This is a genomic window from Colwellia piezophila ATCC BAA-637, from assembly GCF_000378625.1.
Classification (GTDB): domain Bacteria; phylum Pseudomonadota; class Gammaproteobacteria; order Enterobacterales; family Alteromonadaceae; genus Colwellia; species Colwellia piezophila.
Genome location: NZ_KB905168.1, coordinates 1 through 57,671 on the forward strand (window position 1 = coordinate 1; position 57,671 = coordinate 57,671).

Genomic DNA, 57,671 nt, shown 5'->3' on the forward strand with positions numbered 1-57,671 from the left:
GGCCAAGCTCCACTACATCAAATAGGCTATGGATTGGCGCATCAGTGATGATACCAAGGTCAATTATTCCCGTTTGTATTTCATTTAATATCTGATGATTAGGCGCTGCTTTTAGTTTAACAACAAGCTGAGGGTGCTGAACTTGTAAATCCAATAACTTAGGATAAAGCATCAGAGCAAGTGCACCAGAGCAAGCTAAAGTACAATCGCCAGAAAGCGGGTCGTCGAACGCTAACAGTTCCATTAACCCTTGCTCATTTTTAACTAATTGCCCTGCATATTGATAAACTAACCTGCCCTGCTCAGTTACTTCGAAGCTCTTTTTTTCTCTGCGAATTAAAGCATGACCGCATGCTTTTTCAAGTTTACTAATATGCTGGCTGACCCCAGGCTGAGTCATAAATAACTTTTCAGCGGTTTTAGTAAAATGCCCCATATCAACGAGCGTTACAAACGTATTTAACCAAGTAGGGTTTAACATCACCAAGAATCCATAACAATAAATTATCATTTTGATTATAATTGATAATTTCAAATAATAAACAATATTCCATACAATAGCGTCATTAAATTAAATCACGAATTAAACACTTAAATTCAAAACAGTTAAGTTTGGAGTAAATTATGAAAATGAATCACGTAGGCCTCATGGTTGGCGATATGGATAAAGCGGTTGAATTTTACACTAAAGCGCTTGGTCTAAAAATTGTAATGGGTAACACGAAGGTAAAAGAAGAGCGTGAAACTGCCATAGGCAGAATGTGTGTGGCTGTTTTTGGTGAAGGCTTTAAAGGCTTTAACATTGCACACCTAGTGACGACTGACGGCATTGGTATTGAAATGTTTGAAATGAAAGAGCGTCAAGAACGTCACGAAGTTGATTTCACCCGCCTTGGTATATTCCACTTCTGTCTTCAAACAGATGACTTTGAAGGTGCTATTGCGCGTACTGAACAATATGGCGGTAAAGTGCGTATGGACATTATGCGCTACCACCCAGAAGACGACAGTAAGCAAGCAAAAATGGTTTATTTAGAAGACCCGTTTGGCAATTTGTTTGAGCTTTACTCGCACTCTTATGAAGAAACTTACGCTTCTGATTACGAGTAATATATTTAACGTAAAACACGTTAAACGAATTATTTGAAGGCTACCCAATGGTGGCCTTTATTGTATCTGGCTGTAATAGAATAGTAACTCTGGCTATGTTTGTAGAGAGTTCAGTAAAGTATTCTAAGTCGCTTTCTGCCCTATACGAGATAGGATTATTACTTTTTAGTAAATAGGGTTTATTCATTCTCGAATATGATGAGTGGTCAAATCATAACTTTACTGGTTATTTAAATTAGCGAGTAAGAGATCACAACCTTGCTTTAATGCGACTAATTGCTCCATGGTCATGCTTGCTTTGCATAACATTGCATTAGGTACTTTTTCTGCTTGGTGTTGTAAATCACGCCCATCAAGGGTTAAAGAAATTATCATTACTCGTTCATCTTCTTTACTGCGTAATCGATTAATTAAGCCTTTAGTCTCTAATCGCTTCAACAGAGGTGTTAACGTGCCTGAATCCAAATGAATTTTACTGCCTAACTCTTTTACATTCATGGTTGAATATTGCCAAAGTACCATCATGACGATGTATTGTAGGTAGGTGAGATCTAATTCTTTAAGTAGAGGGCGGTAAGCCCTACCCATAGCGTTTGAAGCACTATAGAGAGAAAAACAAATTTGCTTATCTAACGTTAGATTTGATGATTGCTTGGTTTTGGTCATAATTTTAGCTTCTTTAAAAATAAATTGTGCACAATATACTTGCGTAATTATTATAATTCAATTAATATCACTTTAAGTTAAATTGTGCACAATAGAATTGCACACAGCTAATCATCATTCTACCTTAGAAGGCTACTAAAATGACTATTTTATATACTACATCAGCAACGGCAAATGCCGGCCGTAATGGCCAAGTAACAACAGATGATAAAAAATTAGACCTTGCGTTAAGTTATCCAAAAGAGATGGGTGGAACGGGTGAAGCAACAAATCCGGAGCAACTTTTTGCCGCGGGTTACTCGGCTTGTTTTTCAAATGCTATATTACATGTAGCCCGTGAAACTAAAGTGGCGATAAAATCAGCACCAACAACAGCGACTGTTGGCATTGGTCCAAATGAGACTAAAGGATTTGAACTAGCCGTTACTTTATCAATTGTATTAGATTTAGAGCAAAGCGAAGCTGTTCAACTTGTTAAAACAGCACATCAGGTCTGCCCTTATTCAAATGCAGTACGTGGTAATATCGATGTGAAATTAATCGTAAATGGTGTTGCTTTATAAACAACCTATAATCCTTTTTCTATCAGAAATAAACACTAGTTTGAGCTAATTAATCGTTAACTCATTTAATGACTATCAAGGAATAAATTATGCGCGCAGTTCGAATTCATCAATATGGTGGCACTGAAACTCTACAGTTAGATCAGATTGATACACCAGTAATCAATGCAGATGATATTTTGATTAAAGTTAAAGCTTCATCAATTAATCCTGTTGATTGGAAAATCAGAGAAGGCTATTTACAAGATTTTATCCCTTATAAATTACCCACTACCTTAGGTTGGGATGTAGCAGGAATCGTTTCAGCCGTGGGTGATTCAGTCACTGACTTTAAGATCGGAGATGAAGTTTATAGTCGTCCAGAGATTAGCCGAGATGGAACTTATGCCGACTATATCGCAGTAAAAGCTGACGAAGTGGCAATGAAGTCTACCAAGTTAGATTTCGCACAGGCAGCCGCGTTACCTTTAGCGGGCATTACCGCTTGGGAATGTCTAGTTGATGTAGGGCAACTGCAAGCAGGGCAACGTGTATTAATCCATGCCGGTGCGGGTGGTGTCGGACATCTAGCGATACAAATAGCTAAAGCAAAAGGTGCCATAGTTATTGCGACAGCCTCGGCAAAAAATCAAGATTTATTAACGAAATTTGGCGCTGACCAAGCGGTGGATTATAATAAAGGGACCTTACTTGAGCAGATTGAACCGGTTGATTTGGTTGTCGATACTATTGGTGGCACGGTGCAGAGCCAATCTTGGGCATTATTGAAAGCAGGTGGAATGTTAGTTTCTATCGTTGACCAACCGAGCGAAGAGATCGCAAAAGAGCACAACGTTAAGGCTGCTTTTGTTTTTATTCAGCCAAGTAGTCGTATTTTACGTGAGCTAAATACCTTAGTTGAACAGAATCAATTAATCCCATTTATTGAACATCGTTTTCCATTAGAAAATATCGCAGAGGCGCATTTACAAAGTCAATCTGGGCGTACACGCGGTAAAATAATTATCGAGGTAAGTTAATTTGTTAATTTGTTAATTTGAATTAGGTTAACTGAATTAAAAAGAAAAAGGTCGCATATTTTTTGCGATCTTTTTTAGATCTATACCTTAGATAAATAAACTTAAAATAGTTTCACCGTGAGCTGACATCAAACAAGTTAATTACATTTAACACTGCGAACTTTCGTTTATCATTATTGCCGCGCTCATTATGTTTGTCATATAGGGATATATTACATACTCGTAATAATCCCTTTTGCCGCAAATGATCATAATAGCTGTGGCGCTAAGTGCCCCAAAGTGATCATTATTAATTTAATTATGAATAACGGATATAGTGTTTTTTACGACGGTCAGGCTTGATAAGACCCTATTTACCATAAGAGTCTTATCTGGTTTGAGCTAATACACCCTACCTCTCATAAAAAAGGCAGCACCTAATCAAATAAGTACTGCCTTTATGCTTTATCACTGACTAATTAACTAAATTATTAGCCCTTAGTTAACATTAACCAATTAAGCTTCCAGTTATTATCCAATGATTTCAAGGTCACAGTATTTTTGCCTTTGTGCAATTGCACTGCTAGACCTTGTTGGGTCTGCCACTCATGATAACCGCCCGTTGCAGTCACTAGATCAATACCCACTTTTTTATCATTGGCCAATACTTCAAAACCTTTAGTATCACGGGGAGAAGCTACGCGATACTCCAGTTTATATAGACCCGCTTCAGGCACTTCTATTTGATAAGTGAATTGTGCTTCCGCACCAATTCCACCGATACCGGTGAAGTTGTAACCACCATCAACATCGGAAGTTTGTGTCAGCGAGCTATCACTCGATTCAGCAGCCCACTCAGCTTCAACGCGACCTGGAATCGAAACCCATCCCGCTTGGGTAGAAACTTCGCTATAGTGGCTTTGTTGATGAAAACTCACTGCAACAACCGCGTAGTCGTATTTCATTAAACCCATTTTCGGCTCAGTAAAACTAGTGCTAGTTAAATTTGTCGCTAAAAGCTTGAACATACCACCGGTAACTTCATTACGATATACACGGTAACTTTCAACATTTTCTTGTTTGCTTTTATCCCAACTGATGGTGACTGTTTTATCATCTTGCTCAATTTTTACATTACTGACTGCATCAGGAAATTCTGGCTGTATATCTCGGCGTTTTTGTTCTTGTTGCTGAGCAAAAGTTAATTTTGCTAAGAACTTTTTACTTGCTGAAGATAACTTAGGCGCTTCGCCATCCAACGCTAATCTAAAACCATCAACACCGCCAGAAAAATCTTCTGGAATACTACCGCGCTGCGCTAAAGGTGAATGACTCCAATGCCAACTACCTCCACGGGTAGCGCGGCTTTCACATTTTTCATCAATATAGGCTGAACCATCAATGGGGGTATTGTCATAATTTTCACTTCGACAATCAGCCAGCATTTCTAAGACGTTGCTCACCACATCATATAAGCCAAATTGATTAGCTTTGTACATGCCAACTATGCTGGCATAAGCCGAATGATCGTTGCAATTTGACATGTCACCCGACCAATTATAATAACTGGTATTACTATCACGTTGTAAAACGTTCTCACCGGTTAAGTCGGCAGTATTGGCATAGTCACATACTTTGGTTAGCTCGGTATCATCACCAAAAAAGTAATCGGTTGTAGTGCCAGCACGCGCCGCATATTCCCACTCGGCTTCGGTCGGTAAACGATACGGTTTACCTGTTTCTTTTGCTAACCACTGGGTGTACGCATTGGCGGCTTGCCAATTAATACAAACAACGGGCTGAAACTCACTGGTATTTAAGGCGTTAGTTTCCCAGTTCCCTTTTGAAGAAGCCCTGAACCAACCATTGAGTTGATGGCGACATTCTTGTGGTACCGCGTAATTAGTCGCTGCGACAAACTGACGAAACTCATTCACTGTCACTTCATATTTTCCCATACTAAATTCACTGACACTGACTTGGTGTAATGGTAACGAGTTGTCGCTCGCCTTTGAGCCCATTTCAAAACTGCCTGCGGGAATAGTTGCCATAATAGGTTCGATGGCTGAGCTGTTTTTAGCGGCATAAGTTTCACCGGCAAAAAGTGCCTGACTAGTTACAGATAAAAATAGCGCAGTTGCTAAGGTATTAAATTTCATTGGCTCTTCCTTTTTATAGAGAACACCACAATGAAAAAAACAGCCGCTAAAGTCCTATTAAAAAGCTAGTTATTGCTCAAAATAGAAAAATCCTAGAAAAAATATCTATTTTCGTCGCTCTGCACATAATTCAGGGACGTCATGCCTGTGGGGTATTAATCGAAGATGACGTTTACAGCAAGATCCTGAGTTAACTGCATGGTCATGTTTATTTTTAATAGTAACTGAGATATATAAAACAATACTTTTACTCAGTTAATTTCACATGATGAAAAACTAAGGTAACAATAAAATCAAACCTGACACTTGTGTCAACTAACCATTCTGCTATAGTCAATCCATACGTATATTCAAATCGATACAAAAATCAAAATTAAAGCGGAAAGAATAATGGTAGCCAATACAATAAAATTCCTGTTAAACAATGAGCTTGTAGAAATTACAAACTTAGATCCTAATACCACTGTTTTACAATACTTGCGTGAAGAGCAATTTAAATCTGGCACAAAAGAAGGTTGCGCTTCCGGTGATTGTGGTGCTTGTACTGTAGTACTTGCTGAACTAGATTCTGAGCATAACGATCAACTTAAATATAAATCAATTAACTCCTGTATAACCTTTGTCGGTAATTTACATGGCAAACAGTTGATCACCGTTGAAGATTTAAAAGATGGCGCTAAATTGCATCATGCCCAACAAACGCTTGTTGATAACCATGGTTCACAATGTGGCTTCTGTACCCCTGGTTTTGTTATGTCTTCATTTGCTTTACATAAGCACAACAACAAACCCAATCGCGCTGAGGTATTAGAAGCGTTAGCAGGAAATTTATGTCGCTGTACTGGTTACCGTTCAATTATTGCCGCTGCCATCACCTCGAGTGAAGGAGCTACAGAAGATTCATTTGCTCAGCATTACCAAGAAACTGTTGCCACGCTTAACGAATTAGAAAAATTACCAACGCCACATTTAACCGGTAATGGTCATCATTATGTTGCACCACAAAACATCGATGAGTTAGCGACTGAGTTAACCAATGAACCTAAAGCAACCTTGGTTGCTGGCGGTACCGATTTGGCCCTTGCGGTTACACAGAATTTAGCCACCATAAATAAACTTGTTTACTTGGGTAATGTTGCAGAATTAACCACTATTGAAGAAACAGACGCCGAAATTATTATTGGTTCCGCTCTGCCTTATAGTGATTTCATTGATACCTTACACCACTACTACCCTGAATTAGGTGAAATGATTGAACGTATTGGCGCCAAGCAAGTACGTAATACCGGTACTTTAGGTGGTAATATTGGTAACGCCTCCCCCATTGGTGATATGCCACCAGCACTTATTGCGCTGGGCGCAACGATGACTTTGCATGTTCAAGGTAAAGAACGCACCATCCTAGTTGAAGACTACTTTGTCGATTACAAGAAAACTGTACTTAAAACTTCTGAATTCATCAAATCCATTCAAATTCCTAAACCTAGAGCAGGTCAAACCTTAAAAATTTACAAGATTTCGAAACGTATTGATGACGATATCTCTGCGGTATTAGCTGCTTTTTTCATTGAACAAACACCGATAGAAAATGGCCAGAAAATTACTAAGGTCCGTTTAGCTTTTGGTGGCATGGCTGCTATTCCTAAACGTGCGCCAGTTGCTGAGGCGGTACTGCTAGGCAATAGCTTATCTAAAGAGTTAGTTGCACAAGCAAAAGTAGCGTTAGCCACCGATTTCCAACCACTGTCAGATGTTCGTGCGTCGAGCAAGTACCGTATGACAGTAGCTCAAAACCTTATTGAGAAATGTTATTTAGAGCTGCAAAGCGCCAATTCAAGAAAAGTTATTGAAACACGAGTGGTAAATCATGCGTAGCCTTATTGGAATAGAAAAGTTCGATGTAAAAAAAGCAAGCTCTAACACTGACAAAAGTATTGCTAATGGCCAAAAAAATGTTGGACTAGGCGGTGTAGGTCGCTCTAAAAAGCATGACAGTGCCGACAAGCACGTTGCGGGTGAAGCTATCTATGTTGATGACCGTCCATCACTGCGTGGTGAGTTACATGCTGCTGTTGGTCAAAGTACCGTTGCCCACGCTAACATCCTTTCAATGGACTTATCAGCCGTGAAGGCTGCGAAAGGTGTGGTAGCCGTAATTACTGTTGAAGATGTACCTGGTCATACCGATATCGGCCCAGTATTTCCTGGTGACCCGGTATTAGCCATAGGTAAAGTTGAATTTATCGGACAACCGATGTTTGCCGTAGCAGCAACCAGCTTCGATTTAGCAAGACGCGCAGTTAAGTTAGCAAAAATTGAGTATCAAGAACTTACAGCCGTATTAACGGTAAAAGATGCGCTAGCAAAACAAAACTTTGTTCGGCCACCTTTTACCATGAAACGTGGTGACTCTGATTCGGCAATTAAGTGTGCTGCCCATCAATTATCGGGTGAAATCAAAGTGGGTGGCCAAGAGCATTTCTATTTAGAAGGTCAAGTATCAACCGCCGAGCCAACTGAAGATGGCGGCATGAATATTTTCACTTCATCTCAACACCCCAGTGAAGTACAAAAGTTAGTGGCTGAAGTTTTAGATATTCCACTAAACAAAGTCTTAGTAGATATGCGCCGTATGGGTGGTGGTTTCGGTGGTAAAGAAACCCAAGCTGCACCTTGGGCATGTATTGCCGCTTTACTTGCTAATGAAACAAAACGTCCAGTTAAATTTAAACTAGCTCGAATGGACGATATGATCATGACGGGTAAACGTCACCCATTTGAAAATAACTACACCGTTGGTTTTGACAAAGATGGTCAAATCAAAGGAATCAACATTGAAGTAAATGGTAACTGTGGTTATTCACCCGATTTATCAGATGCGATTGTTGATAGAGCGATGTTCCACTCAGATAATGCTTACTACTTAGATCAAGCTACTATTACCGGTAACCGTTGTAAACTAAACACCGTTTCTCATACCGCTTACCGTGGTTTTGGTGGTCCTCAAGGCATGATGACCATTGAATTAATCATGGATGAAATTGCTCGTCACCTGGGTAAAGACCCTTTAGAAATTCGTAAAATAAACTTATATGGTAAAGATGAACGTAACGTAACCCACTATCATCAGACAGTTGAGCATAACAATTTAAGCGAGATCATTGAGACATTAGAAGAAAGTTCAGATTACCAAAAACGTCGTAAAGCGATAACTGAATATAATGCTAATAACAGCATACTGAAAAAAGGTATTGCCTTAACACCGGTTAAATTTGGTATTTCTTTTACTGTTCAGCATTTAAACCAAGCTGGTGCACTAGTTCATGTTTACACTGATGGCACAATTCACTTAAGCCATGGTGGTAGTGAGATGGGTCAAGGCTTGAATATTAAAGTAGCGCAAATTGTTGCGGAAGAATTTCAAGTTGATGTTGATACTATTGCCATTTCTTCGGCCCGTACCGATAAAGTACCAAACTCATCTCCAACAGCAGCCTCTTCAGGTACTGATTTAAATGGTAAAGCGGCACAAGCGGCGGCTAAAACCATCAAAAAACGTCTAATTGACTTCGCTTGTCAGAAATATCAAGTCGAAGCAGGACAAGTTCACTTTGAAAATAGTAATGTTATTGTTGGCGAGCAAAGCTTTAGCTTTGCTGAGTTCTCGCAAATAGCTTATATGGGGCGTGTTTCATTATCATCTACGGGTTTCTATAAAACCCCTAAAATTCATTTTGACCGTGCTACCGGTAAAGGGCGTCCGTTCTTCTATTACGCCACTGGTGCTGCGGTATCCGAAGTTATCATTGATACCTTGACCGGTGAATATAAAACCTTACGTACCGATATCTTGCAAGATGTTGGTCACTCAATTAACCCAGCGATTGATCTTGGTCAAATTGAAGGCGCCTTTATTCAAGGTATGGGTTGGTTAACCACAGAAGAATTAGTGTGGAATGAGCAAGGTCGCTTACTTTCTAACAACCCAGCGACATACAAAATACCCGCAATTAATGATACTCCTGAAGATTTCAGAGTGGCCTTAGTGCCTGACGCACCAAACCGTGAACACACTATCTACAATTCAAAAGCCGTAGGTGAACCGCCGTTTATGTTAGGAATATCCGTTTGGTCAGCACTTAAAGATGCCATTTCCAGTGTTGATGATTATAAAACTAGCCCGGCACTCGATACCCCCGCAACACCTGAACGGGTATTGTTTGCTGTTGAAGCAGCCAAAGCATCTCAAGCACGAGCAGAAAATCAAGCTGCGGCTGCGGCTGCGGCGAAGTAAGCGGAATAAATAGGAATATCATCATGAAAATGAATTGGACCGGTGCAGTACACCAACTAAACAAACAAGGTAAAGCCTATGTTGTTGCCACCATTGTCGGGGTAACCGGTTCAACACCGCGTAATAGTGGCACCAAAATGGTGATAACCAATGAAGATATTTTTGACACTATCGGTGGTGGTCACCTTGAACATAAGGTGATTAAACATGCTCACCAGCTGTTAACTAGCGGTGAAGCGTGTCAACAACTTGAGCATTTTCAATTAGGTGCACAGTTAGGCCAATGTTGCGGTGGTGATGCCAGCGTATTATTTGAGTGTTTTGCCGCTAGTGGTGCCAACATCATACTCTTTGGTGCTGGCCATGTGGGTAAAGCGCTGATTCCAATCCTAGCAGGCTTACCCTGCAGCATTACTTGGGTCGATAACCGCGCTGAGCAGTTTCCTGATGATATCGATAGTTACTCCAATGTTACTGCCGTTATTAGTGAAAATCCGGCTGAAGAAGTGGCAACTATGCCGACAAACAGTTACTACATTGTAATGACACACAACCACCAGCTTGATTTTGACATTAGTCATAACATTTTAAAACGCGCTGATTTTGCTTATTCAGGCTTAATTGCTTCAGATACTAAATGGCGTCGTTTTCAACAAAGGTTTCAACATCGCGATATTGAAAAAGGCTTAGTAGAAAAAATGAACTGCCCTATCGGTTTAGCACAAGTACAAGGCAAGTTGCCGATGGAAGTGGCGGTATCAGTTGCCGGTGAAATCATTGAGCTTTATCAAGCCCAGTTGGCTGCCAATAGCGGTGCTAACCCCGACGCCAATAGGCAAAAAAATGCCAAGCCAAAAAGCTCCAAAAAAGGCATTTCTTGGCAAGAGCTGAAAAGCTTAATGACTGAAGAAACTAGCTAAGAAGTTAGCTAATAAGTGCAGTAGTTAGCGCAAGTAAGAATATAGATAAAAGATATGCTCGCACATATTTACTAGTAAAAAGACAGTTCAGATGTTCACGTTTATCAATTTTAGAGGAGTAGCAAGGTGAGCCATTTTGCTCTACAAAGTACACAAGTAGTGATTGCAGGAAAAATGATTGCGGCTTGTGTTGAAGTTAAAGATGAATTAATCATTGCCATTCATAGTCATGGCCAAGTGTTAAGCTGCGAAGTTAAAGACTTTGGCGATCAAGTTATTATGCCTGGTCTAGTTGACTCGCATGTACATATTAACGAGCCAGGTCGTACTGAGTGGGAAGGTTTTAATACTGCTACTCAAGCGGCTGCCGCTGGTGGTATCACCGCCTTAGTTGATATGCCGTTAAACTGTATTCCAGTAACAACCACTAAAGCCGCTTTTCAAGAAAAGCTCGATTCTGTTCACGATAAACTTTGGGTTGATTGTGGTTTTTGGGGTGGTGTTGTGCCACACAATATTGATGATTTAGATGATTTACTTGATGCTGGTGTTTTGGGCGTTAAGTCTTTTTTGATTGATTCAGGTATCGAAGAGTTTCCACCTGTTACAGCGAAAGATATGCGTGCCGCTATGCCTATTCTAGCCAAACATGATGTGCCTTATTTGATCCACGCAGAGCTTGATTGTGGCCATTTTGATGATATTGAAATCACCAAAGAATACAACTCGTTCTTAGCATCACGACCAAAGAGTTGGGAAAACGATGCTATCTCGTTAATGGTTGATATGGCGCGCGAATCTAAAGCAGCCGGCGATAATTGTAAAATTCATATCGTGCATTTATCCTCTGATGAAGCGTTAAGCACAATTGCGCAAGCCAAATCTGAAGGGTTACGCTTTACCGCAGAAACCTGCCCTCATTATTTAACCATTGCCTCAGAAAATATTCCCGATGGCAAAACGTTATTCAAATGTTGTCCGCCAATCCGTGAAAACAAAAACCGTGAGCACTTATGGCAAGCGATTGCCGATGGTCGTTTAGACTTTATCGTTTCTGATCACTCTCCTTGTACACCAGAATTAAAACATATTGATACTGGTGATATTGAAAAAGCCTGGGGTGGTATTTCAGCACTACAATTTGGTTTATCGTTAATTTGGACTGAAGCCAAAGAACGTGGTTTTACCTTAGTAGATCTCGCGCGTTTGATGTCATTAGAAACCGCTAAATTTTCTGGCTTAGACGGCATTAAAGGCGCCATTAAAATAGGTAATCATGCAGATTTTTGCATATTTGACCCAACTATTGAATACACCATTACCACCGAAATGATCAAGCACAAACACAATATTACCCCTTATGCAGGTCGTAAGGTGTTTGGCCAAGTAAACCATACCTTTGTCCGTGGTTTTCATGTTTATCAGCAAGATGAATTCATTAATTCGCCCATTGGCCGACCGTTACTTAAAGGTCAGTTGTAAGGCTTTTAAAAAATACTGAATAGCAAAGATTAATAGAAAATACTTACTCGAAAAAGAAGAACATTAATATTCTCGCAATGTATCAGAGTCGACAAAGACTTGCCTGACAATGCAGTAACTGGAGATAGAAAATGATTGAAGATTGGTTAGCACAAAACAAATTGTCGACAGAAGACGCGGTATTAGAGCAAAAATTAAAAAGCCAGTATGTCGATTTAGCCAGCGAAAAAGTCGGTGGTGAAACACTTTCATGTAGTGATGATTTCTTCGCTGAAATGGAAAATTTATTAAAAGTAGGACGTGGTATTTTTATCGAAGAGAAATTTACTGAACGTGGTAAATGGATGGACGGTTGGGAATCACGCAGAAGTTATGGCCGTAACAACGGTCGTGATTCTGACTGGTGCATTATCCGTTTAGGCATCAGTGGCGTTATTCGCGCCTTTGATATCGACACCAACTATTTCCGTGGTAACGCGCCAGAAAAAGTTTCCGTAGAAGCTTGTGTTAGTGAAGTACAACCAAATGAAGATACCGTTTGGCATACTGTTTTGACCGCTACCGACGTGAAAGCTCACAGTCAGAACCTTTTTGTGCTCGACTCTGAACAAAAGGCAAATGATACGGCTTTTACCCATGTGCGTTTAACCATGTTCCCTGATGGTGGTATTGCTCGTTTCCGTGTTTATGGTGAAGCAGAGGTAAATTGGAATGACTTTGTTGACGGTGAACTCATTGACCTAGCGTCGATTAAAAACGGTGCCAAAGCATTATTAGTAAGCGATATGTTCTTCAGTGATAAAAACAACCTAATCATGCCTGGCCGTGGCGCTAACATGGGTGATGGTTGGGAGACTAAACGTCGTCGTGACCCAGGTCCAGACTGGTCAATTGTTAAACTTGCCGCTACCGGAACAGTAAATAAAGTCATCATTGATACTTGTCATTTTAAAGGTAACTTCCCTGATACCTTTATGCTTGAAGGTTGTATCAGCGATAGTGATGATTTCACCGAAAACGCAGCACCTGTAACTTGGACAGCAATTATTCCAAGCACGAAATTATATGCTCATCGTGAACACTTATTCACTAAAGAAATCATCGTAGAAAAAGATCAGCCTTTCACTCACGTACGGTTAAGTATCTTCCCTGATGGCGGTATTTCTCGCATGCGTGTTTTTGGTAAACGCCAAGGTTAGCTAGCGAGTACTCAGGGTAAGGTTTTAACTCTCTTACCCTGAGTTACAGTCAATTAACGGTATTGACTAAAAAACGATTAAAGGAAGAGAAATGTTATTAGAAGATTTAAACCAATTACCAGCAAGCGATGCTAGCCATATTTTTATGCAGTGTTGTACTGCAAGTGCTTGGGTAAGCAACATGGTGAAAGCTCGTCCATTCGCTGATAGCCAAGCGATAAAAAAAGCCGCTGATGATGCTTGGTTAGGCTTAACTGAGCAAGATTATTTTGAAGCCTTTGATGGTCATCCTAAAATTGGAGATGTCAGTAGTTTGCGCGCTAAGTATGCCAACACCAAAGAATTAGCCGGTAATGAGCAAGGTTTAGTTAAAGAAGCGAACGAAACTGTGCTTGAAGTCCTTTCTCAAGGTAATAGCGATTACCAAGAAAAATTCGGCTTTATTTTTATTATTTGTGCAACCGGTAAAAGTGCTCAACAAATGTCTGATTTATTGCAGGCTCGTTTACCAAACAGTCGAGCGCAAGAGCTTGTTAATGCCGCTGAAGAGCAACGTAAAATATTCCAACTGCGCATTACTAAAGCCTTCGAAAAAGCACTAGCTGAAGGCTAGTCGCTTGCACCAGTTAAGCTAAGTTTTAAAGCTGTTTTTTAAGGCTATTTATTTAAAGGACTTTTTAAGGAAAGAATATGAGTCAAATTACTACTCACATATTAGATACAACCCGTGGTTTACCTGCGCAAAATGTTCCAATTACCTTGTTTGCTCAAGACGGCGAAGGCTGGAAAGAGATAAACGGCGGAGTTACTAATACTGACGGTCGTTTACCGGGTTTATTAGCTGATGATGATAAATTACCTGCGGGCATTTACCGCATGCATTTTGCTACCGCGGTGTATTTTGAAGCGAACAAAGAAACAGGGTTTTACCCATACGTTGATATCGTTTTTGAAATTGACGCCAGCGGCACTCATTACCATATTCCATTATTGCTAACAGCCTATGGCTACTCTACTTACCGTGGTAGCTAATCGCTCAGTATCAATAACCTGCTTTTTAGTAATAGCTTAGTAGCACTTAACTAGTAGATAGCAACAGTTTCAGCCAGTAGAAAAATATTAACCGTTAAGCATGACTATTAACAGAGAGATTAAGATGACCAGTAAAATCATTAATGTTGTACCCCAAGAGCTAACGGCAGAGAATTTCTCAGCTTATGGGGATGTTATTTCAGTGTCCGAAAGTGCTGAACATTTCGCCATTAATGATGGCCACACCATGCGTTATCATAATCTTGCTGACGTTGATGTAACTGAACAAGAGGGTAAAACCTTGATTAATATTTTTCGTTCCTCCCCGCTGGCTTTTCCTTTACCTATCGAAATGATGGAACGCCATCCTTTAGGCAGCCAAGCATTTATCCCTCTGGGCAAGCAACCTTATGTGGTTGTGGTTGCGCCAAAAGGGGAACTAGATAGCTCAGCCATTAAAGTGTTTTTAGCCAGCGCTGAGCAAGGGGTAAACTACCATAAAGGTACTTGGCACCACTTCTGTTTAGCACTCAATGAAGTCAGTGACTTTCTGGTAGTCGATCGCGGCGGAGAAGGTGATAACTGCGATGTAGAAAAACTCGACGGTTCAATCGTTATCACGCTAGCAGAATAATCAATAATTTGATTCAAATTGATGAATCGGATGATAAAAAATAAATTAATTTAGTGCGGCTAGTATATACCCAAGCGACCTGAAGATGCAGGTTTCAGCTGGAATTAGAAATACCTTTAAGCAAGGCATTGATTGAAGAGAATAGTTCTTCTATTGTCGAAATCGATAACGTAGCATAAAGCGTTTCTAAACCAGCCCTGCGGGGACGTCGGAGCAAACCATGTTCATCGTTACCTCCTTTTTTAAGGGAATAACCCTTAATAAAATGAGGCGCCTTGATCATGAATTGCTCAAGCGTCCTGAAACACGCATATTCAAGTGGCTTGGGTATGAATACATAGCATCACAAATAAGTAAAAGGTTAAATAATATGTCGAACAACACTGCAAACACTTCTTCTACAAGTGAAGTAATAAGTCAACCAACAAACACCGGCCGCAAAGCATACCGTGGCGAAGTACTACACTTTTTAGCAGATCCTGCCAAAGTCACTGAGGAAGATAGTTACCAGTACTTTGAAGATGGGCTTTTAGTTATCAACAATGGCTTAGTTGAAGTTGTCGGTCACGCTAAAGATTTATTAGTAACCTTACCAAGTGACGTTGTTATTACCCAATATGAAAATGGTCTAATCATGCCTGGGTTCATCGATACCCATGTGCATTATGCACAATCTGAAATGGTCGCGTCATACGGCGAACAGTTACTCGAGTGGTTAGAAAATTATACCTTCCCTGAAGAAAAACAATTTGCTGATATAGAACACGGTAAACGTGTCGCTGAATTTTTCTTAAGCCAATTATTAGACGCCGGTACTACCACGGCTTTAGTGTTTGGTACTGTCCATAAAGAATCTGTTGATGCTTTTTTCACTATCGCGCAACAGAAAAAATTACGTATGATTTGCGGTAAAGTTTTGATGAACCAAAACTGCCCCGACGACCTGCAAGACACAACAGAATCTGGCTATACCGACAGCAAAGCATTAATTGAAAAGTGGCATAAAACCGACCGTTTACTTTACGCCGTAACGCCACGTTTCGCGCCAACCTGTTCAACTGAGCAGTTAAATATGGCTGGTGACTTATTAAAAGAATATCCAGGTGTTTATCTACACACCCATTTATCTGAAAACAAAGATGAAATAGCTTGGGTGAGTGACTTATTCCCCGACAGTGACGGTTACCTAGATGTATATGACAAAAGCAGTTTATTAGGCCGTCGTAGTATTTTCGCGCACGGTGTACATTTGCATGACCACGAATGTCAGCGCTTAGGTGAAACAAACTCAGCTATCGCTTTTTGCCCTACTTCAAACCTATTTTTAGGCAGTGGTTTGTTTAACTTAAAACAAGCTGAAAAGTTTGATGTCAATGTCGGTTTAGGTACAGATATCGGCGCTGGCAGTAGCTTCTCAATGTTAACGACATTAAACGAAGGTTATAAAACGCAGCAATTACGTGGTGATAAATTTAGCCCATTCAAATCTTTATATTTAGCAACCTTAGGTGGCGCGGTTGCCTTAGATTTAGAAGGAACCATAGGTAACTTCGTTCAAGGTGCTGAAGCTGACTTTATTGTGCTTGATTATCAAGCTACACCTTTAATGGATATACGTATAAAACGTTGTAAAACATTAACTGAAAAGCTATTCGTTTTGAGTATGTTAGGCGATGACCGACATGTTAAAGCTACCCATATAATGGGTGAGAAAGTTTAATTAATAAATTATTTAATACCTGAAACCTGCGAATACGGCATCAGAAGTACTCATTTATAGTTATAAATTCCGTGCTTCTTCTTTGTACTCACATACTTCAGTCATCAACTAATTCACTAATGGTATATTAATTTTAAAATTATAAAACGCTTCACTTACTAAAGATTAAGAAGCTAATAAAAATACCAGTACTACATATAACAGAAAGTTGCCTAGCTGGGTCTAAGGCAACATCACTTAAGAAACTAATTTTTCAAAAGAGAGATTATTCAACAATTTAATTAACTAGTCATAAAAACATAAAATTATAAAACGTCTACTACCAGTAGACGTACTAAAGGAAAGACTATGGACCCGTATATTACTGAGTGGTTAAATTTAATCATTCGCTTCGCACATTTAGTCGTTGGTATCGCTTGGATCGGTGCCTCATTCTATTTTGTCTGGTTAGATAACCATCTGGAAAAACCACCTGAATGGAAAGCAGAGAAAGGCATTTCCGGTGATCTTTGGGCTATCCATGGTGGTGGTTTTTACGAAGTAGCTAAATACAAACTAGCACCACCAAAAATCCCAACAACTTTACATTGGTTTAAGTGGGAAGCTTACACCACCTGGATCACAGGCTTCTTATTATTATCACTAATGTTTTATGTTGGTGCTGAATCATACTTAATTGACCCACGTGTACAAGAGTTAACACAATGGCAAGCAATTGCCCTAGGTATAGGCTCTATTGTTATCGGTGTTGGTAGTTATGAGTTATTAGTTAGAACAAAACTTAAAGATCACGGTTTAGTGTTAGCGCTTATTTTATTCATTATTGCTACGGCTTTATCTTACGGTTTAACACAAGTATTTAGTGCTCGTGGTGCTTATATGCATATGGGCGCAATCATGGGTACTATCATGGCTGGTAACGTATTCTTCGGTATCATGCCATCGCAACGCGCCTTAGTAAAAGCGGTTGAAGATGGAGAAACGCCTGATTCTAAATATGGTTTAAATGCTAAGTTACGTTCTACTCATAATACTTACATCACTTTGCCGGTGTTATTTATTATGATTTCTAATCATTACCCCATCACTTATAACCACAGTGCCAACTGGTTAGTATTGATGGTAATCATAGTTATCACTGCAGCTGTTCGTCAATACTTCGTGTTACGTCACTTCGGCAAACATAAACCTATGGTTTTAGTCGGATCTGTTATTGCTACCGTAATTCTTGCTTATCTGATTGCGCCAAAAAACATTGAGCTTACTGCCGAGCAAAAACAACAAGTTGTTAGCCACACACAAGTTCAACAAATTATTGCAAACCGTTGTACGGCCTGTCATTCAGAAACACCAACGGATGATGTTTTCACCAGCCCTCAAGGTGGTGTTATTTTCACTGATATCGCCTCTATCAAACAATGGGCGCCAAGAATTGAAGCACGGGTTATTAACTCAAAAGATATGCCCTTTATGAATAAAACTAAAATGACTGACCAAGAGCGCCTAACGCTGTCACTTTGGTTAAAGCAAATCAAATAAGTTTAAAACACATTATTTGAATTGGTATTGAGCCAAATGAAAGACAAAGAAAAAGGATAAGAAATGAAGCAAAAAACAATCAAGCACGGTTATAAAGTTGCAGGCTGTTTATTTAATTTAGTAAATAATGAAGTGTTACCGGGTATTAGTATTACTGCCGATCACTTTTGGGATTCTGTTGCCGAGGTTTTAACTGAGTTTACCCCGCGTAATCAACAGTTATTGACAAAGCGCGCGAGTTTACAAGCGCAAATTGATACATGGCATACGGATCCTGCCAACCAACCTTTTAATCAACCTAGCTATGAGTTGTTTTTAAAAGAGATAGGTTATCTGGTAGAAGAACAAGCGGATTTCACTATCTCAACCAAGAATGTAGACGATGAGGTTGCCCGCATTGCGGGTCCTCAACTCGTTGTACCCTTGATGAATGCTAGATTTTCTCTTAATGCAGCCAATGCTCGCTGGGGAAGTTTGTATGATGCTTTATATGGCACTGATGTTATCGGCGACGATAACGGTGCTAAAGCAACTAAAGAATATAATCCTGCTCGTGGCCGTAGAGTTCAATCTTACGCCCGTAGATTCCTTGATGAATCTCTGCCATTAAGCAGCGGTAGTCATATCAATGCGGTTCGTTACCACATTGATAATAAGACCTTTACTGTCACCCTTTTATCAGGTGAAAAAGTTCAATTAAAAGATGCTACACAATTTGTTGGCTACACAGGTTCCACTTTATATCCGACGGCATTATTATGTCGCCATAACGGTTTACATATTGAAATTCAGATAGATAAAGACCATATCGTTGGCAAAACTGATGCTGCTTCTGTTAAAGATGTGGTGTTAGAGTCTGCGTTAAGTACTATTCAAGATTGTGAAGACTCCATTGCCGCTGTTGATGCGATGGACAAAACCTTGGTATATCGCAACTGGTTAGGTTTGATGAAAGGTGACCTTACAGCAAGCATTCAAAAAGGTGGTAAAAACATTACCCGTACATTGAATGGCGATCGTAGCTATTTATCTCCGACTAAAGAAGCGTTTACTCTTTCAGGCAGAAGTTTACAATTTATCCGTAACGTCGGCCATTTAATGACTACTGACGCGATTGTTAACGAAAACGATGAGAATGTTCCAGAAGGTATTATTGACGGTTTAATTACCAGCTTAATATCTCTGCACGACCTCCAAGGTAACTCTAAATTTACCAACTCTAAAAAAGGCAGCATTTATATTGTAAAACCTAAAATGCATGGCCCTGAAGAAGTAGTCTTTAGTCACGATTTATTCAGCGCGATCGAACGTGTATTAGGTTTAGAAGAAAACACCATTAAAATGGGTATTATGGATGAAGAGCGTCGTACCTCTGCTAACTTAAAAGAGTGTATCCGCGCCGCCCAAACCCGTCTTGCTTTCATCAATACGGGCTTTTTAGATCGTACTGGCGATGAAATACATACCAGTATGTTAGCGGGTCCGGTAACGCAAAAAGAATTGATGAAACATGAGCCTTGGATTGATGCTTACGAAAACAGAAATGTTCGCATTGGCTTAAAAGCCGGTTTGCAAGGTAAGGCGCAAATTGGTAAAGGCATGTGGGCTATTCCTGATGAAATGGCGAATATGATGCAGAGTAAAATCGCACACCCACAATCAGGTGCTAACTGTGCATGGGTGCCCTCACCTACTGCGGCAACTTTACATGTAATGCATTATCACAAGGTCAATGTTCAAGAAATACAATTTGCTATGCAAGCTGAATTTGCCAAGCCTGGCAACATCGATGACTTAACTGACTTGTTAACGATTCCTTTACTAAAAAATCGTGAGCAATTATCAGCTGAAGAGATTCAAAAAGAATTAGACAATAATATTCAGGGCCTTTTAGGCTATGTTGGTCGCTGGGTAAACCAAGGTGTTGGCTGTTCTAAAGTACCTGATATTGATAATATTGCTCGTATGGAAGATAGAGCTACCTTAAGAATTTCTAGTCAACATGTATGTAACTGGCTGCACCATGGCATAATTACTGAATCACAAGTAAATGAATCACTAAAACGCATGGCAGTTATTGTTGATAAGCAAAATGCTGGCGATTCTGGTTACAGCCCTATGGCAACCAACTTTGACCACTGCATTGCCTTTAAAGCCGCGACAGATTTAATCTTCCAAGGTAAAAAGCAACCCAGCGGTTATACCGAGCCGTTATTACACCAAAGACGTCGGCAAGTAAAAGCAGCGCATTAACTTTAATCACCCGATCTCAACACATCCCCCCAATGATAAGCATGATGACTAACCACTAAGTCATCTTGCTTTTTTGTTTGCTAACTTTTACTAACATTTACTGCATACTCTCTACTACTGCGATGCCCAACCATGATCTAGAGCAATTTATAGAAATTAATCATTCCATTTGCCAGAAAGCTATAGCTGTCGATTGCAACTTGTTATAAAGTTATTTCCTCCACTATAAATGAAGTTATGAGGTATTTGTGTCGGTAAAAAAAGAAGCTGTCGGACAAGTTCGCCAAAAGAATGTTGCACTTATTTTAATAGCGGCAAAAATAGAGTTTGTCACTCACGGTTTTAAAGGCGCATCTATTAAACGCATTGCCGAACGAGCCAATATTCCCAGAGCAAACATTCATTATTATTTCAATGATAAAACTGACCTTTATCAGCAATTACTTACTGAGATTATTGTCAGCTGGAATACTAGCTTTGATACCTTAAGTGTTGATGATGACCCTAAAACGATTCTTACTGCCTATATTCATGAAAAAGTCATGCATGCTAAACATGATCCTGATGGCTCAAAAATCTTTGCCAGTGAAGTTATTCATGGAGCACCTATTCTTAAAGATTATTTACATACAGAATTCAAACAATGGTTAGATGAAAAAATTGCTGTGATAGAGACTTGGATTGAACGAGGCCAAATAGACGCCATCAACCCATATCATTTGTTATTTCTTATTTGGAGCTCAACCCAGCATTATGCTGATTTTAATGTACAAGTATTGGCTGGCTTTGGCAAAGAAGCGATGAACGATGATGATTTTGATAATGTTATCGATTCACTGACCACTATTATCTTAAAAGGCTGCGGCTTACCTTAGCTTATTAACAGAGATGGGCATGGAAATTTATCTATGCCTGTTGAGGAGACAAGCCGCTGACGCTTATGCGGCTTGTTAATTAGCATAATGATCATACTGTTGGCTTTTCAGATATCCAAAGTTTAATATGCCCCTTCACCACGACAATATCGTTGTCATCATAAGCGGTGATGTTAACGAGCATATCTCCAGGCTGCCAGTCTTCTTGGTTTACCTTTGCTACACAACGAATATCGCTACCTGCTTTGGCGGTGTAATCTACCGTCATGCCTTTTGGGATCCAACGCAGATGTTTGGGAATTGAAGCTTCTGCCATTACCCCCATAGCCATTTCTAAACCATTACAAATGGCTATCACATGAACTGTTTTTATATGGTTAAAAACCTTTTTCTTTTTTTTGATAAGACAAGTGCACTGGTTAGGCACTAATTCCGAGATTTTAGGGCTAATAGTGGCAAAATAAGGCGCGACGCGACTGACAATAATGGAGAATATCTTCTTACCAAAGGGGTATTTCTCGAGTTTATTATATGTCGATAAGGTTTTATTAATCTGAGTCATCATAGGATTTTAAGGGGAATATTTAATGGCTAACTTATCATTAGCTGCAATTCTCCACAAACAATTGGCCACTATTTTTATTATTACCGCGATGAATATCATTACTGAATGCTCATTTAAAGCCGCATTCGAAGTCAATTAGCGTTTCAACATGGCGAAGTAGCAGCTAAATGTTAATTTATCATATAAAAAATTCGTTCGACTCGACTCAAAAGCCCCTCTTTGATTTCATACTGTGGAATATACCAACCAATATACGGCATAAAAAAGTTGTTTGTATTTCACTATGTGAAAAAAAAGACCACCAAATGGTGGTCTTTTTTTAATTAATAAAACTTTTACTGAGCTTTATTGCGCATTTATTGATTCAAGGCATCTTTTAAAGCGGTCAAACATAGTGCTACATTTTCACTTTTAGCGGTATGTCCCATAAGACCAATACGCCATGCTTTACCTGCAAAAGCACCTAAACCAGCACCGATTTCAAGGTTATAATGCTCTAGTAAGTAGCTTCTTACCTTAGCATCATCAGCGCCATCAGGAATGTAGATAGCGTTTAACTGCGGTAAGCGTTCTTCTTCGGGTACGATAAACTCAATACCTAATTCTTTCAGTCCTTTAGCTAACACTTCGTGCTGTGCTCTATGACGCGCCCAACTGTTCTCTAGTCCCTCATCATGTAACATTATCAAGGCTTCATGTAGTGCATATAAGGAGTTTACTGGCGCAGTATGGTGGTAACTACGTTTCCCCTTACCAGACCAATAACCCATGACTAAAGTTTGATCTAAAAACCAGCTTTGAATTTTAGTTTTACGGTTTTGTACTACTGCTACTGCCTTAGGGCTAAAGGAAATAGGTGAGATGCCCGGCACACAAGACATACATTTCTGCGTACCTGAATAGATAGCATCTATGCCCCATTCGTCCACTTTAAGTTCAATACCACCTAATGACGTCACCGCATCAACAATCGTTAAACAGTCGTGCTCTTGAGCCATTTTACATAGGGCTTTAGCGTCTGATACCGCACCCGTTGAGGTTTCAGCATGAACAAAGGCTAGAAACTTAGCATCTGGGTGGTCATGTAATGCCGCCTCTACCTTATGTGTTTCAACAGCTCGACCCCACGGAGAGTCAACAATCACGGCCTCTGCGCCAAGTCTGATAACGTTTTCAATCATACGGTCACCAAATACACCATTGCGACAAACAATGACTTTATCGCCCGCTTCGACTAAGTTTACAAAACATGCCTCCATTCCCGCTGAACCCGGTGCTGATAAGGCAATGGTGAATTCATTCTTGGTTTGAAAAGCGTATTGCAGTAAGGTTTTTACTTCGTCCATCATATTGATAAATAATGGGTCTAAGTGACCAATCGTTGGCCTAGCCAGTGCCGAAAGTACTCGTGCACTTACGTCTGATGGCCCTGGACCCATTAAAATTCTTTCTGGTGGATTAAATGATTTAAACGTCATAATTGCGTACCCTCTATTTTAGTTTTAATTTTAATTTTTTGTTGTGTTTATAAAACAACCTGATGTATCGTAGTTAATAACAACCTGACACATGTGTCAAGTTGTCGAGAAATAGTGAAATAAAGACATCTTGAAAAATTAAAACAAAATTAATATAACTATTAAAAAATAATATAACTATTAAAAATAAATTACATTAAGAGAAACACTATGAATATTAGAGCATCACTTACAGCACTAGCATTAACCGCAGCCTTAAGCGCACCGATGGCATCAGCAGAAATTTGGAGTAATACCGAAGTTCAACTACAAGCGGGTGGTGAATTTGAGCATGGGTTCGGACAACAATCAACTGGAACAATCACAACCTTCCAACATGCGGGTGGCTGGGAATACGGCGATAACTTCTTTTTCGTTGACCATTCACAATATTCTGGTAAAAACGGCGTAGCTGATTCAGCTGAATTCTACGGCGAGTGGTATTCTAATTTTAGCTTAAGTGCGATGACGGGAGCAGATGTTAGCTTTTGGGGTGTTAAAGATGTTGGTTTAGTTGCCGGCTTTAACTACGCACCAGAAGTAGATAGTTCTTGGGTATTACCAGGTGTAACTTTCGCTTTAGATTTACCAGGCTTTGCTTTTGCCACTCTTAACGTTAGTGCGTTTATGCATTTAAGCGGCGCAGATGAATCTTATTATCAAGATTTTAACTCTCCATTTAAAATTATTGATGAAGATACTAGTTTCATGGTTGATTTAGCTTGGGCAATGCCATTTAAATTAGGTTCAACAAGCTGGAGCTTTGAAGGTCACTTAGAGTACATTGATGGTCGTACACAACGAAATAACTTTGGTACAGATGAACTTGAATCATGGATACTATTCCAACCACAAGTTCGTTTAGATGTAGGTGAGTTAATTGGTACACCATCTAACCGTTTATTTGCTGGTATTGAGTACCAATACTGGAAAAACAAATTAGGTATGAAAGGTGTTGATGACAACACAGTTCAATTCTTAGCTGTTTGGCGTTTCTAATTATTGTGGGCTAACCGCCGACTAGCATGGTGAAATTAAGGCGCTTTATCGCTATTTTTATTTAATAAGTAAGTAGTAATAAAGCCATTACCAAGAGATAGCTACCCAAGGGTGTTAATTGATATGGGTAGTTTTTTTGAAATAAGCACTGATTTTTGGCTCTGCTACCTCAGAGGTCGCTCAAGGCATTCTTTCTGGTTTTACCAAATGTCTCACCTTATCTTGGACGTTTAACTGCTAGAGTACAGAGCAAGGCGTCACAGCATTAGCTTATCGCACCTGTTGCCGGTAATGACTGACGACAATGGAGTTTGCGTTTTATCTACTGGTCATCGTTATTTTACCGATATCTTGTCACCCGACAGTGATTTATTGACACTGTTAGCGGGTTGATGTTTTTTTATTTATCCGAAAATTGTCAAGTGAAGACCTCGCAGAAATTTTCTTACCGCCGATTAAACAATGAAGTGAGCTACTTTTCTTTACTAGAAATGATCAGCTTTGCAGAACCCGGCATAACTTTTAGGTTTTTGGCATGCTACCCCAACCAGCATGTTGAGTGCCGCCTTTATTATATCAATCCGTATAAGAAAGTGATCGCTTCTTTATGCGGAATGGAATTACAACTATTTTAACCTTATAACTATAAAAGTAGGTCGACCCATGTCTGATTTTAAACAAGCAGCGCTAGATTATCATGCCTTGCCAACCCCAGGTAAAATTGCCGTAGCGCTGACAACAGCTGCTGAAACAAGCAGCGATTTATCACTAGCCTATAGTCCCGGTGTTGCTGAGCCTTGTCGAGAAATTGCCAAAAACCCTGACGATGTTTACAAATATACCGGTAAGGGCAATACCGTTGCCGTTATCTCAAATGGTACCGCGGTACTTGGCCTAGGTAATCTAGGGCCAATGGCATCAAAGCCAGTAATGGAAGGTAAAGCATTATTGTTTAAACGTTTTGCTGATATTAACTCCTTTGATATTGAAGTAACCCATAAAACTACCGAAGAATTTATCAATACGGTTGCCTGTATTGCCGATAGCTTTGGTGGTATCAACTTAGAAGATATTAAAGCACCAGAGTGTTTTATTATTGAAAAAGCGCTAAAAGAGCGCTGTAAGATCCCGGTATTTCATGATGACCAACACGGTACGGCTATCGTAACTACTGCCGCTATGATCAATGCCTTAGAAGTTCAAAATAAGAAAATTGAACAAGTTAATATCGTTTGTTTAGGCGCCGGTGCTGCTGCTATCGCCTGTATGGAATTACTTATTCAGTGTGGCGCGATGCGTGAAAAAATTTACATGCTTGATACTAAAGGTGTCATTCATACCCGCCGTGATGATTTGTCTGAATACAAAATACGTTTCGCTAACAATACTGACAAGAGAACATTAGACGAAGTTATTGAAGGCGCTGATGTATTCCTTGGTTTATCTGGTCCTAACTTATTGAAGGCTGAGCAGTTAAAGAAAATGGCAGCTAACCCAGTAGTCTTTGCTTGTTCTAACCCAGATCCTGAAATAAAGCCTGAATTAGCGCATGCAACACGAGATGACCTAATCATGGCAACAGGTCGTTCTGATTACCCTAACCAAGTAAACAATGTGTTATGTTTCCCGTTTATTTTCCGTGGTGCTTTAGATGTTCGTGCTCGTACAATTAACAACGAAATGAAAGTTGCGGCAGTACATGCCATTAGAGAATTAGCTAAGCAAGATGTACCGATGAGCGTGTTAAAAGCCAGTGGCGAAAAAGCATTATCATTTGGTAAAGGCTACATTATTCCTCGGCCAATGGACCCTCGCTTATGTAAAAATGTTGCTCTTGCTGTGGCGAAAGCCGCAGTAGATTCAGGCGTCGCAGCTTTGCCACTACCAGAGAACTATATGAATGATTTTTAAATTCATTTGTTTTCACACTAAATTTTAGTAACTGTCATGACTAAAATTTATTAACAGTAAAAGCCGCTATGAATAGCGGCTTTTTTTATTATTTAGCCCCAATGTCGCAAAGATACATCTAATTACGAATGATTCGCATCCAATTATATTTTATTGGCTAGAAATGATTTACAATCCCCGAAACATCACTTATACCAATTTGATTAAATTTCTTCCCAACTCAGAGCTGTACTCAATGTTCAATAACAAGGCGAATTTGTTTAGGTCTAGTCATTCTAAACCACATAAATTTAACGATGTTAGTGGTCATTGAGTAAGCTCCCATAGGGCGAATATCTAATAAAAGGAAAGGGTTAATATGCGGCGTTATTGATTTTGACAAGGACGCTACATGGATGTAGCTTCTTAGAGAATGCAGACGGTACAGGAAGTACCATATTAGATAATGCAGGAGCATATTATCCTGAGCTTATTCTCCTGAATAACCATTCTCTTCAATCAATGCCTTGCCTCTAAACCCTTTAACTCTCGCTGAGTGGGAAAGAACTTAATCAACTTGGTATTAAATACTCATTGTTTTCAGTACTGGCTCAGGGCAAATACATGAATATAAGAAAAACCTTTTTTTGGCTGCATTTAATAATCGGCTGTAGCGCCGCTATTTTCATTTTTTTAATGTCTATCACGGGCGTAGCATTGACCTATGAACGCCAAATAATTAAATCCGCGGAACGTAGTGATTATCCCGAAGCACCAACCGCCTCAGCAAAAGTTTTACCTCTGTCAGAAATTTTGACTATCGCCCAAAGCTACCCGACAAAAAAGACCGCTGAAATAGTGGTAGAAAATCAAATGAATGCGCCTTTTATTGTTAAAGATGGTAGGAAGAAAGTCGCTTACCTTAACCCTTACACGGGTGCAGAGCTTGCAGTACCAGGTCAAGCCACAAAAACCTTCTTCCGTAAATTACGCGCTTTTCATCGTTGGTTAACTTTAGATGGAAAGTTTAGTGAAACGGGTCGTTGGGTTAACGGTATTGCCAATATTATCTTTCTTGTTTTAATTCTTTCTGGGCTGTATTTATGGTTACCGAAGCGCTTCAATTCACGAGCCTTTAAGCAAAGGCTAACTTTGTCAGGTAATTACCCGAATATGAGCGCTAGAAACTCTCAATGGCATAACGTCTTTAGTATTTATATGGCGCCAATCCTGTTTGTATTGGTGGTTACTGCATTTTTCTTTTCCTTTAAATGGCCAGGTAATACCTTGAAAGGATTGGTCTCTACTGAGTCAGTGTCACTTGCTAAGCCACAAGAAGTTTCTAATCAACAAGCGGCCTTACAGTTGCCTATCGCGGAGCAGTTAGCGAAAGTTAAAACGTTATATCCACAATGGCAAAACATACAATTCTCATTAGAAAGTGTCCCGACCGACAGTAAAGTTTATAAGGTCGATAACGGCAATGGCGGTGAACCGCAAAAGCGCCTTAAAGTACTGTTAAATACCATAACTGGAGATGTGGCGCAGGAACAAACGTTTGAGAAATTATCTACCTACAGTAAATTACGTAGTTATATAAGGTTTCTTCATACGGGTGAGGCATTAGGCCCGTTTGGACAAACAATTGCCGGCTTAGCTTCGCTATTAGCCTGTTTGCTGGTATACACAGGTGCGATGCTCTCATGGCGACGCTGGAGAAATAGCCGGAAAGTGAAGGCAGATTTACCGATATTAGATAATTAAATAGTGTTAAGTAGAGCCTTTATAAGGCTTTACTTAGCATAGCCACAGTGAAGTTAAATATCTCGCACAGCAGTGACTGTCACTTCAATCAAAACCTCACCTTCAAGGTTTACCCCTAGGCAGGCACGTTGCGGCCAATGTTGAGGATTATCGCCTAACCAGTTTTGCCAAACTGCGTCCATCAACGGCTTTTCTGTCATATTAGCGATATAGATCTGTGCAGAAACAATGCGGCTTTTATCTGAGCCTAACTCAGCTAAGTTTTTTTCAATGGTTGCCAGAGTGAATAAAGTTTGCTGCTCAATGCCAACCGAAGTATTCGATGATGTTGCTACTGTCCAGACTAAGTCTTTATAAGCCGATGATTTGTTACGACCATCATAAATACCTGGCTTTCTTTCAATCATAAAACAACCTTATTGTTAACTGACTTTTTAGCTTGCGGTTAACAGCCAGTATCGACGTAATCAACAATCGGTTCAATATCATCCTTTGCTAAATTGAGATAATAAGCAAAACAATCACCCAAGATATAACCCTTTGGCCATATAAATACGCCGGTACCGGTGTTGAAGTCATCTATAGGCGGAAGGCTATTATCAGAAAATGGACGATTACCTACTAGGCAAAACTCTGAGTTTTTACAAGCAATGGTTGACCAATTGGATGTGAATGTTGTTGCAGGTAAGTCCATTTCAAGTAAATAACGCATTTGTGTTGCATCAGGCTGGGGGTTACCAGCGATAAATGTAATGGTATTACCGTTGTAATCAATAGGCTCGCCAGTACCGCCAGCTATTTGATCTTTGAGTAAGGCAAAGTTAATGGCCGTTGTTAAATTACCGGAGATGTTTTGTATCACTGATCCTTTAGCATCACCAGACAAATCGATAAAACGAGGCGCTGCGACAATAGCCAGGAGGCCAAGAATGGTAATAACCACCACTAATTCTATAAGGGTAAAACCTGAGTTTTTCATTGAAGAAAGACCTAATACTGCTCAAAAAATCGTGAGGTCATTTTACAACAGTTTTATACAAACTTACACATACCGTGTCCTAAGGCATTACTGGGCCTCTGAATATAAGCATAGCGCTGATAAAAGCTCTCATTACCCTGCGCTGCTAATAGTCCTATGGTGGCACCTTTTTGAGCGGTATAACATAAGTAGCCTTCAATGGTATCCATTAACACAGTACCAATGCCCAACTTTTGATAGTCAGGATCAACCACTACATCTTGAATATAAAAATACATAGCACCATCGCCAACCACTCGTCCCATACCAATAAGCTGTCCTTCACAACAAATGGATACGTGGAATAAACTGTTAGTTAAACTTTTTTCAGCGAGGTTGGCGTCAAGTTCACCCCAGCCAACTTTTTTACGCAATCGTAAGAAGCCCTCAACGGTAGGGCTGGTTAATTTAAGACTAAATTTATCAGGTAACACTCTATTCTCCACTCCTTATGGTTATTTTACTTGTCCTTAAGACTATCAAACTGCTGCTTTTTCAAAGTAAAACATTGTTGCATCGCTGTTGTAACTGCCATTAACTTGTTCATCTTAGCTAAATAACTCGCTGAGCCAATCAACGGTTAAGACCGTAGTAAATATTTTTAACGCGATAATACCGACACCTAAAATAATGACGGCCAGTTTTACTTTCCTGCTTTTAAGGTTCTGCCAATAGTATAACTTAGCTTTGAATTCAGTTTTCACTTCATCTATCGATTCTTTCATCAAGTGGTCTCAGTTTGGTTTTTAATTAAAGCCATGTCCACGGTTTAAGCCAGACCTCTAAGTAGGTTATCAGCTGAACCCCAACTAAAAACATACTCTTTTGCTTGGTTATCACAGGGGGTATGCCAATATTGAGTAGCGATATTTTTAGCCCCTTTCGCTTGATAAAATCCCATAGCCTTAGGATTACAAGCTAACACCTCAAGATATAAATCATGAGCGCTATAGTTCTCCAAAGCCCAAGATGCCGCAGCCGCTAATAAGCGAGACCCTGTGCCCTGCCCCTTGTTAGCAAGCTTTACATGAAGATTATCAATGATAGTGCCAAAGGTAGGATGATTCGCACCGAAGGCACAAATAAAACCACAAAAAACACCATCAAACTCAGCAACGAGTACTAATTGGTTTTGCTTTGGCTGGGTTAACTGTACGGTCCACAACGCTTCTCTGTCAGAAAAAACCTTATCCTTAAGGTAATCGGCAGAAAGCACGGGATGATAAATTTCACGCCAGCTTTGTGCATGTAAGCCGGCAATGTTGGCAAGATCGCTGACACTCGCTTCCCTAATGGTTATGATAGCTAGGTGCTCCGCTTCATTAATATTGTCGATAGTCTTTATCAGAAATATCTCACTATACCTTTGATAACTTAGCTAGCAAGAAGAACATGGTAACTATTTATGTATGAAATTTTTATATAATATTTTCAATAAGATAACGACTATCCCTCATACATTTATTATTAATAGTTAACCATTGTGAATAACGTAAATATTGAGCCGGAACATCCGCCTGAAAAGCATTACATCTAGTGTTATTTTCACAAAACTGCTCAGCAAAATTTAAAATTTTATCTGCTAAAAATTTAAGTTAACTGAGTTATAAATATTTGTGAAACCAGTTAACTAGCTCTTTATTGGCTTTTGCCCGGTTATTCCTTAAGCCATGATTATCTTCTGGGTAAAGCACCAATTTATGTGGGATGTTATTCTTTGCTAATGCGCTAGCTAGATCAATAGAATGATTCACTGATACTCGCTTATCGTTAGTGCCATGTAACAATAAAATAGGTACGTTTGGAGGAAGTTTTTCGATCCAGTTTAATACTGAACGTTTTTGTAATTCTGCTACTTTATTTTGCTGGTAATCTGGAATTCTATGTCGATGTACTCTTTCCATACTTGGCCTATAGGTTAGACCTTTTAAGAGATCAGAATTACCGGCAATAGTCGCGACTGCTTTTATATTTTCAGCTTGTTTCAATGCCAAAAATGTTTGCATGCCACCTCGGCTAGCACCATACATACCAATCCTATCCGCATCAGCACCACGGATATGGGGAATGATTTTTAGCAATGCGGTGACATCATTTACATCTTTACCACCAAACTCATCTTGAACCGGTGAATCATCGATAAAGGTGCCCCGATATTGACTGCCTATGATGACAAATCCTTCGTTTGCAATAGGAAATAGGTTATGCATCATAGCGCCAAAAACCACACCACCATAATTACCATTACCACCGCGGTTATAGATAAGTACCGGTAGCTTATTGCTTGCTAATTTAGGCTTAATCATAAAGCCTTTTACTGTATTACCATCAACTAGGTAGCTGAAATTGATACACGATAACTTACTTTTATAAGAATTAAATTTTTCTGCGCCAAAGTTCTCATCAAATCGAGTCATTGCTTGTAAAAGCTTTTCTTCATCTAGATGTTTATTTCTATATTTCCTCTCCATAAAGCCACGCCAAGAATCGTAGTATTGGAAAACCCGACTAAAGCAATTTTTTTGCGCAGTAACGCCATCATTGTTAATTAGAACAGTTGCTTGGCTAGCAAAGGGGGTCATGGTTATAAAAACAATAACTAAAGATAAAATTATAAGGGGATTTTTCACATGAATTCCTTGTCAGTGATTAACAAACGACTAGCAGAAAAGTAGTTGCACTTAACTTATTTGCCAACAAACATACCCTTAAATATTTTTACTTTCAAATTATTAAGACTTTTTTATTCGATAATTCCAGCTTGTATCCTTCAAATTTTAGCCATAAAAAATGGCTGTTTAAATAAATAAACAGCCATTGAGACTTATGCCTACCAAGTGTCAACTAGGGGGTTGGATGAAACCTAGCGGTAAAGTGCCAATGTTATAGTTGGAAATACGTCGCTAAACCTTTTTCTTCTGCTAATTCAGCCGCTACAGAAGCTACCGCTAAATCTTGTAAACCTACACCAGTACCATCAAACAAAGTGATTTGTTCATCTGAAGTACGACCCGGCTTAGTGCCATTGATCACTTCACCAATAGGAACAATATCACTTTGTTGGATTAGTTTTTGCGCAATCGCGTGCTGGGCTTCACCTATGGTGATTGATTGCGCTAATTCATCGGTAAAGACCGATGCCACTGCCAGTAATTTAGCATCAACTTCTTGTTTGCCTTTAGTGTCTGTTCCCATACAAGCAATGTGAGTACCAGGCTTGATCCAATTTTTATCAATTAACGCTTCAAAAGCAGAAGTAATAGTAATAATTACATCTGCTTGAGCACAAAGCTCTTCACGTGTTACTGACTCAAATGGTAAACCTAATTCTTCAGCAACAGCAGCAAGGTTTGGAATTTGCTCTGGGTGGAAGTTCCAACAAACTACCTTTTCAAAATCACGTTGCTCAACAGCTGCGCGTAATTGGAAGCTAGATTGATGACCGGCACCTATCATGCCTAACACTTTTGAATCTTTACGGGCTAAGTACGCGATAGAGACCGCAGAAGAAGCCGCGGTACGAACAGCTGTTAAGTAGTTTCCGCCAACTAGCGACTTTAATTTACCCGTATCTGGATCGAATAAAATCACTGTTGATTGATGGTTAGTTAGTCCTTTAGCCATATTGCCCGGCCAGTAACCACCTGATTTTAAACCTAACACCATACCGTCACGGTCAAAACCAGATTTAAAACCATAGAGGGCATCTTCATGGCCAATGGCTTCACGAATTACCGGAAAATTGTAAGCAGTGTTTTTAGCCATGGCAGAAAACACATTTTCTACTGCGCTAAAGGCATTTTCTCTACCCATAACTTGTTGGCATACTTCTTCTGAAACAACAGATACGCCCTTATTTTTAGGCAAGTTGTTTTGTTGTGAATTACTCATAATTAATGTCCTAGAAAGTTAAATACCAATCGGACTAATTTATTGGTCACTTAATTAATTCGTTTGGTATGAATCCTCGACGAATGCCGAGGATGAAAGATTGCCATTAGGCCGGTATTAGTACGCTTTACCGCGTGCAGAAACTGGCCATAAGGTTTCAACCTTGCCGTTACGCACACCAACGTAGTAATCGTGCACGTTACACGTTGGATCACAATGACCTGGTACTAGTTTTAGTTTTTCATTAATTTTTAATACACCGTTTGGATCAGCAATAACACCATGCTCATCAGAACACTTGATGTATTCAACATCGTCACGACCAAAGATGTACGGTAAACCACTATCTACTGATTGTGCTTTAAGACCGGCATCACAAATTGCTTTGTCGGCTTTGGTGTGGCTCATCACAGACGTTAAGATAAAAAGTGCGTTTTCGAATTCAGAGATCTTCTCACCTTTTTCATCATGAATTCGTTGGTAATCAGCATCCATAAACGCGTAAGAACCACACTGTAATTCATTGAAAACACCCGAATTACCTTCAAAGTAGTATGAACCAGTACCGCCACCACCAACAATGTCACACTCAAGACCTTCGGCTTTAAGCATGTCAACAGTACGAGCAACCATGCCAACAGCAATATCAATTTTCTCTTTACGTGCTTTGTAGCTTTCCATGTGCTGCATAGCACCTTGGTAAGCTTGAATACCTGAGAAAGTTAAGCCCGGCGTTGCCGCAATCGCTTTAGCGATATCAACAACCGGTTGACCTTCAGTAACACCACAACGACCAGCACCACAATCAATCTCTACTAGACATTCAATTTGGGTATCATGTTTAGCAACGGCCGCAGCTAATTCAGCAACGTTATCAATATCATCAACACAAACGATAGTCCGGGCACCTAATAAAGGTAGGCGTGCTAAACGGTCAATTTTTGCTGGATCACGTACTTGGTTAGAAACCAATACGTCTTTAATACCGCCACGAGCAAATACTTCTGCTTCTGAAACTTTTTGACAACAAACGCCACAGCTATCACCAAGCTTCTCTTGTAAAAGTGCGATATCTACCGATTTATGCATTTTGCCATGCACACGATGGCGAACGCCCATTTCTTTAGCGTAGCCACCCATTTTAACAATGTTACGCTCTAACGCATCTAAATCGACTACTAAACAAGGGGTTTGAATATCAGCTTCATCCATACCCGGAACGGCTGGAACGTCATAACCTACTTCTAAATCGTTTACTTTTGTCATTTTCTTCTCCAAAATTTTAATTATTTATTTAGTTTCTGCTTTAGTCTTAATTTGAATTTTTTATTACTTAGATATTTTTTTAGCTTATTTATTCATCCACGGCAGTTTGTCTAAATCGACATTGCCACCGGTTATAATTACGCCAACACGCTTGCCTTTGAAAACTTCAGGGTTATTCAAAATACAAGCTACGGCTACCGCTGAGCTTGGTTCGATTATAATTTTCATTGTTTTCCAAACAAGTTTCATCGCAGCAACGATCTCGTCTTCCGTACAGGTAAAAATATCGGTTACGTGCTTGCTAACAAAGTGCCAAGTGAGGTCTTTCAAAGGCACCTTAAGGCCGTCGGCAACTGTGTTTGGCGCATCATCAGCAATAATGTGACCTGCTCTAAAAGAGCGCGCTGCATCATCAGCATTTAGAGGTTCAGCTGCGTAAATTTTAACTTCAGGCGCAACATTTGAGATAGTTAGGCAAGTTCCTGAAATCATACCGCCACCACCGATAGGGGCAATTACTGCATCAAGCTTGTTAACTTGCTCAAGCAGTTCTTTAGCGCAAGTCGCTTGACCGGCTATGACACGAGGATCGTTGTATGGATGAACAAAGTCAGCACCTGATGCGGCAACTACGTCTGCAAATACCGCTTCACGAGAAGAAGTTGAAGGTTCACATTCTACGATTTTTCCGCCGTAGCCGATTACCGCATCTTTCTTCGCTTGTGGTGCCGTGCGCGGCATTACCACGGTAACGGGAATACCACGTCGTCCAGCTGCATATGAAAGTGATAAAGCATGGTTTCCTGAAGAATGCGTGGCAACACCAATCTTTGCTTCTTCATCCGTTAAACCAAAAACAGCATTACAGGCACCACGTACTTTAAATGCGGCGGCTTTTTGTAAGTTTTCACACTTAAAAAATAACTCAGCCCCGGTCATCTTGTTCAAACGTGTTGACGTTAATACTGGTGTTTTGTGGATGTAAGGCTGAATGCGTTCATGGGCAACGAGTACATCTTCGTAGCTTGGAATGATCATAATCGGTTTGGTTGAACTGCTCATATATTCCTCTTAATAATTCTTGGCTATTAACCGTGATTTTGGTTGTATCATTAACCGCAATAATCAGTCGCACTTTTTTATCGTCAGCTTACCGGGCCTTTCTCTGCCAAGCAGATGCCCGTGGCTTTTAGCTTAGTGCGCTAACGAGATGGTATTTCTTAATATGAATCTCAATGCGAGTTCTAATGGGTAGAGTATTTCGTTGTGTGCGCTTCAATTTCACCTTATGGAAAACGGCCATAGCAGGCAAACAAGACAGATTTCACAATATGAAACACAGCTGATATCACACACAACAGGAGCATATAAGCTATTGAATTAACTATACTTAAAAATGATTAAAAACTTATTTAAATTAATATTTCACAATGTGAAATCAGCAAACTAAAATTAATGATGGTTTATGTCATTTTTAGTTCTATATTTAAATCAAAAGTTGACACAAGAGTCAAGAAAAGAGATGTTAGTGGTATTATTAAACTGAGCGGCAATATTATGAACAAACCAAAACCAGAATCTCGTATTCAAGTAATCGATAGAGCGGCGACGTTACTTGATGCGATATCACGCTATACCATGCCGGTAACGTTAAAAGCGCTGAGTGCTGACACAAACTTAGCACCCTCTACTGCTTTTCGTATTTTACATTCGCTGATCGATAATCATTTTGTTGACCGAGACAACACCGGAAAATATCAGTTGAGCGGTCGATTGATTAGACTCAGTAATTATCAATATCAAAACGTTGATTTTCGTAAAGTCGCGCTACCTTACATGGAAAAGCTTCGTGATAAATTTGGTGAAACCATCAACCTTACCGCTCGTGAAGGTGATGTCGTTATTTACGTAGAAAAATCCATTCCCAATAGAATGATGCATGTGCAACAAATTATCGGTAGCCGCGCGCCACTACATGTAACTGGTGTCGGTAAAATGATGTTAGGTATGGAAGGTAGTGAGGGCATTAGTGGTTATGCACGACGCACCAACTTGCCAACTTATACCCGTAAAACTTTTTCAGAAATAGAAAGTTTAGAGCGTGAATGTATGCGCTGTGTCGAACAAGGTTTTGCCTATGACAACGAAGAAGCCGAAATAGGCGTAGGTTGTATTGGCGTACTTTTATATGATAGATATGGCGAAGTTGTCGCCGGATTATCTGTGTCAGCGCCTATTGAACGACGTAGAGATGAGTGGATCAAAGACTTAGTTAAAGCAGGTAAGTCCATTTCTATTGAACTAGGTTATGTTAAAATCGAACCTGCCGTTAAAAAAGCGAGCTAAAACAGTAAATAACAAGATATTGTGTAATCTTAAAGTAGATTACATCAGCCGAGATAGTAACTCACCGTCAATATAATACCTCCATTAGGCTGAACCAGTTTTAAAATTAAAAGAGTAGCAACTATGTTGACCATAAATAGACTAAACCAAACGGAAGCAAAAACGATAATTGACGGTGCGGTAAATAAAGCCACAGATCTTGGCGTGCCAATGTGCATTGCTGTGGTAGATGAATCAGGTAATTTAATTGCCTTTGAGCGTATGGACGGTGGCAAAGTACACAGTATAACCATCTCGCAAGATAAGGCATTTACTGCAGCATCTGCACGTAAAGGCACCCATGAATTTAATAAAGCCTGTATTCCTGGCCATAAGAATAATTTATTTGGTATTCATACCGCATTAGGTGGCCGTATGTGTATTGTTGGCGGTGGTTTGCCTATCACGTTCAATGGCACGGTTGTCGGTGGCATTGGCGTTAGTTCAGGCTCTCCAGAGCAAGATTTAGGCTGTGCGCAAGCGGGGGTAGATAGTTTTAGTAAAACTTATGCATAACACTTGGTAAACTTCTTACCGTAAAGAATTACCTTAAGATCCAGGTAAAACGTTAAAGTCACTGTGCTTTAACGTTTTTTGTGCCTTGAATAACGGCTTCTAACAACATTGTTATAACAAGATTGCCAGCTGCTGCCTAGGCTGTAATAAGCTATTGCTTGATAATTTGTTCCAACGCACTATATCTCGAACACTTACCTTATATTTTCGACTGATATCCCATAAGTTATCGCCACTTTTAACCGTATGAGTGATCTTAGTACGACTAAACTTAGCCAAGCCTAAGGGATCCATATCACTATGGTTAAATGGCACAATCAATTTTTTTCCAATACGAATGATATCTGAACTGAGATTGTTGTGTTTTTTAATCGCTAAGATATCAATACCGTATTGCTGACTAATTTTTCCCAAACTATCACCGGATTTCACCGTATAACTGTGCCAACGTAACCACTCTTTTTTATTGGTTGACGTTAACTTTGCTTGAAAGGAGTCTGCAGCAGAAACAGGTAACATCAATTGGTAGCTACTATCAGGCGCTGTTGCCCAGCGATTTAAGCCCGGATTAAGTTTAAAAATCTCGCTGGTATCAATATTTGCCCACTGCGCCGCTAGGCTAATATCAAGCTGACCTTCAACCTTAATGACCGCCACTGCTGGGCTATTCTTAATCGGAGCAAAGGTATAATTCAGTTCATCTGCACGTTTTAAGATATCAGCAATAGCGAGTAACTTAGGGACAAATTCGCTGGTTTCTGCCGGTAGCTTTAGTGACCAAAAATCACTGGGTAGGTTGGCTCTTTTATTCTTAGCCATTGCACGACCAACTCGACCTTCTCCTGAGTTAAAGGCGGCGATGGCATTGAGCCAATCTTCATCCAAGGTACGATGGAAAAACTGAAAGTAATCAAGGGCGCCACGGGTCGACTCGACAATATCTCGTCGACCGTCATACCACCAATTTTGTTCAATATTAAAACGCTTGGCAGAAACAGGCATAAACTGCCACAAACCAGCTGCGCTTTTATTTGATAAACCATAAGGCAGGTAGGAGCTTTCTACTATCGGTAACAGCGCCAATTCAACCGGCATATTGCGCTTTTCAATTTCTTCAACAATATAATATAAAAAAGGCTCGGCACGCTTAGAAATAGTCACCATAAAGTTAGGGTGACTTAAGTAGTACTTACGCCACTTTGCCACCGCCTTATTATCAGGGACTTCAATACTTAACTGACTGCGAATACGCTGCCAAACATCATCATGTTCGTGTGGCAACTTAGCCATTGGCGTAATCTCGACTGACTCAACTTTTTGTTCTTCAATCAATGGCAGCTGTGAGGGTTTTTCTTGGTTTTTAGTTACTGGTTCTGTAATAACTTTCGGCGCTTGCTGGCAAGCTGTTAAGCTCAATAAAACTGTTAATATAATTATTTTTTTCATTTTTATTTGTGACTCAACTACAACAAATGGCACATGCTTTTAAGGCTATTGTACCAGAGACTTTATTTTCATTATTTTATTAACGACAAAGCTATGTATCTGTATATTGGCGCTTATCGGTTAATACCGTTAACTAGTGCTAGTTTTTACTTGGTAAAGCCTCTATCGATTGAAGTATATCTGGCACTATCGCTTGTCTCTTATAGAGATCTTTCATTCCATCTGGGGTATCTAAATTAAAAGCAAAAAATACTGGTCCCAGTCTGACGCTTGGTTTTTTTATTGTTTCTGCTTGAGTTGTAGGGCTGATGGCCAAGCTTGTGATAAGCATAATGGCTGTTATGACAATGGCTTGAATTATTGAAGGCTTCTTCATAAATGTTTCATAAATCTCTATTAATTAAGATCAGTAGTGCTGATAGGAAATTTTACTCAATGGTAAGCAGTGCCTGATGATACTAATTTGCTACTGTTCTAGCCAGGCTTTTACCGGCACTACCCACTCGGCTAGTGGCCGATAAAAAGCGCCATGCTCTTTACCGGTACTGATAGATGTTTCTTGGAAGGAGTGGATGTTATTATTCCTATCCTTTAAAAACTGACATGAACCAGCAAAATCAGACGTTTCATAAATGGAATAGACGTTTCCATAGGCTTTATATTCCTGATGACCTTTAACAAAACCGCCACATACGGCCAACAAGATAGTATTAATTTTATCTAATCTGAGTTTATCTGAAGCCAGTAGGGTTATTTCACCACCACGGGAAAAACCTAGCAAAGTAATATTCTCCGGCTTAACTCCTGCCATAATCAGCTTTCGAACATCAGTGGCCAATTGTTCGGCAAACTCATCTGCAACGGTGTTTTCAGGCCGATGATAAGAAATAAGGTTATATTGCGGATCGGTCAGCGCTTTTCTTACCGCAATAAAATCATAAACACCCCAACGTTTATCCACTGGCATCAAGTTATCACCCTCAACGATTAAGCCGTGGGAATAAAAAACATACTTTTCTTCAGGGTATATTTTTTCAGGAAAGCTAGTGTATAAAGCGCCAGCAAAGCACTGTTCTGCTATCAAAAGATTGACTATTAATAGAGCGCTAAAGCAGTAGCCCAACCAAGTGAGTAGATACTTCATTACAACCGTCCTGCTTTCGCTGACAAACTCGCTAAATCCAGATAGTTTTCGGGGTTTGCATGCTTACCACTTTCTAACACCTCAAAATGTAAATGAGGTCCTGTTACTCGACCTGTCGCCCCAACGGTACCTATTTTTTCTCCTGCTGAAATATATTGCCCTGACTCTACTGAAAAAGTGTTGAGGTGAGCATACAAACTTTGTGTTTGTCCTTCATGCTCAATGAGTACCACCTTGCCATAGTTTTGATGCAAGGTAATATCATCGGCAATGATTACCCAACCAGAGAAACTGGCAACCACGTTAGTACCAATGGGGGCTGCAATATCAATGCCCTGATGCGGCCTATTACCTCGAAAATCACTAATATCATCATAACCAGAGGAAATTCTTCCACTGAGTACAGGAACAATACCGTCACCAGTAAACTGGTCAAAACCTTGTAGTGATAAAAAAGGTTTAGCTGCCATCGCAAAGCAGCCAATAGCGCTAGATAGCAGCACTAACGCCACACGTGCCCGCCAAGTCAGTCTCTTATTGGCATGCCCAGACATAGCCAACTTAATTCTATTTTCAAAGTCTTGCTTATTAAATCCAGGACCCGAAAAGTAGCTCGTTACACCACTATCAAAAGTACTTTTATTCAACTTTAAACTGGCTATGAGTGCGCGGGCATAGTTCAACTTACTTGCTGGGTTGGCTGAGATAACCGCGCTATCACAATTCAACTCCATTGTTTGCAAAAAACGCTGTTCCATAAAGCTGACAAAAGGATTAAACCAAAATAGAGAAGAACAAAAACGGAATAAAATAACCGCCTTAGGATCCTGCCTTTTTATATGCATTAATTCATGGTCAATTAATAAAGCTTGTTGCGCGGCTGGCATAGTAAACACTGATTGGGGTAATACTAAACTCACTCGAAAAAAACCAAAAACGAACGGAGATACTGAGCAATCGGTCACCAAAATACGTACTCTTTTGTTGGCGATTATTTGTTGCTGCCTAGGGCTAAAAACCTTTAAATCCGTTTTATTGCTGGCTTGGCTAAGCAATTTATTCACTTTGACTACGCCCAGAGAAAACCTAAATAATGAAACACAAGTACCTAGCACCAGTATCAACATCACTAAAAAAATGAAGTTCTGTAATGCGCCACTGCTCTCTATTCGAGTAACCACCGAGTTTGAATGCAACATTAAATTTTGTTGTGAGTCGCTAAAAGCACTTTTTAATGACTCAGGAATAATGCCAGTAGAGTAATTGAAAGAGATTGGTAATAACGGCAGTAACGTGGTGATCAGCCAAACTTGCCAAAACCGTGACCATTGAATGATTTTCGGAGAAAACTTACCTATAACTAACGTTAATGCAGATAAAGCGCCACTCCAAATAATAAAAAACCCTAGCTGAAGTAAGGGACTGCCAGAGATAAATTGCTCAAGCAAAGTTTGATCGACCATAACTTACTTACCCTGTTTATCTTCAGTTGAACCTTGCTCTACACCTTTATCTAAGTCATGTAATAACTTTTCAAGATCGGCAATTTCACTGTCATTAATTAAACGACTGTCAGTGAACATAGCAACGGGTAAAGGACCATCAATTTCAAAAATTCGCTTAGCAAAGTCCTGAGCAAAAGCGGCCAGTGTTTTAACCTTGTCGATCTCAGCAAAATAAATCTTTTTATTGCCTGAAGACTTCATGCTGACAAAACCTTTATCGCCCATTCTTTCCAACGTTTTACGAGTAGAAGAGTAACTCCAACCAAGTATATGCTCGACTTCGTCATGAAGTTCACGTGCTGTTTGCGGCTGTGAATGCCATAAAAGTTTTAATATTTCTAGTTCAGGTGCTGTCGGTTGCATTTTTTATCTTGATAATTGAATGACCTGCACATAGTGCGACAAGTGTCGCACTTATACAAGGGAAATATGAAGTATATAATTAATGGGGTTTAATGATGACTAACTAAGTACCGCCTAAAAAGAAAAAAGCTTACTTATCGGTATGAGTCAGCTTGGTAATATTTATCTTAACCAACACATTCAGCTAAGCCAGTGACCCTGTTTAAGTGAATTTATTCACCAACAAAAGCAGATGAATCTAGAGTAAACGAGGCATCAGGCTGGCCTTTCACACATAGAGGCCCAAAAGGATAGGTTTCAGTATAATAATAACCATAGTTTCCATAGGCATCCGTCATACCGTTACATTCATCAAGGTCACCAAGGCCGGCTTGATAAAACCAATCTTCGACAAATAATCCACGAATATGGGTGTTTATCGACGGCGCATCAATACTCGATCCTTGCGGAGTCACACGCTCATCGGAGTATGTTGTCCAACTGGATTTAGCTTTTCTTAATTCTCCCGTGCCGGCATCATAGAAATAATGGCCATAGATTGGATAACCGTCTGGCGCAAAGCCGACAACGGGTGAACCACTTGGGTCTACTTCATCAGTGGTAGGTAACAACGTGCCCTCAACGGCTAGATGAGATAGTCCATCATTATCACCGTGATAATGATACCTGCCATCAAAGGCATGACCGGAAAATTCATCCAACGTAACGGTCTCTGTATTATTAGCTGGCACCGCATACCAATCGGCATTTAATCCGCACTGCGTCCTCGTACCCAACCCTATGTTTAACGGGGTATTAATATCAGGGTGATAGCAAAAAGCGGAGTCCATATCTAAATCAACACCATTAAGTAAAATACCATTGAGCGTTAACATACCTGCTTGTTTTTGCACATAAGTTGCCACACTTTGTGGTACGGGAAAACGTGGAATGGTTAACAGGTACGCTTTAGTATTACCTTTCACTGCTGAAGCAAAGTCTTTCCCTGTTGTCGTATTACCGCCAACATTATGGTTAGGCACATTATTACTACTAAAAATACAGTGAGTACTATTTGCCGTGACCGTTAAATAACTATCAAGCAAGACATTGTTTTGTACATCAACGATATTAGCCAAATAATTACCAACATATTCTGCACAGTCTGGGTGTCTATTGGTTAACCTTAAGTAAGAGATATCACCTTCGATATTCTTGGTGATATTATTGTCAGGTAACACCGGGTCGATGATTGGAGTCGGCACTACAATTGGTTCCGGCACGATGATGGCCTCGGGGGATGTTGCTGAGCCACCGCAAGCTGACACCATAAAAATGATAGCGATACAAACCAGGACAGCTTTTTTAGTGCTTAGAAATATCATTGAGAATTGCTCAAATAGAAGTAATCAAACTAGCTTACGCTGATTTTCACTCGCTTGAAATGTAGCCGCCAGTAAAGTTGTGTAAAGATGGCCGGACTTTCATCCAAGGTAGTGATTACTCACTAAGCCAAACTAGTTAAGTCAGCGTTTATAATCTCACTATAACTCTTTAACCATAAAGTATTTGCAACCCGTTTTAGGGTAACCCTGCTGAATCCATTGCGTTTCATAACCAGACTTTTGGTAAAATGGCATTGCTTGAAAATCAAGAGTATCTAATAGGCACTTTTTACAGCCTCGACTTTTACCTGCCCGTTCAATTTCTTTTAGAATTTTACTACCGATATCTTGACCACGTAAATCCTCTGAAACCCACAAGGTATTGATTAACAACCAATCGCCAAATGTACGCGCTGCAGCACCGGCAATAACTTCTCCTTGTGCATTTTTGAGTTGCACGGCCAAAGGCAGTCGTTTACTTACTTCCCAATTAGCCCAGTTGAAATCAGCAATTTTTTTATCAAGGTAATCAATCAATTCTTTTTCTGGATTCTCAAGGACTTCTATTTTCATACGGATTTTCTTTTAGGCTGATGAAATTCAATAACGTTGCAATCAGGGTCACGAATAAAGACCGATGAACCTGTCGGGAAAACTACTGGCCCTTCAGTAATCTCGATAGCCAATTCATTAAGCTGCGTTACCACAGCATCCATATCATTTACTTCTAAAGCAACATGGGTATAACCGGCTTTTTTCACCGGTTCATCCATCAATACATTACTATCTGCGGGTGCTGCGGCATTTAAGATAAAGTTAATATTTACGCCGCTAGCATGTTCCATAATGGCAACAGGCTCAGGACCCACTGGACCAACGATAAACTTAAAACCTAATTTCTCATAAAAAGCGCGTGATATATCCAAGCTATGTACACGTATACCCAGATGATTTACTCGAGTGATTTGTTTCATAAATTAACCTTATTAATTTTCTATAATTTTATAGCTGTGTAGCTAAAGTAACGCTTGACTAAAAGCGTCGACCGACTAAAAACTCGGTAACTACTTCTCTAGCACTGTATTATTAATTTTATCGTCATCGTCACAGTTACCTTCGTGACAGGTATTGATTTTATCTTGCTCTTTCAAGTCATTGGTTAACACTTGTTTTAGCACTTCCATGCGTTGTTTTACCGCAATGCCATAAGTATGATCATCACCCCATAAATCAGCCAACAGTTGCATCGACTCTTCATCATGCTCGGCAAATATTTTGCCCGCACGCTCGGAAGTCTCTTGGCTATTGCCTAGCAAGGTTAACGCTTCAACACCTAAGTTTAATGCTGAATCAAAGGTTTCACGCTTGAAAGACGTTACGCCTAACTTCATTAATTCGTAAGCATGTCCGCGATCAATGGCTCGGGCAACGATGGCTAGATTGGGGTAATGCTTTTTGGCCATCGCCGCTATTTCTAAAATTTTATCAGCGTCATCAATGGCAATCACCAATAATTTAGCTTCTTCAGCGCCAGAGGCAGCAAGCAAATCTTTGCGCGCCGCATCACCATAATGTACGGTGGTGACAAAACGTTTTACCATTTCAATTTGGCTAGGGCTATGGTCAAGAATAGATAAATGATAACCCTGTGCGCTTAATAACCGACCAATAATTTGTCCAAAACGACCATAACCGGCAATAATAACACTGCTTGTTGCTTCTATATTTTCTGGTTTATCAAACTCCGCTTGGCTGGTATTAGTATTGCTCAACATTTTGTCATAAATCATCAGTAATAAAGGCGCCATCAACATAGAAATAGCCACGACTAAGGTGGTTAACTTGGTTTGCTCGGGATCGAGTATATGCAGCGATGAGGTTAACGAGAGCAAGACAAAAGCAAATTCTCCCCCTTGCGCTAAAGCCAAGGTGAAAAGCAGCTTTTGCCTTCCCTGCATTTTAAAAAACACCGCGAGTAAATATAAAACAATGACTTTAATTGCGATTAGACCAACGACTAAGAGAACTACTGTTGAAAACTGTTCAAACAACAATGGAAAATCAATAGAAGCGCCAACAGCGATAAAAAACAACCCCAGTAACAAACCTTTGAATGGTTCTATGTCTACTTCTAATTCGTGTCTAAAATCACTTTCCGCCAAGACCACCCCGGCTAAAAAGGTGCCAAGTGCTGGTGACAAACCAATTTTTTGCATTATTACGGCTATCGATATCACTAAGAACAAAGCAAACAAAGTAAAAACTTCTCGTAAGCGTGTTTCAGCTATATACCTAAATAAGGGCGCAGAAACATATTTTCCCGCAAGAATGATGGCTGCAATGACAGCAATTGACACAACGACTTGCAAGTAAACTGGATAATGGGCAATTAAGTTACCGTGATCTGACACAGTAGCCATGGTATCGCTAAAAGCTAATAAGGGTAATAGTGCCAAAATAGGGATCACGGCAATGTCTTGAAATAATAGTACCGAAAATGCGTTTTGTCCCGCCTCTTGTTTTGTCCAGCCCTTTTCACTTAGGCTTTGCAGCACAATCGCCGTTGAAGATAACGCTAGCATTAAACCTATCGCCATAGAGGTTTGCCACTGTAAAGCGAGTACCTGCTTGCATATTACAAAAATAAACAGCGTGGTCAGCGTAACTTGCAGGCCACCTAAACCTAGAATTGAGTGCCTGAGTTTCCACAATCTTGATGGTTGTAGTTCTAAACCCACCAAGAACAACATCATCACTACGCCAAACTCGGCAAAGTGCATTACATCGGTTTGATCGCCAACCAAGCCTAATAAAAATGGCCCGATCAGAATACCAGCCAACAAATAGCCAAGTACAGAGCCTAACCCCAAACGCTTAGCGACAGGTACAGCTATGATGGCAGCAGCTAAATAGACAACAGCAAGTTCTAACATCTAGTTCTCCAAAAAATAAAACAATTACAGAAGGTTATTACCACTTACTTTACTGCATCAATAACGTTATACCAAATGAGTGAGTATAAATATCCTATAGAGGGATCTTGGTAAGCCTGCTCTACTCACCTTCAGTATCTATTAAGCTGGGCTGCCATTTTTTTACTAACAAGCTGCTTTACTTCAATGTTCATAATTCAACACTCATGATAAAACCCCTACGGCCTTAATACGTCGGGTGAAATACAAAACGGAGACAAAAAATAACGTGACCAATGAACATAATGCCATGGTGTAATTCATGGTACTAGCATCAACACTTACGCTAATACTCACCACTGCACTGGCTAGCGCGCCCAAGCCAAATTGTAATACGCCATTCACACCAGAAAGTACGCCTGTACTACTTTGTACACTAGCTAAAGCGGCTGAAATGGCATTCGCTGCCGTCAAACCTAGTAAGCCAACATATAAAATAACGCCCAGCACCACAAAGGCTAATGATAAATGTAGATAAGCGACTACCGCTAGGTAAACACCGACGGTTGCCAGTAAAACCCCAGCGACAATGAGCTTGTTAGTGGCATCAACATTTTTTAATAACCGAGCATTAAGTAAATTCATACTGATCATGGCCACGGCATTTAATGCCACTAGCCAACTAAACTGCTCTGGCGTAACGCCAAAATATTCCATATAAACAAAAGGAGAGCCCGAGATAAAAGCAAACAAGCCAGCAAAAGCACTGCCGCCCGCTAAGATGTAAGCCATAGTGGTACTGTTTGATAATACTTTTCGATAACCGCCGTATAATGCCGCGACATTAAGTGGATGTCGCTCAGTGGCTACACTTTTAGGCGGCATAAGACGTAATTGGATGACTAAAATAACCAGTGCCAGGCCGGCAAGCACTAAGAATATCCACTGCCAATTCGCCGCAATCAATATTTGGCTACCGATCATAGGTGCAATCATCGGCGCTATAACCACACAAGCCATGACATAACTGATGATTTGGTTACTATTTTTACTGCCATAAAAATGATGAATCAAGGCAAAAACCACCACCGAGCTACCACTGGCAAAGGCTTGCACCGCCCGCCAAAAATAAAGTTCTTCAATAGATGTAGTAAAAGCAATCATGATACTGGCGACAGCAAATACAGTTAAACCAATGCTGAGTAACTTAGCTTTGTTTATTGAGTCGGCCAACGCACCTAAAACCAATTGCCCCAAGGCAAAGAAAATTAAATAGATGGCAACGGAAGCTTCAATAGCGTCAATTGAGCTGCCAAAATATTTCGCCATGCTAGGCAATCCGGGTAGATACATATCAATAGCAAACGGTGACAGTGAAAAGATCATTGCCATCAAAATAACAAAAGGCCAATAACCTATGGGGGACGTCAATTTAGGGTTCATAATTAATATTTACTGTGAGTTTTTTTTAAGCATAAGTGTGATGGTGAATAGTTTAATTAAAACTTGAATAAAGATTAATACGCTAAATGTACAATCATTGTTTCCATATGAAATGCAATTACAAGGTGACCATGTTCACACGGATACTGCAGGGCCAGTAACGCGCATATTTATGGAATACTTGTTCAAGATGGTCCCCCAAAGTAAACACTCAAAAAGTAATACCCACAGTTCAACTTTAATTTAAAGAACGGCTCGATATTAATTTATCGAGTCTTTTCAGTTTCTCAATTACAAATTAAAAAAGACTAAATCTTTTCATTTATTTAAGATGGAGATATATACCCAAGCGACTTCAAGATGCTCGTTTCAGGACGCTTGAGCGATTCATATTCAAGGCGTGTATTTCATTAATGATTGTTCCCTTAATGAACTACGCAACGATGAACATGATTTGCTCAAACGCCCCATAATGGCTGGTTTAGAAACGCTTTACGCTACGTTATTGATTTCGACAATAGAATAACTATTATCTTCAATCAATACCTTGCCTAAAGGCGTTTCTAATTCCAGCTGAATCCTGCATCTTGATGTGGCTTGGGTATGTATAAAATAACTCAATAAAGAAGATTCAATAAATGAAGTCTTGGTTAAAACAAATTGCTATTTTTAGCGTTATTTTTCTTATCATGAGTTTTGCCGTCGATACCTGGCGAACTAAAGATATTGATCGACAAGCGCTGCCCGAGTTACAAGGGCTAACGATTAATAATGAAGTCATTGATTTAAAGGCGTTAAGTTTTGAGCAGCCCGTTTTAGTGTACTTTTGGGGCACCTGGTGTCCGGTTTGCTCTGTGGTTAGCCCTTCGGTCGATACTCTGTCACAGTATTATCCGGTTTACAGCATTGCCATGCAATCGGGTGATAATGAAACCCTAAAAACTTATATGGCAACAGAAGAATATCAATTTATAGTCATCAACGACGATAACAATGACATCGCGAGATCGTTGGGCGTGCAAGTAACGCCTTTAGTAATGGTGATTGACCAAGGTGAACTCGTTAACTTCACCACGGGTTATGTCAGCTTATTTGGCTTATGGTGGCGCATTGCTTGGGCTAGTTGGTAAGCCAAGTATATTGTTGGACAGTAATCTATATACGACACAGGATATTCGACAGAGAATATTATTCTATGATGAATATGAAGAGATTCACACTGGGCTTATATTTACCCCTTAGTAACTATTAAAGAGATAACATGAGCAATAATTTAACTATTCGCCCTGCTAACGACGCTGACCGCGAGTTCATTTTTGGGCTATCGCCACGTTTAGCTGAAGTAGCCGGTTTACCCTGGCATACTGATGCTGTGATGAAAAAAATGCAAGATGATTATATTGCTGAAGTAATTGATAACCCTGGTGCTGCAAAAATCACTTTGATTGCAGAGAAAGATAATATTTTACTCGGGTTTATTCATGCTTGCTCACATAAAGACAGCATATCCGGTGAAATATGTGGCACAGTTCCTTTATTAGCGGTATCTCCAAATACACAAGGTTTGGGTGTTGGCAAAGCACTAATGAAAGCAGCGGAGAATTGGGCTCAGGAGCAAGGTTATCGTTTATTACACCTTGAGGTTTTTGCCAATAACAACAAAGCGCAGGGCTTTTATCAGAACCTAGGTTTTGCAGCAGAAACCTTGCACATGATTAAAGAAATTTGACAGGTATAAAATTGCTAGATGCAAAAAAGGCCAGCGTTGATGCTGAGCTTTTTAATGTATTAATTAACGGAAATACCTAACTATCATATAAATTATGCATCTACTACAATCACTTCACCGGTGATAAAACCATCGACTGAACGCTCGAATGCTTTACCAACTAATTTACCCGGCACAGGTTGAAACCCTGGCATCATTTCACCATAAACATGCCATGCTTCAGCTAATACCGTTGGATTCACTACGTTGATGCGAGTATTTCTTGGCATTTCTAACGATACACATTTTACACAAGTATCAATAGCGCCACTGGTTGTTGCATCAGCAATAGCAAACGGGATAGGTTCTTTATTCAAAATACCACTAATCAAGGTAAACGAGCCACTGTCGGCAATATCTCTTGACCAATACGCACTAAGTTTATTTGTCCCATCATTTTACTCATGATAGTGGTTAGCCATTGAGCTTCGGTCATTTCAGTAAAGTTAGCATATTCACAAAAGCCTACTGTATTGACTACCGCATCAAAGTGACCCACTTTTATATAAGGCATTAATTGATTCTTCACTAGTGATATCAACAATATGGTCAACATCACCTGAGCGACCAGCGGTAATCACTTTATGGTTACCTAAACCTGTTAATGCTGCTTGACCCATTTTTCCTAATGCACCGATTAAAATAACTGTTTTCATGGTCTGCTCCATTTCTATTTTATAAGTTAATATTTGATGTATATTGCTTAGTCAAAAGTGTTTCGACTTGATGAAGAGAGTTTACTGAGCCCATCAAAACAATTAGAAACAAACTATTATTGTTAGTGATACAAGTTTTTTTTGTTATGTGGTGAATTTAACGCTAGATGTGGATGAGATGGCAGAAGTTAATGAGTAAATTAGATCAGTTAGACATAAAACAGTTAAAGGTTTTTCAAGCGCTTATCCGTGAAAAAAACGCCTCGAAAGCCGCTAATCAGTTAGGACTTACCCAACAAGCAGTGAGTGAGCATTTAAAGAAATTACGTGATGTTTTTGATGACCGGTTGTTTCTGAGAAAAACCAATGGTTCTCTACCAACCCCTTTTGCGGAAGTCTTATCGCACAATGTTGATAAGCTGTTAAATGATTTTAAGGCGTTGTTATCACCAAGTATTTTTTAGCCAAAAAACATAGACGGTACTTTTGTTATTGCCGCCACAGATTATGCTCAGCCGGTAGTATTACCTAAACTCGTCGCTACATTAAGGCGGGAATCACCACATTTAAAGCTAATAGTCAGGGATTTTGAAATCGATAAACTGCATGATTTGATGTAGAGTGGCAAAGTGAATTTAGCCATCGCCTTTCCTGATTACATCCCGGATAGCTACCCGATTTTAAAGCTGTTTGAAGAACATCATGTTTGTGTGGCATCGCCGAATTCATCTATTGCCAATACTAAACCCACGTTAGCTGATATTGCCGAATATCCCAGTATTATTGCCTCGCCTTCTCGGCCGAACTTTAAAGGCTCTATTAATGACTGGTTCAAACAATTTGGTTTGAAATGTAATATTGTGGTCTCAGCACCGTGCTTCTCGATTGTGCCCATGTACCTTGAAACCACGGATTCACTTTCTTTTCTACCCTCAAGAGCCATTAAAGGTTTAAACTTAATTGAGATTGATCTAGAGCAGTCACCTGATAAGTTTGACGTCATTGCCGCTTGGCATCCTAGGTATAATGAAGATGCTTTACAAAAATGGGTCATATCATTATTAGAAGTTGAATAAAGTACCCATTACTGATGTCTTGATGCCGTAGTGACGTTAAGCAACTGAGCGGGTGGATTTCTACACAGAAAGTCGAGGACGCTTCGATTGAATGCGACCTAAAGCGACTTTATTTGCTGATGTCCTAGTCTTTATTGAATTGGCTAGGTTGGTGTCAACGCTGAGACCTTAAGTAACTATTTCATGGGACACTTTATCCCGACCAGTGTCCTTAGCGTCATATAGCGCATGATCCACTCTATCTATAATATGGTCTAAATTCTCATCTTGGAACATCAGACCAACCCCTAAACTAGCGGTCATAGTGACGACTGGTTTTTCACAAAGCGGAGATTTTTTTATTGATGCTCTTAGCTTCTCTGCCACCCAAATTGCTTGTTGCAAGTTAGTTTCAGGTAAAACGACTAAAAACTCTTCCCCGCCATAACGGATAATAATATCTTCTGATCTCAGATTATTTTTCAGTCGTTTACCAAGTTCAGCTAACACTATGTCACCCACTTGGTGGCCGTAATTGTCATTAACTCCCTTGAAGTGATCTAAATCTATCATCAAAATAGACAAATTAAGTTTATGCCTTTTTGTTCTTGCCACCTCGATACCGACATTACTCTTTAGGGCTCGCCGATTATAAAGCCCCGTTAAGCTGTCGGTAATATTCTGATGTATCAACTTATTTTCTAGTTTTGTTGTTACCAGTAACAGCATGCCAAAGGTTGACATTAAAATAAGAAATATCAGCTCCAAAAAAGCCAATTGGTGGATAGTGCCTCCTAACATAAAGTCGCCAATTTCAGCCTCAAATACAACATAACAAGCTCTAAGTAGGTAAAATATTCCGGTGATAATAAAAGGTATGGCGGTAACTATTTGCGCCAACGCCATTTTAGCATCGTTAATGCGTAAGAGTTGCCAAGAGCAGGCAAGGCTAATAATTGCGACATAGAGGCTGACACTAATAACTCTGGCATTAACCGAAGGTGTAACAAAAGTAAAATAAACTAACGCTGCGCTCATCAATACCAATAAAAGTAACTCAGCCATATAAAAGGATAGCTTTAATTTTAAAAAATTAGCTAAGCCCACTCGAAAACAGCTAATACCACTACAAATTAGCGTGTTAGCTAAGACAATAGTAAGCCAATCATTATAATTATTACGGTTGGAAAGTAGGTAAAAACCGATGGCAAAGCACGCAAAGCCTGAGGCAAAAATCTTAAGTCCCTTCGCTTTTGAGTAGGAAAAAGCAACCACAAACAACACCACACAATATAAAACCGAGCAATAGACGGCGACAAATGACAGTGTGCTTATGTCTAAATTGGGCATAAATAACTTTGCTCATGGCTTATTGTATCCATAAGCATAGCAAAATAAAAAAGCACCCTTAGGCGCTTTTCTTTATTCTTAACTTTGACCCGTCCTAAACAAGGTTGACACTTTATAAAGGTGATGTTCAGCTTAGCGACTAAACGAACAAATCACTGCCCTTACTCGTCTTTAAATATCGCCACATAGGTTGGCGAAGTATTTGATTTAGTCGCTCGATACATGCCTTTAGTATTGAAAGGTAGGCTCATATTACCTTTAGTATCGATGATAATAACGCCACCAGTGCCACCAACAGGCATGAGCACATCATGGATAACTTCATTACCGGCTTGCTCAATGGATTTACCTTGGTATTTAACACGAGCACAAATATCAGCGGCAACATTGTAGCGAATAAAATATTCACCATGGCCTGTTGCTGATACCGCACACGATTCATTTTCCGCAAAAGTTCCAGCGCCAATAACAGGAGCGTCGCCAATACGGCCGAAGCGTTTATTGGTCATGCCGCCAGTAGAAGTACCCGCAGCAATATTGCCCATTTTATCTAAAGCAACGGCGCCTACCGTGCCAACCTTGTATTCTGTATCTAACGTTTGGTGTGCTGCTTGGTAATTTTTTAGCTCTTTTTCCGCTTTTTCCATTTTGGCTTTAGCGCGTTGCAGTGATTTATAACGGCGTTCCGTATCAAAAATTGTATTATCAACCAAGGCAACACCCTGCTGAGTGGCAAATTCTTCTGCGCCAGCACCACTTAACATCACATGTACTGATTCTTCCATCACTAACTTAGCTAAGTTAATCGGGTTTTCAATGTGCTTAACACCAGCAACAGCACCTGCTTGGCGATTTTTCCCGTCCATAATTGAGGCATCCATTTCATGGGTCTCGTTATGGGTGTAAACCGCACCTTTACCGGCATTAAAAAACGTTGAGTTTTCTAAGACATTAATCGCCGCAGTTACTGCATCCAGACTTTCGCCACCTTTATCAAGCACGGCATAACCCGCTTCGACCGCTTCAGTTAATTTAGCGCGATAAGCTTTTTCACGTTCAGGAGTAAACTTTGCTTTTTGAATAGTGCCCGCACCACCATGAATAGCGATAGCAAAAGGTCTTTCCGTCGCTTGTGCTAAAACGGCAGTAGACGAGAACATCATTAACGCCGCTAAAGAGGCCGCAAGAGGGAGGTTAAGTTTTGACAAAGTGAGTTCCTTTAATTATTTCTTATATGATTTTATACTCGATTTTTAGCGACTAAGCTACTGAATAAGTCATAACTTACGGGGCATTAAAAATGTCCCCAAAGCTCGGTAGGTAAACCACTAACATTGCCTTTATTGATTTGTAAGCCATAATTTTCGCCATTTCAGCCATTTTTACGCCTTCAATTAAACCGCCGCTTTTATCAAGCTTAATGTTAATCAAATCATGCCTTTGTCCCAGATAAGGAATATCAGCACAGGTGTGGCACGATTCACCGGCGCCAATGGCTAGTGAAAAGCTTTTACCGAGCAAGACTTCATCTTGGCCAGCTTTAAGTGGCCATTGGTTGAGTTATAGGTAAATACCGCGCTGCAGCTGAGACAGAGCCTAAGTTATAAATGGCATTAAATACTTCAATATGACTTATTCGCATCAAGGGTCTAATCTAGGTGACTGATTCTAACTATAATATCTTATCTACTGGCAACCTATCCAGAGATAACATTTTTACGAGTTGTCATGGTCCATATTTAATGACTAAGTAACTAATAGCAAAAAATAGCCTCGATGTTGAGGCTATTTTTTTGCTACTAAATCAACTGGCTTTAGCCTACCTTCTTGTGCGAGATGGCCTTGTTCTAGTATTACTTGGTCTAGACCTATGATGTCTTGGTGGCTTAACAACTACCACACTGGTATGTCGAGGATAGCCCGCGCCATAATACATAGGATAACCGCCACCCATGCTCATGCCATAACTCATAGAGCCACTTACATGCGTATTTTCACAACCTGATAACGTGATGCCAGCCAGAAATATGCTAAGTGCGATAAAAGTAATTTTAATCAATTTCATTCTTCACCCTCCTGTTCCGTTAACCCTAAAAAGGCTCCGTTAGGATCGGATATAATGGCTAATGCATCCCCTTCTGGTTGATGAATGATTTCAGCACCATTTTTTACCGCTGCAGTTAAGGTCTTGGCTAAGTCCTCTACTTCAATAAAGTTAACCCAGCGATCACGTTGCTCAAAAGCAGCGGGCAATTTAACAATGCTGGCTTGTATCTCATCTTGTTGTATCAAATAAAGGCTGCTTTGTTGTGGTGCTACTTTTTCAATACGGTAATTAAAGCTGCTTTGGTAGAAAGTGGCGGACTTTTGGATATCTACACTGAATAACTGTGCCCAATCCCACTTATTACTGATCTTTTGATGCGCTTTATTGTTTTCATTTAGATCAAGCAGTGCAATGACGCCGCCTTGTGGATCTGCAATTACCGCACGTTTGCCATAAAGCGCAAAGTCATGGGGTTGCATAAGGATAGTCGCTTGATTTTGACTAGCCCTATCGACATTAGCTTGTACGTCATCTGTGGCAATACTGCCAATCCAAAGGGCATTATCTGTTTTATTACGTTCTGCTGAGCGACCTAAAACACCGGCAATTGGCTGTTCGCCATCATAAAGTATGTGATATTTAGCACTATCTTTACCAAACTTCTTTACTGTCCAAGCAAAAGTCTTGGTATAAAAATCTAGTGAAGCGTTAACATCACTGGTATATAAGTCGGCCCAAACAAGGCTGCCGAGTTGTGCATGTCTTTTTAATTGCTCCGTAGGTTGTGCTGATTCAGCAGCTACAAAAGTAGTAGACAGTAGCATTGGCAAAAGCAATATCAGCCCATACTTACTTATTGTTTTCATTATATTATTTCCCTCTAAAAATGTTACTTGATTGTACGTGATTTCATCGACAAGTCTATATTTTAGCCATCGACAAAAATAGGGTTCATTGCTTGGTTATTACTTCAAAGATGTTATAGCTTTATAGAGTCATTAAAGCGGGAATAGTGTCGCTTTTGTTCAATACTTCTCATTGTCCAATGCTTAATATAACCCTCATGATATCCCGATAAATCCCTAATTACCGAAAGAGCAACAAACTGGGAATAAAGGGTTTTCCCAAAAATTTAAAGTAGGAATTAACCAATGTTAACCATTAAAAAAATTGAGTCACTCAGCGAATTATCCGAACTAAAACAAGCTTACTTTGCCCAGTCAATCGCCCCACTTGATGGTATGTGGCATTTTGGCTTCGTGCCCATGGCTAAGCATTATGGTTTTTATCACCATCAAAATCTTGTCGGCTTTTGCTGCGTTAATGAGGAGGGTTATCTGCTGCAATTTTATCTTAGCCCTGAAATAAATAACACGGCTCAGACACTATTTACCTTAATCGCCCAGAATAATAGTAGCGTAATAGGGGAAGTTAAAGGCGCCTTTGTCAGTACTGCTGAGCTGAATTATCAAGTCTTATGTTTAGATAACTCGGCTAGCTTTAAAGTGAATGCCTTGATGTTCCAAAACCAGCCTGAGTTAGCAACAAAGCAGTTTGAGCCAATTGAAATGCAAGCAGCAACAACCCAGCAGCTAAGCGAATTTGTTAACTTTGCCGCAGCCAACATTGGCGCTCCTGAGCAGTGGCTTAGTCAATATTATGGTAATTTAATTAGCCGTAATGAACTGTTTGGCTATTGGCAGCATGGACAGTTATTGGCTGCAGGAGAATGTCGGTTATTCGATCAATACCAAACAGAGTATGCCGATTTAGGCATGATTGTCGCGCAATCTGCCCGTGGCCAAGGTATCGCCAAACAAGTATTAACTTACTTAATAGAAAAAGCCGCTAACCAAGGGCTAAAAGCGATCTGTTCTACTGAAAGTGGTAATATTGCCGCGCAAAAAGCTATTTATCAAACGGGGTTTACCGCAGCTCATCGAATAGTGCAGTTTGAATTCAACCATAGTTAGAAAAAACTATACAAATAAAATAGTTAACATAAAGTAATCAATAACTATTATAGAAGACAATGTTACCAATAAGAACGATTAAGGTGTGTCATGATACATTGGTTAAAAGCCCCTAAGAATCCAGAAATTGCTAAATATATTGAGTGTTACTGGTTCTTAGAGAAATTGCCGGGTGCTGAGGGTAATGCCCAGCCAAAGCTTAATCCTGATCCTTCAGCACATTTGATATTAGCGCTGCCACAACAGCGCTTTCAATATCAATATAATGATGACATCAGCAATGTGACTGGTAATCACTGGTTACATGCTCATGGTAAAACCTTTGTATTAGATCACTCCAAAGCTGTTGCCTGTATCGGTATTAAATTCCATGTTGGCGCACTCTATTCCTTGCCTAATCTTATTACCTTAAAAGAGAAAACATCGCAAGCACTGATAGATACCATTCATGAGGTTAGCTTTGACCAGACTAGCTCTGATTACGCTAATCACAACGGCATAAACATCGATGAAAATGCTTTATTGAACATGGCGCGCATTGCTCCTGAGCAATGCGCTACCATGTTAGATAACTTATGCCTGCCTTGGCTTTTAAATACTAATGAAGATAATCATAGTGAGATAACAAGACGAGTACTGCCGCTTTTAGCCAAGATCACCATTAATGAATTAGGGACAAGGCTATTTTGTTCACAACGGACGCTCGAGCGCAGTTTTTTGAAAGTAACAGGGCTAACACTTAAGCAATGCCAGTCAATGAATAGACTTGAAGCAATATTAGCGTTTCTCTATCAGCGACCACAAAACGACATTGACTGGGTCGATATCGCTTATCAGTTTGGCTTTAGTGATCAGCCTCATCTTATTCGTTATTTAAAAAAACAAATCGGGCTAACCCCGCAAGATTACGCCTCACAACGTGGTTTTACTATCGATGTGTACGGTGGTGTTGACCAACTATAGAGTACACAGTTTTCATTAAATAAATTAAAGCTCAGGATAATATGCTGCGGTATTATCTAATAAGGTCCTTCCTGTACCGCCTGCATTCTCTAGGAACACCATCCCTGTAGCGTCCTTATCAAAAAATAAATAACGCAGCATGTAAGCCTTTAGTTTTTATTAGGTACTCGCCCTTAGGGAGCTTTCCAACGGTTCGATAACCGCACAGAATTTCTTTCCTATAGAATAACTATACGCAAAAAAATCATAATGCCTTTTTACGTTTAAAAGACCGTCTAGGTAAGCATCAGGCTAAAATTGCTAAAATGGTATCAAAAGAGCTTATCGCGACTATTCCCTCAGTTGAATAACTGCAATTGAGATAGTTTCAATTGAGATAGATTCAATTGAAATCTGCTCAATTGAATTCGGAAATAACTACGGCGCT

General features: G+C 39.8%; 56 protein-coding genes and 2 pseudogenes (1 of these 58 running past the window's edge). 26 read left to right on the plus strand and 32 right to left on the minus strand.

Features of this window, described 5'->3' with window-relative positions; translation table 11 throughout:
• On the minus strand, positions 1-481 hold a 481-nt coding region (locus F580_RS0115195), incomplete at its 3' end, for a LysR family transcriptional regulator (RefSeq protein WP_019028599.1).
• A 143-nt stretch (positions 482-624) separates the two neighbouring features.
• On the opposite strand from F580_RS0115195, the gene F580_RS0115200 reads away from it, so the two are divergent.
• The gene (locus tag F580_RS0115200; protein WP_019028600.1) at positions 625-1,110 is read left to right on the plus strand and encodes a VOC family protein; all 486 of its coding nucleotides are present in this window, start codon (positions 625-627) and stop codon (positions 1,108-1,110) included.
• A gap of 219 nt (positions 1,111-1,329) precedes the next feature.
• Here F580_RS0115200 and ohrR read toward each other — a convergent pair whose 3' ends face one another.
• Positions 1,330-1,776, minus strand: coding sequence for a transcriptional regulator OhrR (gene ohrR, locus F580_RS0115205; protein ID WP_019028601.1), 447 nt, complete (start codon positions 1,774-1,776; stop codon positions 1,330-1,332).
• 140 nt (positions 1,777-1,916) lie between these two features.
• Here ohrR and ohr point away from each other — a divergent pair, with 140 nt between their 5' ends.
• Positions 1,917-2,339, plus strand: a complete 423-nt coding sequence (ohr, locus tag F580_RS0115210) for an organic hydroperoxide reductase Ohr (RefSeq protein ID WP_019028602.1) — start codon at positions 1,917-1,919, stop codon at positions 2,337-2,339.
• Positions 2,340-2,428: 89 nt separating this feature from the next.
• Positions 2,429-3,358 (plus strand): NADP-dependent oxidoreductase, encoded by a 930-nt coding sequence (locus F580_RS0115215; RefSeq protein WP_019028603.1) that lies wholly within the window; start codon positions 2,429-2,431, stop codon positions 3,356-3,358.
• Between the two features lie 470 nt (positions 3,359-3,828).
• Here F580_RS0115215 and F580_RS0115220 read toward each other — a convergent pair whose 3' ends face one another.
• Positions 3,829-5,496 carry an SUMF1/EgtB/PvdO family nonheme iron enzyme gene (locus F580_RS0115220; protein WP_019028604.1) on the minus strand — a complete coding sequence of 556 codons (1,668 nt, stop codon included), beginning with the start codon at positions 5,494-5,496 and terminating at the stop codon, positions 3,829-3,831.
• 390 nt (positions 5,497-5,886) lie between these two features.
• Here F580_RS0115220 and xdhA point away from each other — a divergent pair, with 390 nt between their 5' ends.
• The 12 genes from xdhA to F580_RS0115280 all read left to right on the plus strand — a co-directional run bounded on the left by xdhA (position 5,887) and on the right by F580_RS0115280 (position 21,444).
• Positions 5,887-7,371: a xanthine dehydrogenase small subunit gene (gene xdhA, locus F580_RS0115225; protein ID WP_019028605.1), complete on the plus strand. Its 1,485-nt coding sequence runs from the start codon at positions 5,887-5,889 to the stop codon at positions 7,369-7,371.
• The gene (gene xdhB, locus F580_RS0115230; RefSeq protein ID WP_019028606.1) at positions 7,364-9,790 is read left to right on the plus strand and encodes a xanthine dehydrogenase molybdopterin binding subunit; all 2,427 of its coding nucleotides are present in this window, start codon (positions 7,364-7,366) and stop codon (positions 9,788-9,790) included. The genes xdhA and xdhB overlap by 8 nt, the downstream gene beginning before the upstream one ends.
• A gap of 23 nt (positions 9,791-9,813) precedes the next feature.
• A complete protein-coding gene (xdhC, locus tag F580_RS24635) occupies positions 9,814-10,710 on the plus strand; it encodes a xanthine dehydrogenase accessory protein XdhC (RefSeq protein ID WP_019028607.1) in 897 nt (298 codons plus the stop codon).
• Between the two features lie 126 nt (positions 10,711-10,836).
• Positions 10,837-12,192 carry an allantoinase AllB gene (gene allB, locus F580_RS0115240; RefSeq protein WP_019028608.1) on the plus strand — a complete coding sequence of 452 codons (1,356 nt, stop codon included), beginning with the start codon at positions 10,837-10,839 and terminating at the stop codon, positions 12,190-12,192.
• 131 nt (positions 12,193-12,323) lie between these two features.
• The gene (gene alc, locus F580_RS0115245) at positions 12,324-13,391 is read left to right on the plus strand and encodes an allantoicase (protein ID WP_019028609.1); all 1,068 of its coding nucleotides are present in this window, start codon (positions 12,324-12,326) and stop codon (positions 13,389-13,391) included.
• 91 nt (positions 13,392-13,482) lie between these two features.
• Positions 13,483-14,004, plus strand: coding sequence for a 2-oxo-4-hydroxy-4-carboxy-5-ureidoimidazoline decarboxylase (gene uraD / locus F580_RS0115250; RefSeq protein ID WP_019028610.1), 522 nt, complete (start codon positions 13,483-13,485; stop codon positions 14,002-14,004).
• A 77-nt stretch (positions 14,005-14,081) separates the two neighbouring features.
• Positions 14,082-14,423, plus strand: a complete 342-nt coding sequence (gene uraH, locus F580_RS0115255) for a hydroxyisourate hydrolase (RefSeq protein ID WP_019028611.1) — start codon at positions 14,082-14,084, stop codon at positions 14,421-14,423.
• Positions 14,424-14,547: 124 nt separating this feature from the next.
• Complete coding sequence (locus F580_RS0115260; protein WP_019028612.1) at positions 14,548-15,057, plus strand: ureidoglycolate lyase; 510 nt, start codon at positions 14,548-14,550, stop codon at positions 15,055-15,057.
• A gap of 370 nt (positions 15,058-15,427) precedes the next feature.
• Positions 15,428-16,777, plus strand: coding sequence for a guanine deaminase (guaD, locus tag F580_RS0115265; protein ID WP_019028613.1), 1,350 nt, complete (start codon positions 15,428-15,430; stop codon positions 16,775-16,777).
• A 348-nt stretch (positions 16,778-17,125) separates the two neighbouring features.
• Positions 17,126-18,316: a urate hydroxylase PuuD gene (locus F580_RS0115270; protein WP_019028614.1), complete on the plus strand. Its 1,191-nt coding sequence runs from the start codon at positions 17,126-17,128 to the stop codon at positions 18,314-18,316.
• Between the two features lie 63 nt (positions 18,317-18,379).
• A complete protein-coding gene (locus F580_RS0115275) occupies positions 18,380-20,569 on the plus strand; it encodes a malate synthase G (protein ID WP_019028615.1) in 2,190 nt (729 codons plus the stop codon).
• A gap of 248 nt (positions 20,570-20,817) precedes the next feature.
• Positions 20,818-21,444 (plus strand): TetR/AcrR family transcriptional regulator, encoded by a 627-nt coding sequence (locus F580_RS0115280; protein ID WP_019028616.1) that lies wholly within the window; start codon positions 20,818-20,820, stop codon positions 21,442-21,444.
• Positions 21,445-21,535: 91 nt separating this feature from the next.
• On the opposite strand, the gene F580_RS0115285 is transcribed toward F580_RS0115280, so the two are convergent.
• Positions 21,536-22,009, minus strand: coding sequence for a hotdog fold domain-containing protein (locus F580_RS0115285; RefSeq protein WP_019028617.1), 474 nt, complete (start codon positions 22,007-22,009; stop codon positions 21,536-21,538).
• Positions 22,010-22,365: 356 nt separating this feature from the next.
• The gene (locus F580_RS0115295) at positions 22,366-23,487 is read right to left on the minus strand and encodes a pyridoxal-phosphate-dependent aminotransferase family protein (protein WP_019028619.1); all 1,122 of its coding nucleotides are present in this window, start codon (positions 23,485-23,487) and stop codon (positions 22,366-22,368) included.
• Between the two features lie 210 nt (positions 23,488-23,697).
• On the opposite strand from F580_RS0115295, the gene F580_RS0115300 reads away from it, so the two are divergent.
• From F580_RS0115300 to F580_RS0115310, 3 genes are all read left to right on the plus strand, one after another.
• A complete protein-coding gene (locus F580_RS0115300) occupies positions 23,698-24,525 on the plus strand; it encodes a hypothetical protein (protein WP_019028620.1) in 828 nt (275 codons plus the stop codon).
• 663 nt (positions 24,526-25,188) lie between these two features.
• Positions 25,189-26,436: a malic enzyme-like NAD(P)-binding protein gene (locus F580_RS0115305; RefSeq protein ID WP_019028621.1), complete on the plus strand. Its 1,248-nt coding sequence runs from the start codon at positions 25,189-25,191 to the stop codon at positions 26,434-26,436.
• Between the two features lie 603 nt (positions 26,437-27,039).
• Positions 27,040-28,179 carry a PepSY-associated TM helix domain-containing protein gene (locus F580_RS0115310; protein ID WP_019028622.1) on the plus strand — a complete coding sequence of 380 codons (1,140 nt, stop codon included), beginning with the start codon at positions 27,040-27,042 and terminating at the stop codon, positions 28,177-28,179.
• A 53-nt stretch (positions 28,180-28,232) separates the two neighbouring features.
• On the opposite strand, the gene F580_RS0115315 is transcribed toward F580_RS0115310, so the two are convergent.
• The 9 genes from F580_RS0115315 to bhcB form a co-directional block, all read right to left on the minus strand.
• Positions 28,233-28,586, minus strand: coding sequence for a RidA family protein (locus tag F580_RS0115315; protein WP_019028623.1), 354 nt, complete (start codon positions 28,584-28,586; stop codon positions 28,233-28,235).
• A 38-nt stretch (positions 28,587-28,624) separates the two neighbouring features.
• On the minus strand, positions 28,625-29,158 hold the full coding sequence (locus F580_RS27140) for a type II secretion system protein (RefSeq protein ID WP_019028624.1): 534 nt from the start codon (positions 29,156-29,158) through the stop codon (positions 28,625-28,627).
• 53 nt (positions 29,159-29,211) lie between these two features.
• Positions 29,212-29,631, minus strand: coding sequence for a GNAT family N-acetyltransferase (locus F580_RS0115325; protein ID WP_019028625.1), 420 nt, complete (start codon positions 29,629-29,631; stop codon positions 29,212-29,214).
• Between the two features lie 114 nt (positions 29,632-29,745).
• Positions 29,746-29,922, minus strand: a complete 177-nt coding sequence (locus F580_RS26625; protein ID WP_019028626.1) for a hypothetical protein — start codon at positions 29,920-29,922, stop codon at positions 29,746-29,748.
• A gap of 44 nt (positions 29,923-29,966) precedes the next feature.
• Positions 29,967-30,413 carry a GNAT family N-acetyltransferase gene (locus F580_RS0115335; RefSeq protein ID WP_019028627.1) on the minus strand — a complete coding sequence of 149 codons (447 nt, stop codon included), beginning with the start codon at positions 30,411-30,413 and terminating at the stop codon, positions 29,967-29,969.
• Between the two features lie 388 nt (positions 30,414-30,801).
• Positions 30,802-31,827, minus strand: a complete 1,026-nt coding sequence (locus F580_RS0115340; RefSeq protein ID WP_019028628.1) for an alpha/beta hydrolase family protein — start codon at positions 31,825-31,827, stop codon at positions 30,802-30,804.
• Between the two features lie 253 nt (positions 31,828-32,080).
• Complete coding sequence (gene bhcD, locus F580_RS0115345; RefSeq protein ID WP_019028629.1) at positions 32,081-33,088, minus strand: iminosuccinate reductase BhcD; 1,008 nt, start codon at positions 33,086-33,088, stop codon at positions 32,081-32,083.
• Positions 33,089-33,205: 117 nt separating this feature from the next.
• Entirely contained in the window at positions 33,206-34,354 is a 1,149-nt protein-coding gene (gene bhcC, locus F580_RS0115350) for a 3-hydroxy-D-aspartate aldolase BhcC (RefSeq protein ID WP_019028630.1), read from the minus strand.
• Between the two features lie 84 nt (positions 34,355-34,438).
• A complete protein-coding gene (gene bhcB, locus F580_RS0115355; protein ID WP_019028631.1) occupies positions 34,439-35,416 on the minus strand; it encodes a beta-hydroxyaspartate dehydratase BhcB in 978 nt (325 codons plus the stop codon).
• A 495-nt stretch (positions 35,417-35,911) separates the two neighbouring features.
• Here bhcB and F580_RS0115360 point away from each other — a divergent pair, with 495 nt between their 5' ends.
• Both F580_RS0115360 and F580_RS0115365 read left to right on the plus strand, forming a co-directional pair.
• Positions 35,912-36,700, plus strand: a complete 789-nt coding sequence (locus tag F580_RS0115360) for an IclR family transcriptional regulator (protein ID WP_040357480.1) — start codon at positions 35,912-35,914, stop codon at positions 36,698-36,700.
• Between the two features lie 123 nt (positions 36,701-36,823).
• A complete protein-coding gene (locus tag F580_RS0115365; RefSeq protein ID WP_019028633.1) occupies positions 36,824-37,255 on the plus strand; it encodes a GlcG/HbpS family heme-binding protein in 432 nt (143 codons plus the stop codon).
• 111 nt (positions 37,256-37,366) lie between these two features.
• On the opposite strand, the gene F580_RS24640 is transcribed toward F580_RS0115365, so the two are convergent.
• The 10 genes and pseudogenes from F580_RS24640 to F580_RS0115415 form a co-directional block, all read right to left on the minus strand.
• The gene (locus F580_RS24640) at positions 37,367-38,701 is read right to left on the minus strand and encodes a LysM peptidoglycan-binding domain-containing protein (RefSeq protein WP_019028634.1); all 1,335 of its coding nucleotides are present in this window, start codon (positions 38,699-38,701) and stop codon (positions 37,367-37,369) included.
• Positions 38,702-38,840: 139 nt separating this feature from the next.
• Positions 38,841-38,960, minus strand: a pseudogene (locus tag F580_RS27335) (class D beta-lactamase); the annotation flags it as partial.
• Between the two features lie 207 nt (positions 38,961-39,167).
• The gene (locus tag F580_RS0115380) at positions 39,168-39,845 is read right to left on the minus strand and encodes a hypothetical protein (protein ID WP_019028636.1); all 678 of its coding nucleotides are present in this window, start codon (positions 39,843-39,845) and stop codon (positions 39,168-39,170) included.
• Positions 39,845-41,308, minus strand: coding sequence for a M23/M56 family metallopeptidase (locus F580_RS25575; protein WP_019028637.1), 1,464 nt, complete (start codon positions 41,306-41,308; stop codon positions 39,845-39,847). The genes F580_RS0115380 and F580_RS25575 overlap by 1 nt, the downstream gene beginning before the upstream one ends.
• A gap of 3 nt (positions 41,309-41,311) precedes the next feature.
• Positions 41,312-41,713: a BlaI/MecI/CopY family transcriptional regulator gene (locus F580_RS0115390; protein ID WP_019028638.1), complete on the minus strand. Its 402-nt coding sequence runs from the start codon at positions 41,711-41,713 to the stop codon at positions 41,312-41,314.
• A gap of 212 nt (positions 41,714-41,925) precedes the next feature.
• Positions 41,926-43,077: a YHYH protein gene (locus tag F580_RS25580; RefSeq protein WP_019028639.1), complete on the minus strand. Its 1,152-nt coding sequence runs from the start codon at positions 43,075-43,077 to the stop codon at positions 41,926-41,928.
• 159 nt (positions 43,078-43,236) lie between these two features.
• Positions 43,237-43,650, minus strand: coding sequence for a GNAT family N-acetyltransferase (locus tag F580_RS0115400; protein WP_019028640.1), 414 nt, complete (start codon positions 43,648-43,650; stop codon positions 43,237-43,239).
• Entirely contained in the window at positions 43,647-44,051 is a 405-nt protein-coding gene (locus F580_RS0115405) for a VOC family protein (protein WP_019028641.1), read from the minus strand. The genes F580_RS0115400 and F580_RS0115405 overlap by 4 nt, the downstream gene beginning before the upstream one ends.
• A 90-nt stretch (positions 44,052-44,141) precedes the next feature.
• Entirely contained in the window at positions 44,142-46,010 is a 1,869-nt protein-coding gene (locus F580_RS0115410; RefSeq protein ID WP_019028642.1) for a monovalent cation:proton antiporter-2 (CPA2) family protein, read from the minus strand.
• A 204-nt stretch (positions 46,011-46,214) separates the two neighbouring features.
• Positions 46,215-47,432, minus strand: coding sequence for a multidrug effflux MFS transporter (locus F580_RS0115415; protein WP_051092092.1), 1,218 nt, complete (start codon positions 47,430-47,432; stop codon positions 46,215-46,217).
• A 638-nt stretch (positions 47,433-48,070) separates the two neighbouring features.
• On the opposite strand from F580_RS0115415, the gene F580_RS0115420 reads away from it, so the two are divergent.
• Entirely contained in the window at positions 48,071-48,562 is a 492-nt protein-coding gene (locus F580_RS0115420) for a protein disulfide oxidoreductase (RefSeq protein ID WP_019028644.1), read from the plus strand.
• Positions 48,563-48,693: 131 nt separating this feature from the next.
• A complete protein-coding gene (locus F580_RS0115425; RefSeq protein ID WP_019028645.1) occupies positions 48,694-49,161 on the plus strand; it encodes a GNAT family N-acetyltransferase in 468 nt (155 codons plus the stop codon).
• Positions 49,162-49,253: 92 nt separating this feature from the next.
• On the opposite strand, the pseudogene F580_RS24655 reads toward F580_RS0115425, so the two are convergent.
• Positions 49,254-49,856, minus strand: a pseudogene (locus F580_RS24655) (short chain dehydrogenase).
• 191 nt (positions 49,857-50,047) lie between these two features.
• Here F580_RS24655 and F580_RS26950 point away from each other — a divergent pair.
• Positions 50,048-50,320 (plus strand): helix-turn-helix domain-containing protein, encoded by a 273-nt coding sequence (locus F580_RS26950; RefSeq protein ID WP_019028646.1) that lies wholly within the window; start codon positions 50,048-50,050, stop codon positions 50,318-50,320.
• Positions 50,321-50,485: 165 nt separating this feature from the next.
• Positions 50,486-50,932, plus strand: a complete 447-nt coding sequence (locus F580_RS26955) for a LysR substrate-binding domain-containing protein (RefSeq protein ID WP_019028647.1) — start codon at positions 50,486-50,488, stop codon at positions 50,930-50,932.
• 168 nt (positions 50,933-51,100) lie between these two features.
• Here F580_RS26955 and F580_RS0115440 read toward each other — a convergent pair whose 3' ends face one another.
• From F580_RS0115440 to F580_RS0115460, 6 genes are all read right to left on the minus strand, one after another.
• Positions 51,101-52,261, minus strand: a complete 1,161-nt coding sequence (locus F580_RS0115440) for a GGDEF domain-containing protein (protein ID WP_019028648.1) — start codon at positions 52,259-52,261, stop codon at positions 51,101-51,103.
• Positions 52,262-52,422: 161 nt separating this feature from the next.
• Positions 52,423-53,424, minus strand: coding sequence for an isoaspartyl peptidase/L-asparaginase family protein (locus tag F580_RS0115445; RefSeq protein WP_051092096.1), 1,002 nt, complete (start codon positions 53,422-53,424; stop codon positions 52,423-52,425).
• 121 nt (positions 53,425-53,545) lie between these two features.
• Positions 53,546-53,782, minus strand: coding sequence for a hypothetical protein (locus F580_RS0115450; RefSeq protein ID WP_019028650.1), 237 nt, complete (start codon positions 53,780-53,782; stop codon positions 53,546-53,548).
• A gap of 19 nt (positions 53,783-53,801) precedes the next feature.
• The gene (locus tag F580_RS27340; RefSeq protein WP_157443137.1) at positions 53,802-53,903 is read right to left on the minus strand and encodes a helix-turn-helix domain-containing protein; all 102 of its coding nucleotides are present in this window, start codon (positions 53,901-53,903) and stop codon (positions 53,802-53,804) included.
• 177 nt (positions 53,904-54,080) lie between these two features.
• On the minus strand, positions 54,081-54,326 hold the full coding sequence (locus F580_RS0115455) for a hypothetical protein (protein ID WP_019028651.1): 246 nt from the start codon (positions 54,324-54,326) through the stop codon (positions 54,081-54,083).
• Positions 54,323-55,174 carry a VOC family protein gene (locus F580_RS0115460; RefSeq protein ID WP_019028652.1) on the minus strand — a complete coding sequence of 284 codons (852 nt, stop codon included), beginning with the start codon at positions 55,172-55,174 and terminating at the stop codon, positions 54,323-54,325. Before F580_RS0115460 ends, F580_RS0115455 begins: the two co-directional genes overlap by 4 nt.
• A gap of 285 nt (positions 55,175-55,459) precedes the next feature.
• On the opposite strand from F580_RS0115460, the gene F580_RS0115465 reads away from it, so the two are divergent.
• The gene (locus F580_RS0115465; protein WP_019028653.1) at positions 55,460-56,281 is read left to right on the plus strand and encodes a GNAT family N-acetyltransferase; all 822 of its coding nucleotides are present in this window, start codon (positions 55,460-55,462) and stop codon (positions 56,279-56,281) included.
• A 90-nt stretch (positions 56,282-56,371) separates the two neighbouring features.
• Positions 56,372-57,244 (plus strand): helix-turn-helix transcriptional regulator, encoded by an 873-nt coding sequence (locus F580_RS0115470; protein ID WP_019028654.1) that lies wholly within the window; start codon positions 56,372-56,374, stop codon positions 57,242-57,244.
• Between the two features lie 397 nt (positions 57,245-57,641).
• Here F580_RS0115470 and F580_RS27145 read toward each other — a convergent pair whose 3' ends face one another.
• Positions 57,642-57,671: the 3' portion of a hypothetical protein gene (locus tag F580_RS27145; RefSeq protein ID WP_019028655.1), read on the minus strand. 99 nt of this gene lie beyond the right edge of the window; only the last 30 of its 129 coding nucleotides appear in the window; its start codon lies beyond the right edge, outside the window — the gene reads right to left on this strand; it ends in the stop codon at positions 57,642-57,644.

What these genes read in the sequence shown, in the direction of transcription:
- F580_RS0115200 (WP_019028600.1), top strand. Translation starts at nt 625, where the DNA reads ATGAAAATGAATCACGTAGGCCTCATGGTTGGCGATATGGATAAAGCG.
- ohrR (WP_019028601.1), bottom strand. Translation starts at nt 1,776, where the DNA reads ATGACCAAAACCAAGCAATCATCAAATCTAACGTTAGATAAGCAAATT.
- ohr (WP_019028602.1), top strand. Translation starts at nt 1,917, where the DNA reads ATGACTATTTTATATACTACATCAGCAACGGCAAATGCCGGCCGTAAT.
- F580_RS0115215 (WP_019028603.1), top strand. Translation starts at nt 2,429, where the DNA reads ATGCGCGCAGTTCGAATTCATCAATATGGTGGCACTGAAACTCTACAG.
- F580_RS0115220 (WP_019028604.1), bottom strand. Translation starts at nt 5,496, where the DNA reads ATGAAATTTAATACCTTAGCAACTGCGCTATTTTTATCTGTAACTAGT.
- xdhA (WP_019028605.1), top strand. Translation starts at nt 5,887, where the DNA reads ATGGTAGCCAATACAATAAAATTCCTGTTAAACAATGAGCTTGTAGAA.
- xdhB (WP_019028606.1), top strand. Translation starts at nt 7,364, where the DNA reads ATGCGTAGCCTTATTGGAATAGAAAAGTTCGATGTAAAAAAAGCAAGC.
- xdhC (WP_019028607.1), top strand. Translation starts at nt 9,814, where the DNA reads ATGAAAATGAATTGGACCGGTGCAGTACACCAACTAAACAAACAAGGT.
- alc (WP_019028609.1), top strand. Translation starts at nt 12,324, where the DNA reads ATGATTGAAGATTGGTTAGCACAAAACAAATTGTCGACAGAAGACGCG.
- uraD (WP_019028610.1), top strand. Translation starts at nt 13,483, where the DNA reads ATGTTATTAGAAGATTTAAACCAATTACCAGCAAGCGATGCTAGCCAT.
- uraH (WP_019028611.1), top strand. Translation starts at nt 14,082, where the DNA reads ATGAGTCAAATTACTACTCACATATTAGATACAACCCGTGGTTTACCT.
- F580_RS0115260 (WP_019028612.1), top strand. Translation starts at nt 14,548, where the DNA reads ATGACCAGTAAAATCATTAATGTTGTACCCCAAGAGCTAACGGCAGAG.
- guaD (WP_019028613.1), top strand. Translation starts at nt 15,428, where the DNA reads ATGTCGAACAACACTGCAAACACTTCTTCTACAAGTGAAGTAATAAGT.
- F580_RS0115270 (WP_019028614.1), top strand. Translation starts at nt 17,126, where the DNA reads ATGGACCCGTATATTACTGAGTGGTTAAATTTAATCATTCGCTTCGCA.
- F580_RS0115275 (WP_019028615.1), top strand. Translation starts at nt 18,380, where the DNA reads ATGAAGCAAAAAACAATCAAGCACGGTTATAAAGTTGCAGGCTGTTTA.
- F580_RS0115285 (WP_019028617.1), bottom strand. Translation starts at nt 22,009, where the DNA reads ATGATGACTCAGATTAATAAAACCTTATCGACATATAATAAACTCGAG.
- F580_RS0115295 (WP_019028619.1), bottom strand. Translation starts at nt 23,487, where the DNA reads ATGACGTTTAAATCATTTAATCCACCAGAAAGAATTTTAATGGGTCCA.
- F580_RS0115300 (WP_019028620.1), top strand. Translation starts at nt 23,698, where the DNA reads ATGAATATTAGAGCATCACTTACAGCACTAGCATTAACCGCAGCCTTA.
- F580_RS0115305 (WP_019028621.1), top strand. Translation starts at nt 25,189, where the DNA reads ATGTCTGATTTTAAACAAGCAGCGCTAGATTATCATGCCTTGCCAACC.
- F580_RS0115310 (WP_019028622.1), top strand. Translation starts at nt 27,040, where the DNA reads ATGAATATAAGAAAAACCTTTTTTTGGCTGCATTTAATAATCGGCTGT.
- F580_RS0115315 (WP_019028623.1), bottom strand. Translation starts at nt 28,586, where the DNA reads ATGATTGAAAGAAAGCCAGGTATTTATGATGGTCGTAACAAATCATCG.
- F580_RS27140 (WP_019028624.1), bottom strand. Translation starts at nt 29,158, where the DNA reads ATGAAAAACTCAGGTTTTACCCTTATAGAATTAGTGGTGGTTATTACC.
- F580_RS26625 (WP_019028626.1), bottom strand. Translation starts at nt 29,922, where the DNA reads ATGAAAGAATCGATAGATGAAGTGAAAACTGAATTCAAAGCTAAGTTA.
- bhcD (WP_019028629.1), bottom strand. Translation starts at nt 33,088, where the DNA reads ATGAGTAATTCACAACAAAACAACTTGCCTAAAAATAAGGGCGTATCT.
- bhcC (WP_019028630.1), bottom strand. Translation starts at nt 34,354, where the DNA reads ATGACAAAAGTAAACGATTTAGAAGTAGGTTATGACGTTCCAGCCGTT.
- bhcB (WP_019028631.1), bottom strand. Translation starts at nt 35,416, where the DNA reads ATGAGCAGTTCAACCAAACCGATTATGATCATTCCAAGCTACGAAGAT.
- F580_RS0115360 (WP_040357480.1), top strand. Translation starts at nt 35,912, where the DNA reads ATGAACAAACCAAAACCAGAATCTCGTATTCAAGTAATCGATAGAGCG.
- F580_RS0115365 (WP_019028633.1), top strand. Translation starts at nt 36,824, where the DNA reads ATGTTGACCATAAATAGACTAAACCAAACGGAAGCAAAAACGATAATT.
- F580_RS24640 (WP_019028634.1), bottom strand. Translation starts at nt 38,701, where the DNA reads ATGAAAAAAATAATTATATTAACAGTTTTATTGAGCTTAACAGCTTGC.
- F580_RS0115380 (WP_019028636.1), bottom strand. Translation starts at nt 39,845, where the DNA reads ATGAAGTATCTACTCACTTGGTTGGGCTACTGCTTTAGCGCTCTATTA.
- F580_RS25575 (WP_019028637.1), bottom strand. Translation starts at nt 41,308, where the DNA reads ATGGTCGATCAAACTTTGCTTGAGCAATTTATCTCTGGCAGTCCCTTA.
- F580_RS0115390 (WP_019028638.1), bottom strand. Translation starts at nt 41,713, where the DNA reads ATGCAACCGACAGCACCTGAACTAGAAATATTAAAACTTTTATGGCAT.
- F580_RS25580 (WP_019028639.1), bottom strand. Translation starts at nt 43,077, where the DNA reads ATGATATTTCTAAGCACTAAAAAAGCTGTCCTGGTTTGTATCGCTATC.
- F580_RS0115400 (WP_019028640.1), bottom strand. Translation starts at nt 43,650, where the DNA reads ATGAAAATAGAAGTCCTTGAGAATCCAGAAAAAGAATTGATTGATTAC.
- F580_RS0115405 (WP_019028641.1), bottom strand. Translation starts at nt 44,051, where the DNA reads ATGAAACAAATCACTCGAGTAAATCATCTGGGTATACGTGTACATAGC.
- F580_RS0115410 (WP_019028642.1), bottom strand. Translation starts at nt 46,010, where the DNA reads ATGTTAGAACTTGCTGTTGTCTATTTAGCTGCTGCCATCATAGCTGTA.
- F580_RS0115415 (WP_051092092.1), bottom strand. Translation starts at nt 47,432, where the DNA reads ATGAACCCTAAATTGACGTCCCCCATAGGTTATTGGCCTTTTGTTATT.
- F580_RS0115420 (WP_019028644.1), top strand. Translation starts at nt 48,071, where the DNA reads ATGAAGTCTTGGTTAAAACAAATTGCTATTTTTAGCGTTATTTTTCTT.
- F580_RS0115425 (WP_019028645.1), top strand. Translation starts at nt 48,694, where the DNA reads ATGAGCAATAATTTAACTATTCGCCCTGCTAACGACGCTGACCGCGAG.
- F580_RS26950 (WP_019028646.1), top strand. Translation starts at nt 50,048, where the DNA reads ATGAGTAAATTAGATCAGTTAGACATAAAACAGTTAAAGGTTTTTCAA.
- F580_RS0115440 (WP_019028648.1), bottom strand. Translation starts at nt 52,261, where the DNA reads ATGCCCAATTTAGACATAAGCACACTGTCATTTGTCGCCGTCTATTGC.
- F580_RS0115445 (WP_051092096.1), bottom strand. Translation starts at nt 53,424, where the DNA reads ATGATGTTCTCGTCTACTGCCGTTTTAGCACAAGCGACGGAAAGACCT.
- F580_RS27340 (WP_157443137.1), bottom strand. Translation starts at nt 53,903, where the DNA reads ATGCGAATAAGTCATATTGAAGTATTTAATGCCATTTATAACTTAGGC.
- F580_RS0115455 (WP_019028651.1), bottom strand. Translation starts at nt 54,326, where the DNA reads ATGAAATTGATTAAAATTACTTTTATCGCACTTAGCATATTTCTGGCT.
- F580_RS0115460 (WP_019028652.1), bottom strand. Translation starts at nt 55,174, where the DNA reads ATGAAAACAATAAGTAAGTATGGGCTGATATTGCTTTTGCCAATGCTA.
- F580_RS0115465 (WP_019028653.1), top strand. Translation starts at nt 55,460, where the DNA reads ATGTTAACCATTAAAAAAATTGAGTCACTCAGCGAATTATCCGAACTA.
- F580_RS0115470 (WP_019028654.1), top strand. Translation starts at nt 56,372, where the DNA reads ATGATACATTGGTTAAAAGCCCCTAAGAATCCAGAAATTGCTAAATAT.